The sequence below is a fragment of the Sphingomonas sp. genome, assembly GCF_030145815.1.
Classification (GTDB): Bacteria; Pseudomonadota; Alphaproteobacteria; order Sphingomonadales; family Sphingomonadaceae; genus Sphingomonas.
This window is the reverse complement of record NZ_JAIXHL010000009.1, coordinates 57,672-114,029: the sequence shown is the minus strand read 5'-3', so window position 1 is coordinate 114,029 and position 56,358 is coordinate 57,672. Positions and strand designations below refer to the sequence as shown.

Here is a 56,358-nt window from a genome sequence, read left to right as displayed (position 1 = left end):
GAACAGCGAGGTCGAGCGGTCTTTCCTGGCGTCTTCCGCGACCGGTTCGGGGGTGTCGGTGAGCAACATGATGTTCCGATATCAGGATAGTTCGATGCGCGCGCGCAAATGCTGAAGGCCGAGCAGGCCGAGCAAGGTCAGCGCGCCGCACCAGCCGATGACATAGGGCAGGTCGATCCAGCGCGATTCGAACGCCTCGAACTGCCCGACCTTGAGCAGTTCGAAGATATGCACCGTCGGCACCCAGACGAGCAGGTCGCGCACCCCCTGCGGAAACCACGACAAGGCGAAGAACGCACCCGACAGCGGCATGGAGAGATAGAGCAACGGGTGGACAAGGCGGCCAATCACCGGTGACTGGTGCGACGCGGCGGTGACGATCATCGACAGGCCGAATGCGAACCAGCACATCAGCGCCACTGCCCCGGCAAACGCCTCGGGCCGCGCCAGCGGATCGGCGAGATCCAGCGCCCATGCGCCGCCGAGCAGCACGATCAGCACCACGATGGTGCTGACCGCTTCGAGCGCCATGCGCGCGATCAGCATGTCGGGGATCGTCACCGGGCGATGATGCAGCAGCGGGCGGTTGGCCTCGATCACCGTCTCGGCGCGCGACACGACCGATCGGAACATGATGAACAGCCCATAGCCCGCAATCGCGAACGGAATCGGCCGGATGCCCCCGGCGATCGGGAGATCATGATTGCTGTGCAGCAGCGCCACCGCCACCGCGAGCAGCATCGGTTCGGCAAACAGCCACAGATAGCCAATATTCGCCCGCCCGAAGCGCGTGTGCAGCTCACGCAGGATCAGCGCACCGATGACATTGCCCTGCACCCGCAGCGCGGCACGGAACGACGCGGCGGTCACAGCGCCTCCAGAAAGGCAAAGACCTGCGCGAAATGCGCGTCCCAGCGCGGCGCGGACCAGTCGCGCATCCGGTCCAGCTGCGCGGCGCGCATCGAAGAATCGGTGCGGGCATGATCCTGCACCGCCGCGATCCAGCCCGGTCCGTCGAGGGGATCGAGATAGTCGGGGACGTGGCCGCCAGTCTCGCGCAGCGCGGGCAGGTCGCTGGCGATCACCGGCACGCCCAGCGCCAGCGCCTCGGCCACCGGCAGGCCAAAGCCTTCGGCAAAGCTTGACATCAGCACCGCGCGCGCGCCGGCGATCAGTCGCGCCAGTTCTGCATCTCCGATCCGCCCGGCCTCGACCACATGCCCCTGCAATGCGGGGCAGCGGTCGAGCAGATCGATCACCTGCTCATTCTCCCACCCGCGCCGTCCGGCAAGGATCAGCCTGGGCATGGTTTCCGGCGACCGCTGCGCCATGGCGCGCCAGATGTGGAGGAGCAGGAGATGGTTTTTGCGCGGCTCGATCGTGCCGAGACACAGGAAATAGGGCGGATCCGCCGATGGCATTTGAGGCCGGGCGGCCCAGTGCGGCTCGATTCCCAGTGGCGCCACCATCACCGGCGGCTGACGACCGGCTTCGGCCAGATAGGGTTCGATCGCGCGCGCCGTGGCGTGCGAATTGACCAGGATCGCATCGGCGAAACGCGCTGCATTGCGCAACCGCCGCCGGTGCCGGTCGGCCCCGCCGGGCCGCGCATATTCGGGGAACTGCGCCGGGATCGCATCGTGGAGATAGACGCACAGCCGCTCGCCGTGCCGCGTCGCCGCTTGGTCGAGCCGGTCGAGATGCTGGTGCGACACGATCAGCCGGATGCTGCCGGCGGCTGAACGCGCCGGCGCACGCAGCCCGGCCCACGCCGCCGCAACCCTATCGATGCCGGGCGACGCGCCTGCGGCCCAGCCCTGCTCGACCCGCGCAATCAGTCGGGCGAGCGCGGCGCGCGCATAGCCAAGACGGCCAAGGCCGGGCAGCGCGGCTTCGAACCGCGCGGTCGGCAGCGCGAGCAGCGCGCGCGCATAGGCCAGTTCGACTCGGTCGATCCCGGTCGGCGTGGCATACCCCACCCGCCGCAACAGCCGCGTGATGTCCAGCGTCACACAACGGTCCGCCATGACGCCACGGGCAGTCGCGGCGCGGTCCAGGGCGAGCGGGGCGTTCACCGGTCGCGCAACCGGGCGACGGCATTGCGAACGAGCAGGTCGAGCGCGTCCGTCCCGTGAAACCCGCCATTGACCAGGCATTTTGCCCGCAAGGCGCGACAAAAGACGGCGAAGGCCTCGGTATCGACCGGCGGTGGGTTGTGCCAGAAGCGGTCAAGCGGCACGTCTGCTGTAACGCCCGGCACATCGTAGATTGCGGTACCCAGCGTCTTCACCGGCACCCCCGCGGCCAGCGCGAGCGGGCCGACGCTGCTGTTCACGGTCACCACGCCGCGCGCGACCTTGAGCAACGGCATCAGGTCGAAGCGCTCGATAAACACGACGCGCGCTGACAGACCCAAGGCCGCCGCACGATCGGTTACGAAGCCGCGCCAATTGTCGACATCGGGATCGAGCGGATGCTGTTTGACCAGCAAGGCGACATCAGCGGGGGCATCGCGGAACGCGGCCAGCACCTCGCCCACCGCGTCGCGCATCGTGCCGAAGCGCGAATGGACCCGGATCTGCGCATCGCCCTCCAGTTGGAGCGGGAACAGAAAGAAGCGGCGCCCGGCCAGCCCCGCCACCGCGTCGCGGCTCATCCGACGCTCATGCCAGCGTCGCGCATAGCGGCGCAGCCATGCCAGCCCCTCGCGCACCGGGGATGCATGGCGATGGGTGCGGTAATGCGGGAAGAAGGGGGCAGCCGCCTGTGTCGCGGCATAATAAAGCGCCGACTGGTTCGCGCGGCGCCGGAATGAATTTGCGACCGGAACTTCATCGCCCAACTCGCCGGCCCGCGCCGCGATCAGGCGCAGCGCGTGCAGGCTACGCGGAAAGGACGAATGGCCGTTGACCCCGCCGCGTTCGAGCGTGACGTGGTTGGGGCGCAGATATCCCTCCTCGAACGTCACGAAGCGCAGGCCGCGTCGATCGGCCAGCGCCCGCGCCGCGCGATGTGCCGGGCGCAGATCGCCGAACACGATGATGTCGGTCACCCCGCGATCGGCGACATAGGCAGCAAGCCAGTCCGGCCAGTCGGCGGGCGTACCGCGATAGGCCATCGCCCCCTGCCCCGGCCAGTCGAGCACGTCACCGCCATTGAAGTTGATCCGCGACACGGCCGCGCCATCCGCACGCAGCGCGGCACCCAGGCGACGGAAGAACGGACCGGGCAGCCCCTGAAGGAACAGAAAGTGGCGCGCAGCAAGCGGGCCGACATCGGCCTCGACGCTTGTGCCGACCCACTCTGGCGCCGCTCCGTCGCTGATCTCCCGGGCAAGGCTAGCCATCCGCCATCCCCGTCGCGCGGACCAGATCATGGATGCGCGCGACATCGGCCAGCAGCGCCTCCAGCCGGTCGAGCGGCCACACCGTCGCGCTGTCGGACCAGGCATTGGCCGGATCGGGATGGGTTTCGATGAACAATCCGGAAACTCCCGCCGCAGCGGCCGCACGCGACAGCAGCGGGATCCACTCACGCGCGCCGCCGGACTTGCCGTTCGCCCCGCCGGGGCTCTGCACCGAATGCGACGCATCGAACAGCGTCGGCAGGCCGGTCGCGCGCATCTTCCCCAGGCTGCGCATATCGACGATCAGGTCGTGATAGCCAAAGCTGGTGCCGCGCTCGGTCAGGATCACATGCTCCGCGACCGCGCATCCGGCGGGAAGGGCATCGCCGACCTTGGCGGCGGCGTGGATCATGTCGTCCGCCGCCATGAACTGGCCCTTCTTGATATTGACCACCCGCCCGGTTGCGGCGGCGGCGCGCAGCAAGTCGGTCTGGCGCGACAGAAAGGCGGGAATCTGAACGATGTCCGCGACCTCGGCCACCGCCGCCACCTGCACCGTTTCATGCACATCGGTCAGCACCGGCAGCCCGGTCTCGCGCTGGACCCGCGCGAGGATCGCGAGGCCCTCGTCCAGCCCCGGCCCGCGCGGGCTGTTGCCGGACGTGCGGTTGGCCTTGTCGAAGCTGCTCTTGAAGACGAGCGGGAGATCGAGGCGATCGCCGATCCGCGCCAGTGTCTCCGCCACGCCGAGCGCATGGTCGGCACTTTCGATGACGCACGGCCCCGCCACCACGAACAGCGGCCCGCCCGGCTCGACAGTTAAACGACCGATGCGCACCGCGACTCCCCGCGCCATTCCCGACCCGCACTTTTGGGCATCGCGCAAGCCGTTCGCAACCAACAATTTCCCGCTGCTTCAGCCGGGCGGGAGCGCGGCATTGGTGATCGACGCGTCGGTTAGAACATCGCTGCCGCCATAATCGGTCCCGATCGCCGGATTCCCGCTTCGACCAATATGCGCCCACCCGCGCGGTTGATCATGAAGCTGTGGTCGAGGTGATCTCGATCCCGGTCGCGATCGGGGCAGTGCGGTGTGCCCGATCCCGTGCTGGCTCAATCAGCGGAAGGTGGGATCGCCCCGTTCGGGCAACGCGGCTGGCGGAGACGGAGTCCGCCTAACTTCAATCTCCCGAGCTATCCATACGTGTCAAAATGCCACGAAATGTGAGATACTTCGTTCTCATACACTACCCTAACCTATCCCGGATGCGCTTGACAGCGCACCTCGTTGGTGGGAATTTTGGTGGGGTTATGGATACCGATCTTCGCCCTCGCCGCCGATCCGCAGCTACCGTGACGGAGGTCAACGCTACCCGCGATCCGGGTCGTCACTCTTTTGGAGACGGCCTGATACTTGTAGTCAGTCCGAAAGGTTCGCGATCGTGGCTGGCGCGCGTGCGGGATGGAAACTCGCGGCGTCGCGACATCGGCCTTGGCCGATATCCCGAAGTGTCGCTCAAAGAGGCACGGGAGCGCGCCGCCTCGTTGCGGAAGCAGGTCCGCGACGGGCTTGATCCTGTTGCCGAGAAAAAAAAGCCCGAGCGCAAGATGGTGACCTTCAAAGAGGCCGCCGAAGTCGCGCACAGCGAGCGAACGGCAGGGTTTCGGAATCCGAAACACGCGGCGCAGTGGATCACGACACTGCGCGAATACGCTTACCCTCACTTCGGCCAATTGCCGGTCGACCAGGTGAGCGGGCCGATGATCGTTGTCGCGCTCAAGCAGATTTGGACGAAGAAGCCCGAAACCGCACGTCGCACGCTTCAACGCATTGGCACGGTGCTCGCCTGGGCGACAGCTCATGGATATCGCGACCATGAGGCACCGATGCAGTCGATCCGGATGGGCCTACCGCCACAACCCAAGACGAAGAAGAATCACGCCGCCGTGCCATATCCGGAGGCACCGGCGCTCATGTGTGCGCTGATGGCTGGCGAAGATACAGTTGGTCGTGATGCGCTGCGTTTTTTGATCCTCACAGCTGCGCGTTCAATTGAAGCCCGAGGTGCTCGATGGGCCGAAATGGACTTTTCGCGGAGAACCTGGACGGTGCCTGCGAATCGCATCAAGATGGGAAAGGAGCACATTGTCCCGCTCTCTGATCCGGCACTCCAGTTGCTCCAGCGCATCTATGCAACACGGTCGAGCAGTGAACTCGTATTCCCATCCTACACCGGCAAGGCGTTGAGCGACACCGGCTTGGCCAAGGTTCTGCACGAGCTGGGTAGCAATGCGACTGTGCACGGTTGGCGATCGACGTTCCGTGATTGGGGCTCTGAGGAGACTGACTTCGCCAACGAGGTTCTGGAGAAAGCCTTGGCGCATCAGATTCCCAATGCCGTTGAGCGCGCCTATCGCCGAGGTGATCTTCTGGAGAAGCGTCGGGCGCTAATGGAAGAGTGGGCGAAGTTTCTGCTGGACGTCGGAGATCGCTAATGGGGAGTGAGCGCAGCGCAGAATATCCAGGATTCTACGGCGTTCTGGACATTGGTGAAACGGAGCCATTGTCGGAAATTGAACGGCAGGCGCTACGCGATGATGTCGAGGCGGTCGTCAGTCTGGCTATCAGTCCCGACGATTTCGTCGCTGAGATTATTGATCTGACGGAGCGACTGCGAGATCTGCAGAAGCTGGATCGTGAGCGCACTCGAGCATCGCGGCTTGCTGAGGCCGACGCAGCGATCGAAGTGCTGCAACGGGGGGATGAGCTACCAAAACTCAGCCAGATCGGGACCCGCGACCTTCGGCGTCTCCGTGAACGCTTTCCAAGCGCTCGGGATGAGGAGCTCTTATCCCGATTGAAGGCCGAGATCCCGAAGTCGAGAAGTGGGCGGGCTCCAGATGACGCGCTGCACACGACGGCTGCTATGCTGGCGGAATTGTATCGCACGCACATGCGTAAAGAGCCGTGCTGCGCGGACGACGGCGCTTTTGTCGAACTCCTTCAAGCCGTGGCCAAGGCAGCGGATGGCAAAGTGCGCACCGCGTTGCACGCAATGGCACGCCTCGCGATCAAGGCGCGTCCGACCACCGACAGCGAGGGCCTCCGCTGGTTCAGTCGGTATCGGTCCTGATCACCCCATAGAATTTTGCGTGTGACTCTGCCGCTGATTCGCCCTGCTAGCCCCTGCGCATCCATGATCCGTTGAGGAGATGCGCAATGCGCCCCATCACTGTTTCGATCGCCGACGCCGTTGAAATCTCCGGTCTCAGCCAGGCCACCCTCTATCGCCTGATCGGCCGCAAGGAACTCGCGACCGTGAAGGTCGGTCGCCGCCGCCTCGTCCGCCTCGATTCCTTGGAGCAGCTGGTCGGCACGTAGGTGGGGCATCCGCCGCGCTGTCACATAGCGCGAGGCAACTATCCTCCAACCTAGTTTCGTTCGCTCCGCTTGACGGGCGCGCAGTCGCGTCCGGAATCCCGGAGACGAAAAAGTGCGAACCGAATTTCCCGAGGTGCATCACCATGGTAGCCATTTCTGACGAGAAATCCGTCACTTCCCAGAGCGGCAACCAAGTGCCCTCTACGCGCGAAGGAATCCAGTTCCCGGTCAAGTCGATGTTGGCCGGCCACTCTCGTGGGCCTGCCCCGACCTCGAAGCTGCGCGACGATCAGGTCAAGGAGGCATTCGCCGCAGCAGAATTTGCCATGACCACCCTGCCGCTCAATCGCTTCCTCACGATCAACTGGGAACGCGCTGGCATCGCCAACGCAGCGGAGGCGACCCGGCTGTTCCTGAAGCTGGCATCCGACTTTTGCCGCACCCACGGCTCGGAGCTTGCCTACCTCTGGACGCTGGAACACACGGAACGGGTGGGCGTCCATGCCCATATCATGATGCACGTTCCTCATGAGCTTGGCGCGCGCTTTGGCCAGCGCCAGCGCGGCTGGTTCAAACGGGTGGGCGGTCGCTCGGCCAAAGGCAATCTGAAGACGAAGCATGTCGGCCATTCGAGCCGAGCCTACCTGCACCGGGACCGGGACGGAGGCGCGTTTGCGAAAGATCATCGCTCGGTCGCCGAATACATCCTCAAATGCTGTAGCTTCGAGGTCAAGCGCGAGCTCGGCTTTCAAAGGCAGACCCATTCTGGCGCCGTCGCTGGCCAACGCTATGGCCGTTCCCAAAACCTTGGTCCGAAGACTCGCCGGTCATTCGCGGAGCAGAGCAGCTCCCGCCGCAGCACTTGACGAAGTTGGCAGTTTTGGGCGGTAAAATTGGGGTAAATTGGGGTTTATCCCACGATTTTATGCGGTTTCTAGCTCATCAAGTACTGGAAGTTGTCGCGTTCGAGATTCTCACCTGGGAGGACCGATTCAATCTCTAGCTACCACCCATACTCGCTCCGTGAACTCAAAGTTCCTTTGTATGGGAAGGACGCTTTCATTGCCGGCGTCGACTGCGGGACAGCCAAGGGGTTGGCATGAAGTATCAATGCAGCGCGAAGGCTGAGCTAGCGGGGAATGTTTATTGATTGAGGGCAGCCGCCAGCGCCGACGTTGAGAACCGTTCCATTTGCATAGGTGCACAATCGGCCTTGGGGAGACCAACGGTAAGAAGTCAGTTGCGAAGTCGAGATCGCACCCGAAACCCCAGCGGTCGATCCATGCTGAACATTCTGTGCTTGAACGGCAATAGCGGCTCCTAACATCAATCCTTCTGAGAGATCTCGTCGGGCCTCAGCCATCCACTGACTGCGCAGCCGCTGCGCGCAATCCGCGTGTGCAGCCGTCCCGGTCGGAAGCCCCTCTCGCTCGCAAAGCTTCCGTGCGGTCGAGGCGGCACACGACGGGAGCAATAGCAGCATCGCCCCGATTGCAATGATTCTCATCTGACTATCCCTCCCTCTCAGGACCAATCATGCCACAAGCGACATGGGCCGTAAATGCCGTGGCCGTATAAGCCGGGCACTCGGATGATGCCCGCGTGGCTCGCATTTCCGGAAAACTTGACGCGGATGGGCGCCTCGCGAGGATCGGAGAGGCGGTTCGTAGCGAGCGTCAGCGTTTAGGAATTTCCCAGGAGGCCTTGGCAGACGAGGCAGGTTTAGACCGATCGCACCTCGGCCGAATTGAACGCGGCGAGCGCAATGTGACACTGCTCAACCTTACTAAGATTGCCGACGCGCTGCGCTGTAAGCTGTCCGAATTGCTTTCGGCGGCTGATTTGTAGTCTTCAGGATGCTGAAAAGACTCCCGATAGGTATGTTGCCGGGAGTGGCGGGGGTGCACCGTACATTTGCTCGTGCAGCGGATTGCGAACTGGCCGCCGTGAGGGCGTCGATAGTTGTTTATTTGCAACGACCGAACTTGAGCCGAGAGAGGACTGGAAGCTTTCAGGCAACAGACGCGCGATAGTGGCCATCGCCAATCTGTGTCTTCACGCGGCACTCCGACCCAATTTCTGCGGTTGAATGGGCGGGAACCCCACCGCCGGGCGTTTCTGCGCGCGGCACGATTGGATCACAATGCTCCGGTATCGGCGAGATGCACGAGGCGGACGGGCCGGACGAAAACTAGCGCCGGAGAACGGCTTGGGGCGCTTCGCGCGCGACGTGATATGCTCCCGCCATGCCATCTATCTTCAGGTATTTTGATCGGGAAGAATTTGCCGCTGCGCTGATTGAGGGCGGGCAATTGCGGCTCCAGACGCTCGCCAATTTTCGGCGATACGAAGATGCCAACGTACGGCGCGATGAGAACGACGGGCGGCTGCGATATCAGCCTGCGGGCGGCCTCCCGATCAACTTTGAGGGTCGCCCGCCCGAGGTCTGGGCGGACTGGCGCTTTACATCTTCAGTCCGGGAAGAAGACATTTACGCCTATTGCATGAGCACCGAGAGGTCGGAGGCGCTGACAGACCGATTTGAAAGCCCGTTCTGCGTCGAGATCACGGACCCCGTCGTTTTCGTCCGCCGCATTCACCGGGCCGTTCGCCTGCGCTCTCGGCTGGAACGCAAGTGCGTTCATCATGGTCCCGTCGATTACCGCGACGTGGAAGCCGTTCCAGCCGCTGATTGGGCGCTTCCAGAAAAGGTCGGACGCATCAAGCCGCCCGACTGGGCGTGGCAACGTGAGTATCGGGTACTGGTGGGGAAAAAGGGCGCATTTGATCCCGAGAATGTCCGCCTGACTCTAGAGCGTGGTCCCCAGCCAGCGCCCCCGGCGGGCGCTGTGCCGGACCCGCCCCTGTCAGTGAGGCTGGGGAACTGCTCGAATGGTATGCGTCTGCACAGATTCTAGAATAATGCGCGCAGGCGCCCGTAGCGCGCGACATACACTTGCCTGCTGACCGGGCTACACATCGGCGAGGCCCGGCATCGACGTTCGCGAGACGACCGCCCAGAGATCAGGTGCAATCGGCACTTTCGCATTGTCGTCGTGAAAGACCATCCCGTTATACAGAAGGAAGCGCCAAAGCGTCAGGTCGGGATCATCGACCGCCTGCTGCCCTTCGTACAGCAGCGCGCCCTCGCCCAGATTGCCGCACGCGTAGTCCCGCGAGCGACCGACGAACAGCGTGCACAGGATGTTGTCCTGCTCCGGCGTGACCATACCAGCGTTGACAATATAGTGGGTCGGGACGATGCGCCCGAAATGAAACGCGGCAAGGCCGCGTGCTACAAACCCGAGATAGGCGAACAGGCGCGCGCCGTCGAAAGGGACAGCGCCCGTCGAATGCTCGACACCATTCTCGACTAGCCGGACCACCATCCGGCCTTCGGCTAGCTGCCGATGGAGCCGGACGTTTTTCGCCAGCCGCCCTGGCACCAGATCAGAGAGCATGCTGCTTGAAGCCGCATGGCGATTGCCGAACGGCAGCACAGTCAGAAGATAATGCTCGATGACCGACTTCGCCCGGTTGCACGGTTCACACGAGGCAACCTGCGGGATGCCCTCGCGCTTGTCGGCAGGAAAAAGCCCGCGCGCGAAAACGTGATCGGCTGTCTCGCCGCCCTTCCCGCAATAGGCGCAGGTGCCGCCCTTGAATCGCTTGCCCATTCTGTAGCCAGTAAATCACGCGGCGCATAATGATGCCAGTGAAGCGAACCGAAGCGCTTCGCGCTGATCGCAAGATGTGTGCGGTAATACCGCACCACCTTGGCAAGGGGGCCATGCTGACCCCCGTTGCATCCCCCCGGCGAGAGCGGCGCGGTTCATGACCCGCATGCCATGGCATGCAGGCTAGCCCCGCGCCGCTGCGCCTCAGCGGCGCATCCTTCGTGTGATCTTCGCGTCATTGTCCTCATACTCCGCCTCGCGGAGATACGATTCTTCCAGCTCGTGCAGGATCGCGGCGACGCGCGGGTGCGTGTATTCCATCGCCTTCGCCCAGCCACCATACTTGGCCGCTATCACACGCTCCTGCGCGCCGCCTTCGCCACGCCAGTGGGCGCCCCGCGCGTTGCGAAGCGCGACGTGGAGTCCGCGGCCGATGTGTTCGCTCATGACCTGTTCCAGCGCGTCGCGCACCGGCAGGCACGGCCACACACCGTCATCGGCGGCAGGGGCATGAGAGAGCAGCTGTCCGATGGATTGATCGCACATCGTGGACCGCGACAATGATGCGCACTGCGCCCGAACCTGTTCGATCCAGTTCACGAGCAGGCCGGCATCAAGATTTCCGTCCATATCGTGTCCCGGAACGATGCTGAGCTTCCCCAGCAGCCTGTAGCAGGCCATCGCCCGGCTCGAGCGCTGTTCTTCGGTGGCAGCCTGTAACTCGGGCGGGTCTTCTGCCTCGTCGTCGCGCGTGTAGGCAAAGGTCACGGCCTGCACGAACAGCTCCGGGTGCCGCTCGATCTGGCGCGGGAGATTGACCAGCCCGCCTTCCTCCTCGTCGTCGTCGAACACGTCGATAAAAATGAACTCCAGACCGGCCATCTCATCGATCGACATCTCGCCGCTGGCGTTCAGAATCTCGAACGCCTGCTTCAGCTCATAGCTGCTGAGCATGTAGGTCTTAGGCGCTTCGCGGGATTCCTTGGCAATCGCGTTGAGCAGGTTGAAAATGTCGCGGGGGGGCAACTCCTTCATCTCAAACCGCGCGAACTGGAACGCCGCGCGCGGACGCCCCGCCTCCATCAGGCGCTTGACGCCGTATGCGACTTCATCGGGCGTCCGGTTCCAGCCCGGCTCGATCTCCCACCAGTATCGCGCAGCAGCGTCCGGCCCGAGGGACTCGACAAGGCCCCAGGTACGGCGATTGAATGGCGCGGCCAGCAGGACGAACATCGCGCCGTCAGCATCGAGTTCCGCGACGAGCGGGCCAAGAACGTCGGCGTCACGATTTTCCGCCTCCACCAGCGCGCCCTTCACAAGGCTGAACCGCGTTCCGGTCAGGGGGCCGGCATCAACCACGGCGCGCAGGGCGGCCTTGAGCGCGTCGATATCGCCAACCGCCTTGGAAAGGGACCAGCCGATATTGTGCTGCGCCTCACCCGTTTTCGCGAGCCTCATCACCGCGTCGATACCGCCGCCTTCCAGAATCTCTCGAACGGCGTTCAGGCGCTGTTGCGCAATGCGCTCCTCCCGCTTCCTGAAGTCGAAGTCCTCGTCGAGCATCTCGCCCGCCGATTCATCAACCCACGATTTCCGGAACAGCCACTCATGCCGAAGGACCGGATCGGCAGGTTCAAGTTTCGCGAACAGGTCCTGCGCGCGCTGATCCGAACCGTCCTTGGCGCGGCCCTTTCTGCGCTTCACTGCGCGGCGGCTGAATGCCGACACCCTGATCTTTTCGCGCAGCCAAGCCCGGTCTTCCTCGCTGGCTGTTTCCACCCAGCGTTCGACGACATTCCACACCTCGGACTTCATGCTTTCGTCGATGCCTTCGAGGCTACCTACAAGGTCGCCGATGGTGTCGCGTGTGTGCACCGGCCATTCGAGAGCCAGCTTGAACGCGTGCAACGCGAAGTCATTGCCCTCGCCAAGCGATACCGGATTGCCGTAGCCGTGACCGTCCGGTCGCCATCGCGGCTTGTGGCCATAGTGCCCGATGCGCGAGCCATGCGGCTCAAACTGCTCAATGCAGATCGGCCACGCGACGGTCGGGTGCTTCTCGGCGAGCTTGGTCAGCGCGAGCTTCCGGGCCTCCAGCCCGGCACTGGTCTGTGGCATCCAGCTCCGGAAAATCGACGACAGGCTGCCACGCGGTTTGTTGACGAGGTTGTCGTCGATAACCTTCTCGGACAGGCGACCGAGCACAAGCACCGTGCGCATGAAATGCCGCTCGGACCATGCGAGATTTTCCAGCGCCCAGATCAGACCGGTGCGCGGTGCCCGGCTGAACAGGGTGTCGGCCAGCGGACGCATGATATTGAGCGTCTCTGGTTCCGGCTGGCGCAAATCCTCCTCGATGATCGACAGGAACGTCTCAGGCGCGGCCTCCGAGTACAGCGGCAGATCGCTCGACTGGGATTCCAGCGTGATCGCGGTCAGCGGTTGCAGCAGACTGCGGACCATGCGGTCCGCATGAAGGGGGGCGTCGAAGTTCAGGCGCGCCTTGAACAGGTTCGATCCGTATACGGCCAGCAGGACCAGCGTCTCCGCAAGCCCGTCGCGAAGCGCTCCTGAAATCTCGCGCGTTTTGTTGTAGATGTTCGCAGCCCAGCGCTTGTCCTCGGGCAGGTCCAGAGCCGGGTCCACCTCACCGAGGACCAGTGCGGCCACCTCGAAGAAACGTTGCAGATCGGTCGAGACGACCACGTCCCTGATCGCAAACAGCATGTCGATCTTCGAAACGACGCCCCGGAACGACCCCGCCGACCAGACAGGCGCGCTGTCCAGCGGCAGCAACTGGACGATGCGCCGTTCCAGTTCCTCGAACTGCACATCCCCGGCGAGCACCTCCAGCATCGCCTGATCAGCCTTGTTGTCGGCGCGCCACGTTCCCGCGAAAAGGAACGGAACCAGCATCTGTGCGACGGTCTTGTCCGATGCCCAGTCGGGCGTCTGGATCGCCGCAAGCTTCGACAGCCGGCGGCGCAACACGGTGGGAGAGCGGCCCGTTTCCCGACCGAGCTGATCGATGCGCTCGTGTTCCAGACCCATCTCCGTAAGGGCCTTTGCAAAGGCCTCGTGATTGAGTGTTTCCAGCACGATGTCGGGATCGGACGCGGTGGCATTGCGCGGATAGATGATGAACGAAGGCATGGCGGCGCGAAACGGTGCGAATTCCTTCTCCACCTCGCGTGTCATGATGACGGGGATGAAGTTGGACACCTGCGCGGCGAGCTTGCTCAGCGCGCCAGGCTCGCGGAACACGACGACTCGGTCCCGGAACGGCCCCAGCTCCAGGTCATTCTCCGAAAACCCACTGCTCAGGAATGCGAGTGCCTCGTCGCGGGAGTCCGCCGAGATGACAATCGGCTTGTACCCGTCGCCCTCGACGGCGCGCTTCAACGTCGGGGCATACGCGGCGACGGCGTCGGCGAACAGTGACGGGCGCAATTCGGGTTCGCAGTCGGCGGCCCAATTCTTCCATGCCTCATCGAGCGAAATGGCGCCCTCGGCGACCTGCCCGGTCTCGTTGGCAAACCAGACCTGACCCGCGATGGACTGTTCCAGCCACTGTTCCAGATCGCTGGCATCGTAAGTCCGGACATCTTTCCAGCGCTTCTCGGCCCGGCGTTGCTTTACCCACGCATCCTTGCCCGGCCACGCGCGGGGCGTCACAAAGACGAACGTCATGTCCTTCCGCTCTTTCGCCTCGACTTCGCCGACGCGCGTTTCGTAATCGCCGTCGGCCTTCGCTTTGGGGTCCTGATTGACGCCGAACTCCCAGCCGGACCTGCCCTGCGGAATCCACGGCGTGCCCTCGTCAGTCTCGATGAGGCCATCCCAGCCCGCACGTTCGCTATGGTCATTGCCGGGAAAGTTCACCGCCCTCAGGTTCAGGCCGGTCGAGTTCACCAGCGTGCGCAGGAACACCGAGAGGCGCTGGCGCGTAGTGATGCCCGAGCCGGACCACTCCTCGATCCGTCGCGCCTTTATCTGCAGAAAGGGGGGCACATACGATTTGATCGCGGGGATGATGCTCGACCTCGCAGCATGGGCTGCGTCCCACGCCGTCTGCATATCCAGAAGCTGGCGGGCAGGCTTGCCGAAGGCGCGTTCAAGCCGCGCCGCCATCTCGCTCGAAAGATCAGCGTTGCCGTTCAGGAAATTCGAAAGGGTGGGGCGGCTGACGTCCAAGAGCTTTGCAGCGCTTGTTACGTTCATGTCAGAGGGGATGACGTGCGCACGCACATAGGCCCCCGGGTGTTGGATTTTCTCAGTCATAAGGTCTTGTATCAGGCGATCGTAGAAAGCGAAAGTAATGTGTAGCGTTACACACTACATCCTTGCGTTGCCGCTGCGTGCATGCTCCAGGAACGGGTGCGGCTACTCCGAGCTTGGGGTCTTGACCAGGCAGGTGAGAGCGCGTTCATTCTGCCGGACATCGATGTGGAATAGACGGCCAAGCAGAGCTCGGCTTCGTTACAGAACATCGCGCAGTTCTGAGTCGCCGCAAAGCGCCTCGCCGTTCCGGTATGCGCCAGGTCGTCCAAATAACTTCAGGCTGCCCACCGGGAACCGACTGCCTGAAAGGTCCTAGGTCTGAACTTTCATCGGTGCGCGAGAGGCCCTGGATGAACGGCAGGTTTTGGGATCGTCGATCAAGGCGTCGAATGACGGCTTTTAGGGCGCAGAGCAGACATCGAACCGCATTGCCCCGGGGATCATCGCGTGATAACGTCACATGATGGGGCGCATATTGTCAGCTCTGCTCATCCTTCTGCTCGCGCTGTCGCACGGGCCGATGAGTGCTGGCGTGCCCCATCTGGATGGCGCGTCGCACGCGCATGCACAGATTTCTGATCACCATGACGACGATCATGATGCGGATCACGGGACCGACTTCGAACTGGCCCAGACGGAAGCGGCCACATCTGCCGCTGATGGAGACGCCGGAAAGGCGCATGGCATGGGCCATCACGTCCATGTCGTGAGCGACACCGTGCCAACGTCGGACTATGCCTTTCTAGATCGTCGGCTTGCGCGAGACCGACAATTGCCCGTCGACGACGCGCGTCTGCGCTCGACGACGCTCGCGCCGCTTCCTGAGCCGCCCTCAGCCTGATCCTTCGCCGTTCGGCGTGCGCCTTGCGCTGCGCCGCGGATTCCAAGGATCAGGAGATTTTCCATGTATACCCCATTGCGGGCCGCGATCGTCGTGGCCGCATGCCTGCCATCGGCAGCGCTGGCGCAAGACGCGCAGCCGCTGACGCTTGACGACGCGATTCGGCGCACACTCGCCGCCGCGCCACAGACTGCCTCTACTACAGCGCGAAACGAAGCACTGGCTGCCGCACGCACAGCGGCTGGGCTGCGTCCGCAGCCGAGCATCGACGTCACCGCCGAGAATTTCGGCATCCCGACGGGCAACCTCTACGACCAGTTTCAGCTCACCGGCACCTATAGCCAGCGTATCGAGCGGGGCGGCAAGCGCGAAGCGCGCGTCGCCCTGGTCGATCGCGATATGGATGTCGTTCGCGCCGAAGCAATTGTCACACGGCTCGACATCATCGCGTCGGTCCAAAGGCTTTATGTCGAGGTGCAGTCGGCAGAAGCGCTGATCAACATCGCGCGACAGCGGCTGACCGTCGCGCAGCTGCTTGAGCGCGAGATCAAGCGCCGCGTCGCATCGGCGAAGGACCCGCTGTTCGCCGGCATGCGCGCCGCGACCAGCGTCTCGGAAGCCAAGGTCGATCTGGAACTGGCGATCCACGCCCGCGACGCCGCGCTCAAGCGCCTGACGGCAATGTGGAATGGCTCGCCCGACGGACTCGGCGTCAAGACCGGCGAATTTCTGTCGATTGATGCGCCAGTCGGCCCGGTCCTGCCATCGCCCGCCGATCTGGCGGTCTTTTCCGCACGTGGTGCGCGCGCCGATGCGGCGGTCACGTTGCAACAGGCCAATGCCAAGCGGGATCCGACGCTGTCGGCTGGCCCGCGCTTCATCGGGAGCGGCGACGTCGCAATCGTAGCGGGGGTTTCCTTCCCGCTTGGCGGACGGCGTCTCGCCACTGCGCGGGTAGCTGAGGCGCAAGCGGAGCGGCGGCGCGTCGACGCCGATCTTGCGGTCGAACGCTTCACCCGCGAGCGGGCCATCGCGCTAGCCGCCGAGAAAGTTGAGGAATCGCGTCACGAGGTCGAAGCGATCCGCGACCAGGTGCTGCCCAATGCCGAGCTGACGCTGGAAGAAGTCCGCGTCGGTTACAATCGCGGCTTCTTCAGCTTCGTCGATGTGTCAGGCGCGCAGACCGCGCTCGCCAACGCCAATGCGCGCATGATCGCCGCCGCGCGCCGCTACCACGAGGCCCGAGTCGAGCTCGACCGCCTGACCGGCCGCTTCACCGCTCTTGCCGAGGAGGCACTTTGATGACCCGACTTCACGCCGCGTTTGCCGCGGCGCTCATCCTGCCGTTGCCGCTGATCGCGTGCGGCGGCGATCCCGCGACCAACGAAGCGGCCGCCGAGGGCGAAGCCAAGCCCGAAGGCGATTACGAGCGCGGCCCGCATAACGGCCGCATGCTGCGCGACGGCAACTTCGCGCTTGAGATCACCGTGTTCGAGGACGGCGTGCCGCCCGAATATCGGCTCTACGCCTATCGCGACGACAAGCCGGTCGCGCCGGGCGAGGTACAGGCGAACCTCACCATCCGCCGCCTCGATGGCGAGGTGACCACGTTCAGCTTCAAGCCGGAGGAAGACTATCTTCGCGGCAACGCGACGCTGGTCGAGCCGCACAGCTTCGATGTCGAAGCCAACGCGACCGAGGGCGGACGCAAGCATGCGTGGAAGTTCCCGTCCTATGAAGGCCGCGTGACGATACCCGCTGCTGCGGCGCGCGCTGCGGGTATGGTGATCGAGAATGCCGGACCGGCGACGATCGGGGAATCGCTCGAACTGGTCGGTCGGGTCGAACTCGATCCCGCAGCCACTGCAGAAGTCGGGGCCAAATTCCCCGGTCGCGTCGTCTCGGCAGCACTCAATGTCGGGGATCGAGTGCGGCGCGGACAAGTGTTGGCGCGGATCGAGAGCAGCGAGAGCATGCAGGTTTATGCGGTCACCGCACCGATGGGCGGCGTTATAACCGAACGGCGCACCAATCCCGGCGACGTTGCCGGGACCGGGCCGATCTACGTCATCGCCGACCCATCCCGCACCACTGCTACTTTCCCGGTGTTCCCGCGAGACATGGAGCGGGTGCGATCGGGACAGAGCGTGCAACTCAGCCTGATCGAGGGCAATCGCACGGTCGCCTCGACCATTCGCGACTTCCGTCCGGTGGCCGATCCGATGACCGGCGCGCTGGTCGCACGCGCACCTTTGCCCAATCCCGACGGCTTCTGGCGGCCCGGGATGAGCGTCAAGGGCGCGCTGACGGTCGACGAACGGCAGGTGCCGCTCGCGGTGAAGACCGACGGGTTGCAGGCGTTCCGCGACTTCACCGTGGTCTTCGCCAAGGTCGGCGACACCTATGAGGTGCGTATGCTGGAACTCGGCACGCGCGGCCCGGTGTGGACCGAGGTCAAGTCCGGGATCAAGCCCGGCCAGGCCTATGTCGGCAAGGGCAGCTACGTCATCAAGGCCGACATCGAAAAGTCCGGCGCGAGCCACGATCACTAAGGAACGGCAGCCATGCTTGAACGCATTATAAGGCTGTCCATCGGACAGCGCTGGGCCGTGCTGATCATAGCGTTGCTACTGGTCGGCATCGGCGTCTTCTCATTCGGGCAGCTCAAGGTCGATGCTGTGCCGGACATCACCAACGTCCAGGTGCAGGTCAACACGCCAGCACCCGGCTTCTCGCCAATGGAGGCGGAACAACGCATCACCTATCCGGTGGAGACGGCACTTGCCGGTCTGCCCGGCCTTCAGTTCACCCGCTCGGTATCGCGCGCGGGCCTCAGTCAGGTGACGGTCGTCTTCAAGGACGGCACAGACATCTATTTCGCGCGGCAGATGGTCAACGAGCGACTTCAGGGTGCACGCGATGCTCTCCCGCCAACAGTCGAACCCGCGATGGGACCGATCGCAACCGGCCTGGGCGAGATCTTCATGTACACGCTCGAAGCCAAGCCGGGGGCGGTCAAGTCCGACGGCTCGCGCTATACGGCGGAGGATCTGCGCACGCTGCACGACTGGGTGGTCCGCCCCCAGCTGCGCAATGTGCCCGGTGTGACCGAGGTCAACTCGATCGGCGGCTATCGCAAGCAGTTCGTGATTGCCCCGATCCCGGCGCGGCTCTCGGCCTACGGCCTGACGGTCAGCGACCTCACACAGGCGCTGGAGCGTAACAACGCCAATGTCGGCGCGGGCTATGTCGAGCGTTCCGGCGCGCAATATGTGATCCGCGTGCCGGGACAGGCGACCGGACAGGTCGACCTCTCCGGCATCATCGTTTCCTACCGTCAGGGCACACCAGTGCGCATCGCCGATGTCGCCGACGTCACGATCGGATCGGAAATCCGGCAGGGCGCGGCGACGAAGGACGGGCGCGAGGTGGTGCTCGGTACCATCTACATGCTGGTCGGCGAGAATGCGCGCAACGTCAGCGTCGCGGTCGCCGAGCGGCTGGAGACGGTGAACAAGTCGCTCCCGTCGGGCGTCCAGGCGGTTACCATGTATGACCGCTCGAAGCTCGTCGAGGCGACGATCGGCACGGTCGAGAAGAACCTCGCTGAAGGCGCCCTGCTCGTCATCGTCGTTTTGTTCCTGCTGCTCGGTAATATCCGGGCGGCGCTGATCACGGCGGCGGTGATTCCGATCACCTTCATGATGACGATCACGGGTATGGTCGCCGGGGACATCTCCGGCAATCTGATGAGCCTCGGCGCGCTCGATTTCGGCCTGATCGTCGATGGTGCGGTGATCATCGTCGAGAATTGCCTGAGACGATTTGCAGAGGCGCAGCATCACCACGGGCGTTTACTGACGCGCGAGGAACGGTTCGACATCACCGCGTCGGCCTCGGCCGAGGTGGTGAAGCCCAGCTTGTTCGGCATCGCGATCATCACGATCGTGTATCTGCCGATCTTCGCGCTGACCGGGGTTGAAGGGAAAACCTTCCATCCGATGGCGATTACCGTGGTGCTGGCGCTGACGGCGGCGGCGATCCTCTCGCTCACCTTGGTCCCTGCGGCGGTGGCGCTGTTCGTCACCGGCAAGGTCAGCGAAAAGGAGAGTGCGGCGATCCGCGCGGCGAAACGCTGGTATGCCCCGTTGATCGACTGGGCATTGAAGGCGCGCTTCGCCGTGCTTGGCGGTGCGGTTGTACTGGTGTCGCTGAGCGGGTTTGCCGCGACGCGGCTGGGATCGGAGTTCATCCCGAACCTCGACGAAGGCGACATCGCGCTTCACGCCCTGCGCATCCCCGGCACCAGCCTTAGCCAGGCGGTGCAGATGCAATCGGCGCTGGAGAACCGCATCAAGCGCTTCCCTGAGGTCAAGGACGTGTTCGCGAAGATCGGCACCGCCGATGTCGCGACCGACCCGGTACCGCCAAGCGTCGCCGACACCTTCGTCATCATGAAGCCGCGCGATCAATGGCCCGATCCGCGCAAGCCCAAGGCGCAACTGGTGGCTGAAATGAACGCGGCGATCCAGAAGGACGTGCCCGGATCGCGGTATGAGTTCATCCAGCCGATCCAGATGCGCTTCAACGAACTGATCGCGGGCGTCCGTTCGGACGTGGCGATCAAGATCGTCGGGGATGATCTCGAACAACTGGCGGCTGCGGCCGAGCGGGTGGTCGGGATCGTCTCGGGGATCGAGGGCGCACAGGATGTGCAGGCGGAGCAGGTGACTGGCCTGCCGGTGGTGGAGATCATCCCCGACCGGCTGCGCCTCAGCCAGCTTGGCCTCAACGTCGCCGATGTCCAGTCCGTGGTGTCGGCGGCGACCGCAGGTGCGGATGCCGGGCAGATCTTTGAGGGCGATCGGCGGTTCGACATCGTCGTCCGGCTGCCCGAGGCGATGCGGCAGGACCGTACGATCCTCGATCGTCTTCCGGTGCCTTTGCCCGGTGACGGCACGGCGACACGCGGCAGCGTGCCGCTATCCGAGGTGGCGACGATCCGCGAGACCACGGGTCCGAACCAGATCAGTCGCGAGGACGGCAAGCGGCGTGCGGTGGTCACCACCAACGTGCGCGGTCGCGATCTCGGCTCGTTCATCGCCGAGGTGCAAGCGAAGGTGACGGCGCAGGCCGACCTGCCGGAAGGCTATTGGGTCGATTATGGCGGCACGTTCGAGCAGCTCCAGTCGGCGTCGGCACGATTGCAGATCGTGGTGCCGCTGACATTGCTGCTGATCTTCGGGCTGCTGTTCCTGCTGTTCGGCTCATTGAAAGATGCGGCGATCGTCTTCTCCGGTGTGCCGCTGGCGCTGACCGGGGGCGTGGCGGCGCTGCTGTTGCGCGGCATTCCCTTCTCGATTTCGGCGGGCGTGGGCTTCATCGCCCTGTCCGGCGTCGCGGTACTCAATGGCGTGGTGATGCTGAGCTTCATCCGCCAGCTGCGCGAGGAAGGGATGGGGCTGAACGAAGCGATCCGCGAGGGTGCGCTAACGCGGCTCAGGCCGGTGCTGATGACCGCGCTGGTCGCCTCGCTCGGCTTCGTGCCGATGGCGCTCAACGTCGGCATCGGCTCGGAGGTGCAGCGTCCGCTGGCAACGGTGGTGATCGGAGGGATCATCTCCTCGACCCTCCTGACGCTGGTCGTGCTCCCCGCACTCTACGCGCTCGTTCACGGCCGCAAGCCTCGCCCCGAAACGCAACCCCCTGCCTCGGCGGCGGTCCCGGCTGACGCCTGACCGCCGTCACTCCCGCGCGCTTCCTCCGGTGGCGCGCGGGAGACCCCAAAGGAGTATCGAATGTTGTCCCAACGTCTATTTTCCGGCCCCGGCGCACGATTGCGCATCGGCCTGATGCTCACGGCAATGCTGCTGCTGTTCTTCTCGATCGACGCCTTCGCGCACAATGTTGCCGAAGGCGACAAGGGGTACATCCAGGAAAGCAGCGGCGTGCTGTTCTTCCCGTTCGTCTATCTCGGTGCCAAGCATATGGTGACCGGCTACGACCACCTGCTGTTCCTGTTCGGTGTGATCTTCTTCCTCTACCGGATGAAGGATATCGGCATCTATGTGACGCTGTTCGCGATCGGGCACTCGACCACGATGCTGCTGGGCGTGCTGACCGGCTTCAGCGTCAGCGCCTATCTGATCGATGCGATCATCGGCCTGTCGGTGGTCTATAAATCACTCGACAACCTCGGCGCGTTCCAGCGCTGGTTCGGGTTCCAGCCCAATACCAAGGTCGCGACGTTGGTGTTCGGCTTCTTCCACGGTTTTGGCCTCGCGACCAAGATCATTGAGTTCGACATCTCGCCGGACGGGCTGCTGTCCAATCTCATCGCGTTCAACATCGGCGTCGAACTCGGTCAGCTACTCGCACTTGGCGGCATCCTGATCCTGATGGGCTTCTGGCGTCGCACGCCGAGCTTCATGCGCCATGCCTTTGCGGCGAACACTATCGTCATGACCGCCGGCTTCGTGCTGGTCGGCATGCAGCTGGCTGGCTTTTTCGTCGCCGCCTGACCCCCTTTTCGGAGATATTCACATGTTCAATTCGCAACGTCCCCGCACCGAAGACCTCCCCACCAGCCGGCAGTTGCTCAAGGCGACCGCTACCGCCGCCGTGGTCGCCGGTGCATTGCTCGTCACTATCGTGCTCCCGTCCGAATATGCGATCGACCCGACCGGCATCGGTCGCGCGCTGGGGCTGACCCAGATGGGGGAGATCAAGGCGCAACTTGCCGAGGAGGCCGCCGCCGATGCCGCGATGGACAAGTCGGCCGCCGTCGCGGCTGCGACGACAGCCGCTGCGGGCGGCACCCAGAGCACCCCGGTTGCGACGTCCTCCACCGTCGCGCCGACGGCCGGGCGCAGCGACACGACGACGCTGACGCTTGCGCCGGGCCAGGGCGCCGAGGTCAAGGTCACTGCCAAGAAAGGCGTCAGCATCGCGTTCAGTTGGAGTGTCGCGGGCGGTGTCGTGAACTACGACACTCACGCCGATGCACCCGGGATCGACTATCACGGTTATGGCAAGGGCAAGCAGTCGGCTGGCGAACAAGGCGCGCTGGTTGCCGCGTTCGACGGCAAGCATGGCTGGTTCTGGCGCAACCGGGGCGATGCGCCCGTCACCGTGACCCTCAAGACCCAGGGCGAATATGATGAAGTCCGTCGGGTCGTCTGAGGCGCAGCCGCCAGTCGCGACCCAAGGTTCGGCGGGGGTGATCCTCGCCGAACCAAAGGGCGCGTATTTCTACATGGACGCGATGCGCACGATATTCGCGCTCGTCGTCGCGTTCGGCCATGTCTGGGCGCTTCTGATCCGGGACTATCAGCCGACCGCGAATCTGGCGGTGCAGGCCACCTATTTCACGGCGGGCTTTGGGCATCAGGCGGTGATCCTGTTCTTCGTGCTGAGCGGCTTCTGGATTTCGCGCAGCGTCGTGCGCAGCGCAGCGCGCGGCTGGTCGTGGCGCGGATATCTTGTCGACCGATTGACCCGGCTCCTGCCGGTCCTGATCGCCACGCTGGCCATCGGCGGAATGCTCGATGCCATCGCGCTTTATTGGTTGCGCTCGCCGACGCATCTTGGGCTGACCGACACCTATGTGCTGCGCACCACCGTGGCGGCAAATCTCTCCTGGGAAGTGCTGCTCGGCAACCTCGCCTTCCTCCAGATCCTGATCAAGCCGTTCGGCACCAATGGACCGCTGTGGAGCCTGTCCTACGAGTTCTGGTTCTACATCTGGTTTCCCGCGCTGTGGCTGGCATTTCGCCATCGCCGACCGTCGCTTGCGCTCATCACGCTCGCGTTCGGCTGGTTCGTGCCGACGCTGGCACTCGCGTTTCTGAGCTGGCTTTGCGGAGCTGCGGTCTATGGCATCGCTGAGTGGCTCTCAGAACGTCAGCCATTGTCGCGCAGTAATCAGCCATTGTCGCGCAGTAAGGCGTGGGCGCTGCTGGCATTGACCGGGGCAGTTCTCGTAACGGCGCTGGTGCTGACGCGCTTCGGCGCCGACACGTGGAAGGACCCGGCACTGGCGGTCGCCTTTTCCGCCTTCCTGCTCAGCATGATCGTCGTGAACCCCGGCACGATTACGACGTTTCGCCCGCTGGCGATCTATGGCGCGCGGGCAAGTTTCTCGTTTTACGCCACCCATTTTCCAGTGATGGCCTTTGCCGCCGCCCTTGCGATCGACAGCCAGCGCCTGCCGCCCGACGGCCATGGCGTCACGCTGGTGATTCTGACGCTGCTCGCTTCCCTGGCATTCGCCTGGCTGTTCGCCGCGCAAACCGAGGGACGCACCGATACGCTGCGCCGTTTCTTTCAACGCAAGCATGACGATCTGGCGCACCCGCGCCGAAAGGAGGAATGATGTTCGCAATCCTCGCCAACCGCACCTACCGCCACCTGTTCCTCGCGCAGATCATCGCGCTGATCGGCACCGGACTTGCGACCGTGGCACTCGGTCTGCTTGCCTATGACATTGCCGGCGCAAATGGCGGCGCGGTGCTGGGTACGGCGATGGCGATCAAGATGGTCGCCTATATCGGCGTGGCGCCAGTCGTCGGCGCCTATGCCAACCGCCTGCCGCGCCGTGCCTTCCTGGTCGCGATGGACCTGATCCGGCTGGTGGTGGCGCTCGCACTACCGTTCGTCGATCAGGTGTGGCAGGTCTATGTGCTGATCTTCGTGCTGCAATCGGCATCGGCCGGATTCACACCGACCTTTCAGGCGACCATTCCCGACATCTTGCCCGACGAGCAGGAATATACCCGCGCCCTGTCGCTGTCTCGGCTCGCCTATGACATGGAAAGCCTGACCAGCCCGATGCTGGCGGCGGCGCTGCTCACGATCATGAACTTTCATTGGCTGTTTGCGGGCACCGCCGTCGGGTTCGCCTGCTCGGCGCTGCTAGTGGTCAGCGTCGTCCTGCCGCGTATCACGGCGGTGCCGGCCAAGGGCGGCATCTACGACAAGACCACGCGCGGTGCCCGGATCTATCTCGGAACCCCGCGTCTGCGCGGCCTGCTTGCGGTAACGCTGGCCGCCGCCGCCGCAAGCGCGATGGTGATCGTCAACACCGCCGTGCTGGTCCGCGCCGGGCTGGGCTTCGGCCAGAGCGAGGTCGCGATCACGCTGGCGGCGTTCGGCGGCGGATCGATGCTGGCGGCGCTGCTGCTACCGCGCGTGCTAGACCGGGTGGCTGACCGCACGGTGATGCTCGCCGCATCTGCCGTCCTGACGCTGGCGCTCGGCGCGCTTGCCGCGACATGGCAGTTCAATGCGCAGCCCGGCTATTGGTATGGGCTGCTCGCGGGATGGCTGGTGCTCGGCATTGCTTATTCCGCCAGCGTCACGCCGGGCGGGCGGCTGCTGCGCCGCTCGTCCAACGCTGACGATCGTCCGGCGCTGTTCGCCGCACAGTTCGCGCTCAGCCATGTTTGCTGGTTGCTCGCCTACCCGCTCGCCGGACAGATCGGCGCGGGCTGGGGAATGGGTGCCGCGTTCCTTGCCGCCGCGGTGCTCGCGCTGGCGGGGACTTTGCTCGCGCTTGTCATCTGGCCGGTCAACGATCCCGAGGTCATCGAGCATCGCCACGACGATCTTCCGCCCGATCACCCGCATCTGCGCCAGGCGCATGGCGAGGGCGTCGGGCATATTTTCGTGCTCGACGATCTGCATTCACGATGGCCGCGCTGACCACGAAGCGAATCATTGCAATTGCGAATCGTTAGCTTAATCAGGGCTATATCGATAAAGGGGGAATGTGATGCAGCTGCGCTTGACGGGACTCACGATGGCGGCGCTTGGGTCAGGGGGCTTCGTGGCCCCACAGGCAGCGGCGCAAACCATCGACCTGACATTCACCCTCCCGCGCCTTACCGTCGCCGAATATCATCGCCCTTACGTCGCAGTCTGGCTCGAAAAAGAGGGTGCGCCGTCGCGTACGCTCAGCGTCCTCTACGATGTCGACAAGCGCAACAATGCCGGTGCCAAATGGCTGCGCGATATCCGGCTCTGGTGGCGTGCAGCGGGCCGAACCCAGAAGATGCCCGCCGACGGGATCAGCGGCGCGACGCGCCCGGCCGGCACGCACAAGCTCAGCTTCTCCGCTGGTCGCGGCGGAATGGCCGCGCTCGCACCGGGCAAGTATGTGCTCGTGGTCGAGGCGGCACGTGAGGCTGGTGGCCGCGAAGCGGTCCGCCTGCCGTTCAGCTGGTCGGGCAATCGCGCAACCGCGTCGGCGAGCGGCAAATTCGAACTGGGCGCGGTCGCGATGACCGCGCGGCGTTGAAGAGGCGAAACCATGAAATTCTTCCGCAAGCCCGCCACCACCTTCTTCGCCCTGTGCGCGATGCTCGCCTCGGTTCCAGCGCAGGCGGCGCCGCGTTCCTGGATGCTGCCGTCCGAAACGATGTTCACGGGCAGCGGCGACGAGTGGCTGACGGTCGATGCCGCGCTATCGACCGATCTCTATTATTACGATCATGCCGCGCAGAATTGGGACCCGGTCGCACTCGCGCCCGATGGCAGCGCGGTCGCAGTCGAGAATCGCGCCAAGGGGCGTCTGCGGCAAGTGTTCGACCTGCACATCACCCAGCGCGGCACCTATAAGCTCTCGATCGTCACCGAGTCAGTGAGCGGTAGCTTCCTGCTCGACGGCGAGCGCAAGATGCTGCCGCGCGGCACGACGCCCACGACCCTGGCGCAGGCAGTCCCTGCCGGTGCTACCGAGGTATGGAGCGCGGTCAACATCAGCCGCATCGAGACCTTCGCGACCGCGGGCGAGCCCACGACCGCCGTGTTCAAGCCGACCGGCAAGGGCCTTGAGATGGTGCCGGTGACCCACCCGACCGAGCTGCTCGCGGGCAAGGCGGCGACCTTCCAGTTCCTGCTGGATGGGAAGCCCGCTGCCGATCTCACAGTGAGCGCAGTCAATGGCGGCGTGCGCTATCGCGACGGCATCCAGCAGCTCAGCCTCAAGACCGACGCGCAGGGTAAGGTGACCATTACCTGGCCAGAGGCCGGCATGTGGTGGGTGAGCGTGTCCAGCGGCGGTTCGCGCGGCGGAGGCAACCCCGCTGTACCAGGGGAGGCGGCAGCGCCACAGGCTGGTGCATCCTCGACCGAAGGCCCGCGCCGCGTGATCGCGCCACCCCAGCCACGCGCATCCTACGCAATGACGGTCGAGGTGCTGCCGTCCTGATCAGCCGACCGCGCCGATGAGGTGAAGCGTGATCCCGGCGGCGGCCGACGCGAGCAGCGTCGCGATCACGCCTAGCCGCAGAACGAACACAGCAAGCACGGCGACTGCGGCAAGCAGGAGCGCCCACCAATTGATGCTGGCAAGAACTGGCGCATCGAAATGGAGCGGTCCAGTCTGCACCGCCACCGTGGACTGAAACAGCGTGTGCAGCGCGAACCAGATAGCGAGGTTGAGCACGACGCCTACGACCGCTGCGGTGATTGCTGAGAGGGCGCCCGATACGGCGGCATTGCCACGCAATCGCTCGATGAACGGGGCACCGAGAAAAATCCACAGGAAGCACGGCGTGAACGTCACCCAGGTCGCAAGCAGCCCACCGAGTGTCGCTGCCAGCAGCGGGTCGAGCCCGCTCGCGTCGCGATAAGCGCCGAGGAAGCCGACGAATTGGAGTACCATGATTAGCGGCCCGGGTGTCGTCTCAGCCATGCCAAGGCCGTCCAGCATCTCAGCAGGTGCGAGCCATTGATAATTTTCCACCGCCTGCTGCGCGACATAGGCAAGCACGGCATAGGCGCCGCCGAACGTCACCATCGCCATCGTCGAGAAAAAGGTGGCGATGCGGCTAAACACGTGATCCGGACCTAGCCCGATCAGGAGCGCGACAACGGGCACCAGCCACAGGGCAAGCCAAAGCAGCGTAGTGCGCAGCGTCTCGCGCCAGTTCGGCCGCGCGTGCTCGGGCAGCTCCTCGCCAAGCAGCGTATCGGCGTCGTTGACGATCGGTCCTTTGCCCGAGCCATGTCCGCCACCGCCCCGGAAGGCAGGATGACCCGCTCTACCAGCCCACCAGCCAATCAGGCCAGCACTCAGCACGATCGCGGGAAACGGCACGCCGAAAAAGAAGATCAGGACAAACGCCGCCGAAGCCAGCAGCCGCGCCGCGTTGGAACGCAACGCCCGGCTGCCGATCCGCATGACCGCTTCCAGCACGACCGCCAGCACCGCCGACTTGAGGCCGAAGAACAGCGCCGATACGATCCCGAGCCTGCCGTACAGGACATAAATCCAGCTCAAGGCCATAATCGAAACGGCGCCGGGCAACACGAACAATACACCGGCGACGATGCCACCCTTCGCGCGATGCATCAGCCAGCCGATATAGGTGGCGAGCTGCTGCGCCTCCGGCCCCGGCAGAAGCATGCAGTAGTTGAGCGCGTGCAGAAAGCGCTGCTCGCCGATCCAACGCTTCTCCTCGACTAGGATGCGGTGCATCACCGCAATCTGACCGGCCGGCCCGCCGAACGAGAGCATCGCGACGCGCAACCAAACCCAGAATGCCTCGCCGAGTGTCACAGGTGCCGGTCGCACGGCGACCGCGGCATCCGCCGCTACCGCACTCATGCCTTCACCTCGCGTGGCTTGTGCGAGGTCCAGTCGTGCGTCTCGTCGCGCGCATCCCGACACCAACGATAGAGCGCATCATAAACGGGCATACCGGCTTCGAGCTGATCGAGATCGTCGGCGTAAATTCGCGACAAGCCGAGGGAGACGGCAAGCAGCCCGGCCGCCTCGGGCACCAGATCAGGGCGGCCAGTATCGGCGCCGCGCACGATGGAAGCGAGATAATCGATGGCGGGGAACGCGCCGAGTCCGAACTCCTCGACCATCACGTCGAACGTGCATCGCTCGCCACGGTGGCTCCAGAACACCGCTTCATCGGCGACATCGAAAGGTGCCGCATCGAGCTCGTTCGCGGTCCGGATCACGTCGGGCGCCGGCACATAGAGAATGCGCGCACGCGGATCGACAAATCGCCGGATCAGCCAGGGGCACGCGACCCGGTCTACCTTAGGCCGCGCGCGCGTGACCCAGAGCGTACAGCCCTGCGCATCCCGGCGCGGCAGCTTCCGGGACGGCAGCAAAGGCAGGCCCGCCCCCTCCCAACCGGCAAAGCCGCCCTCCAGTGCCTCTGCATTCACGCCCTCGGTTCTGAGCCAGGCAGCGACGCCATGAGCAGCGGATTTTCCGTCCTCATCAACGACGACGACGGTAGAGGCTGCGACCGACATCGCCCATTGTTCGACGCTGCCAGCATCCAATCGGACGCCGCTAGGAATAAGGTACGAACCTTCGCCGGTTCGCACGTCGATAATCGTGGGTGCACCAGAGGTGCCGATAAGTCGGACGAGCTTATCCGGAGCGATACTATTCAATGAGGGCATGGTGCGTCCTTTGACAACCAGATCAGGACGCGATGCTTCGGCTGTCGCCTCGTGGGGAGACCGCCGCCCCCATGACTTATCTAAAGCACCAGTTCGGATGGGCTGTCAACGAAACCGGCCAAACGACAGCGGCTGGCTTTAGGAAAGGGACTTGTTCGCCGAATCACCGCTATTGGGGCCACAAAACGGATCCGCTCTACGTTGGCGAGTTGGGCTTACTTAGCGCGCCGAGACAAAATGGCCGGCGGGCACTCTTGCTTCCCATCCGCCGCCTACAATCGAGCGACGACCAGCGCATCGATTCCCCGCTCATAGGGCCTCACTGCACCACAGGCTATGAGACATAGATGGCTGTCGCAGCCGGCGTCGCCTCGACTTCGATATCAGTGGGGCTGCCGGTGGGGCTGATATAACAAACAGTCCTTAAGCGACTGATTAAACGCTGCTATTTTGGCAGCGATGGCGGGACGGAGGGATTCGAACCCCACAAATATGGTCTTGCAGACACTGCATTTCATCACTGCTAAAGAACTTACGCCCACATTTACGCCCACACTTTTGCGAAGCTTCCGACACGTCGCCTTGATGCCGACTGGCAACCTCCCCTCTCAAGACTGCTACAGACTGCATGGGGTAGGGGACGTCGGATATCAGGCTCTTTGAGTTGCGCAATGGCCGGATTCGGGGCACCCGATCCGTTTGTTGCGGGTGCTACTGAACTGATGGACGTAGGCCGCTCGACCGTTGGCGACGTTTGCTGTTCTTAAAACGAATTCGAAATCAATCAGGCTGCTTTTCGACAATCAGGGTGAAGACCCTGACAATAGTGGGTTTCTACCGTCACATGAACCAACTCGTCGTGGATAGTCACTCTTGCTGCATAGTCCGATGGGCTGAGCGGCTGATGAGCGGACAACGAGATGATGGCTGCGTATTTGCCTGGCCCAACTTGCCAAACATGTAAATCGGTTATCCGGGCATCTCCATCTTCAATAGCCTCACGAATCTCTTCTTCCAGAGAGTTATTAGGCACCGCGTCAAGCAGCACTGCGCCAGTGTCCCGCATCAATCCCCATGACCACCGCCCGATGACCGATGCTCCAACGATGCCCATCGCAGCATCCATCCACACCCATCCGAGGAATTGACCTGCTAAGAGTGCCAAAATCGCGAGCACCGAAGTGAGGGCGTCCGCAAGGACGTGGAAGTAGGCTGACCTCAGGTTGTTGTCGTGAGTGCGGTCTCGCCCGTGATCATGCCCTGGAGAGTGAACGTGATGGTTGTGATAGCCCGAATGGCCGTGGCCCAACAGCCAGGCGCTGGCAAGGTTCACAGCCAAGCCCAAAACCGCAATCCAAGTCGCTTCGACAAACGCGATTTGCCCAGGCTCGAAGAAACGCTGAACGGACTCGACGCCGATCCCTACCGCGATGATCGCTAGCACAAGAGCGCTCGCAAAGCCGGCAAGATCACCCACCTTCCCCGTGCCGAAGGTAAATCGCGGACTGTGGGCGTGTCTGCGGGCAAAGGAGTACGCCCACGCGGCTACCCCCAGCGCGCCCGCATGCGTGGCCATGTGGAATCCGTCGGCGAGCAGGGCCATCGAGCCCGTGAGCCAGCCAGCGGCAATTTCGACCACCATCATCGCTGCCGTAAGGACCACCACGTACAACGTGCGTCTCTCGTGCGCCTCGTGCGCTTGACTGAGGAAGATGTGCTCGTGGCGGAGGGTATCGTGGGTATGATGCATTTAGATCATCTCGCAGCGGATACGTGCAATGTACGCCTCCTAGTGTACACTTTCCACCCATTGCCGACACGTCCCCAAATGGCTTGGCTAGCGAGGCAAACCCTTCCGATCGACTCGAAGAGAGCAAGGTTTGGGAACGTCCATTGGCGTTCCCACCGCGCTCTTTGGGTGTTCGTCTTTACGCCCAACAGCTGTCGAGACTTCCGCCAAGTTGAAGAGCGCATTCAACGCCCGAGAATCGGCGCATCAACCCAGATCCTCATTGGCCTCCGCTCCGGTGCGCACGATGCCCTGGCCGGACGTGCGGGCGCGGCGGCGCGGAGACGACCGCCTGCCGCCGCTCGTGAAAAATTCGTAATTACCGGAGAAGGGCAATGTCATCCTCGCGCAGCATATGTATGTCGTGAGCAATGATCAGGATTACAGCATGCACCTGGGCACTAGCAGAGGCGCCAGCCAAGGGAGCTTCTCGATCCGGTCTGCCGCCTCTAGTGGTCTGGGTGCATCCTCAGGGTCTGCGCCCGTCGGGTGCCGCCTGTGACTGCCGCTTCGTCGCTTGATCTAATTTTGCGATGTCGTAGCGCCATCAAGGAGACAAAAGTGAGCACGAAGTCTGTCTACCATTCAACTCTAACTCAGCTGCTCCATCTTTTTATCGCGGCAGCTGTAGTGCACCAGCTTATAATCAGCCTTGTGATGAAGCATCCGGAGCGAGGAAGTCCCGGAGACGCTTATTTCGAGCTGCACGAGTGGGTGGGAATAGCGAGCCTGGCTGCTCTCACAGTCTTCTTCCTCTGGGCGGTCGTTAGGCGGGGTGAGACAAACCTCGGCATGCTCTTTCCCTGGTTTTCCGGGAAGCGTCTCCGCGCCTTTTGGATGGATCTCAAAAGCCACCTTTCCAGCCTGAAGGCTGGGCGCATACCTCTCACCCAAGAGAGTCCGCTGGCAAGTGCCGTGCATGGAGTGGGCCTGCTCCTCGCGCTGGTGATGGCCACTTCAGGTGCAGCCGGCTATTTCATCGCCACTGCCCGACCGCTTCTTTCGATCCATGAAACCGTAGCGCCGCTGATGTGGGCCTATCTGGTCGGGCATGCCGGGCTCGCCGTCCTGCACCAGCTGGCGGGACATCGAATCTTCCAGAGCATGTTCGGTTTTCGAGCTGCCGCCAGGACTGAGCAAGACTCTCTTGCCGGGAAGTGAATCACGCGCCGCCGAGAATGGCGGCGGCGCGGATGCTAAGCCAAGAAAAAGGGGCTCTAGCAGCTTTCCGAGGCTTGACGTGACCCCCGTTTCTTCATCCACCTGGACCTAGAGACCGGCCCCTCGAAGGGACGGACGGAATGAAGCGGAAGCAGTTTTCGGAAGAGCAGATCATCGGCATTCTGAAGGAGGCCGAGGCGGGTGCGGTGGTGACGGAGCTGTGCCGCAAGCACGGCATGTCGAGCGCGACCTACTACGCCTGGAAGGCCAAGTATGGGGGCCTGGAGGTGTCCGAGGCGAAGCGGCTGCGGGCACTGGAAGACGAGAATGGCAGGCTCAAGCGGCTGCTGGCCGACGCCATGCTGGACAATGCGGGGTTGAAAGACCTGCTGGCAAAAAAGTGGTGAGCGCGGCCGCCAAACGGGAGGCGGTCGCGCGGTTGCAGGCTGGATTCGGGATGAGCGAGCGGCGCGCCTGCGCCGTGATCGGGGCCGACCGGACGAGCATGCGCTACCGCTCATGTCGCGGGGGCGACGAGGATCTGCGGGCACGGCTGCGCGAGTTGGCAGGCCAGCGTCGCCGGTTCGGCTATCGGCGGCTGCACATCCTGCTGCGGCGCGACGGCGTCACCATCAACCGCAAGAAGACGCAGCGGCTCTACCGAGAGGAGGGCCTGACTGTGAGGCGCAGGAAGGGACGAAGGCGCGCCGTGGGCGCGCGGGCACCTGGGCCGGTGCTGGCGCTCCCCAACCAGCGCTGGAGCCTGGACTTCGTTCATGACCAGCTTGCCACCGGCCGGCGGTTTCGCGTGCTCAACATCGTCGACGACGTCACGCGCGAATGCCTGCGTGCGGTGGTGGACACCTCGATCTCCGGCAAGCGGGTCGTACGCGAACTGGTCGACCTGGTCGCCGAGCGTGGTCGGCCAAGCATGATTGTCAGCGATAACGGCACCGAGCTGACCTCGAACGCGGTGCTGGTCTGGTCGGGCGAGTCAAAGGTCGAGTGGCACTACATCGCGCCGGGCCGCCCCATGCAGAACGGCTATGTCGAGAGCTTCAACGGCCGTATGCGCGACGAGCTGCTCAACGAGACGCTGTTCCTCAGCCTCGCGCACGCCCGCGCCGTGGTCCGGGAATGGGTCGACGACTACAACACCGAGCGGCCGCACTCCTCGCTCGGCTACGCCACCCCGGCGGCCTTCGCCGCCGAGATCGAGAAGCAATGGCCTGGACGCGTCCAGGCCATTGCTTCGTGTGCGCTCGTGCACCACAACAAACGCCGGTCTCTGGTCCCGGCTGGATGAAAGCCGGGGGTCACGTCAGGCTGTACGTCGCCTTCGTGGCCGTGCTCATCATGGGAGCGACGCTCCTGTCGGGGCCATATGGGCTGACTACGGCGATTTTGGCAGCTTTCGATGCGGCAGCCGCCCTGTTTCTCATCGGCATAGCGATGATCATGCGACGGGGTTCGGCAGAGCGCTTGCGTCAACATGCTCAACGTTATGACGCCTCCCGCCCGATTCTCATGCTCGTAGCGGCGCTGACCATCGCCGCAGTCGCTTGAGCGATCATTGTCGAGCTGACTCACGCGAGGCCTCATAATGATCGTCAGCTGATCTTGGCGATCTTTACCCTTTTTGCCGCGTGGCTATTCGGAAACGTTAGCTTCGCGCTCCACTATGGCCATGTCTACTACCGGGGCGTGGGGGATTCGCCCCCCGAGGGGCTCAAATTCCCTGGCACGCAAGTTCCGGATTTCTGGGATTTCTGCTACTTCTCGTTTGTCATAGGAATGACGTTCCAGGTGTCCGATGTCGCGGTATGCACCCCGGCGCTTCGCAGGCGCGTCGTGCTCCACGGGCTGGCAGCATTCATTTTCAACGTCGCCGCCATAGCCCTGACCGTCAATGTGGTTGGCGCCGCCCGATGAACTCGAAATGCCTTGGCTTAGCGGGTCTATCGGGTGATCAGAACCAGATCCTGAACCCGGCCACGATCATGGTCTGCCGCGTGCTTTCGCCTTCAGCTCTTAGGAGGCGGCTGGTACTCCCGAAGGAACGCCTGTGGGCAACACCGACATAAGGGGCGAATTCGCGGCGGATCTCGTAGCGCAGCCGAAGTCCGATCTCCGCGTCCGTGAGGCCGCTGCCGATCGCGAACGCCTCATCCTTCTGCAACGCGAAACTCGCCTCCAACCTCGGTTGCAGGATCAGGCGCTGGGTGAGCAACTGGTCGTAGCTGCCGGTAAGCCGGCCGGATATCTGTCCCTTGGTGCTTATGAAGAGTGTCGGCTCGATTTCGAAACGATAGGGAGAAAGGCCCTGCAGGCCGATGGCGGCGTAGGCGCGCATCCGGTCCGGACCCCGCCCCCAACGTGAGGCGAGACGTCCCCCCACCTGGAGATCGAAATAGGGTGATATCAGCCGGCCGTAGAGAAGCTGCACCTCGGCATCGCCGCCATCCCTGGCGCGCGTGCTCTGGACACCTTCGGTCTTGACCCAGAGCCGTTCATAGTCTCCGCCGAACCAGCCAAATGCGTCCCAGCGGAACGAGCCCGGGCCGGCGCTTTCCCGGTATTCCAAAAGATCGAGCAGGACGAAGCTGTAATTGCCGTCGTCCGCCGTCGGGCTCGGCCAGCCGGGCTGGGGCTCGAGGTTGTGGAGCGTCGTCACAGGTGGGCCGGGCGCGGCCGCAGGCTCGGCGGCCGGGTTTTCCATGTCACCCATCATGGGCATCTCATCCGGCGCTGCACCAGTACTCGAAGCCGGCGCCTCCTGCACTGGTTGCGAAGCTTCGGTAGGCGGCTGGGAATGGGCAGTGTGCTGAGCCCAGGCCGGTGCGGCAGCCAGCATCACGGTTCCGCCGAGCAAAAACCGCATCATGATGCAGCCGCCGACGGATGCGAGACCTCGACCACGCGAAACATCCCCAATTCCATATGCAGCAGGAGGTGACAGTGCATCGCCCATCGCCCCGGTGCGTCAGCCGTGACGGCTACGGTGAGGCGTTCTGCAGGCTTGACGCTGATGGTATGCTTTCGGGGCTGATGGGCGCCTCCGCCGTTTTCCAGTTCCATCCACATCCCGTGCAAGTGGATCGGATGCTCCATCATTGTGTCATTGACGAAAACGAGGCGAAGGCGCTCCCCATAGCGGAAGGGGATCGGCTCTCTCGCTTCGGAATATTTTCGGCCGTCGAATGACCACATGTACCGTTCCATGTTGCCGGTGATGTGGAGTTCGATCTCTCGCGCAGGGGCGCGCTGGTCGCTTTGGGGGACGGTGCTGAGCAGGTCGGTATAGACCAGCACCCGGCCGTCACTGGCCTCGAAACCGGAGCCCGGTTCGTCGAGCCGACTGCGGGCGACCATTGCGATGGACGAATTACCCGCTCCGTGCGTGTCGGGACCATGGACAAACGGGGTCGATGCCGTACCAGCAGCAGCATGCTGATTGGAAGAAGCGGCGACGGTGCCGCCCATGTCCATTCCAGCCATTGCATTGTTCACAACCGCCTCGCGCGTCGCGGCGGCGGCCTCACGCGTCCTGTCGACTTCCGGCATGCCCTGCATGTTGTGACCCGCAATATCCATGACGGGCTGACTTGACGGTGAAGGCGGGGCCTGCATCCCCTCCATTCCGGTCGGCCCTGCCGCTCCAGCGCTCATATCCATGCCCGACATATCCATCCCCATGTCGGCCATCGTTCGGATCGGCCGCGGGCGGCGCGGAGGAATTGGTGCGCTCATCCCGGGGCGTGGGGCCAGGGTGCCGCGGGTGAAGCCACTGCGGTCCATGGATTCGACCATGAGAGTATAGGCGCGATCGTCAGGCTGCACGATGGCGTCGAAAGTCTCGCCTGGGGCGATCCTGAATTCGTCGACCTCCACGGGACGGATGTTCTGGCCGTCGGCTTGAACCATGGTCAGCTTCAGGCCAGGGATACGAACGTCGAAGTAAGTCATCGCTCCGGCGGCGATGAAACGCAGCCGCACTCGCTCCCCTGGCCGGAAGAGCGCGGTCCAGTTCGCCTCGGGAGGCAGTCCGTTGATCAAATAGGTGTAGGTGTAACCGGTTACGTCCGCGAAGTCCGTGGGATCCATCCGCATGCGGGACCAGGAGAGGCGCTCGGCGAGCGTCGCCGGCAGACCGTTCTTCGAAGAGTCGCGAATAAAGTCAGCAAGGGTCCGCCGCTGGAAATTGTAGTAGCCGGCCTGCTTCTTGAGCTTGCTGATGATGGTCGCCGGAGATTCGAAGCTCCAGTCTGAAAGCATGACCACATAGTCGCGCTCATAGGCGATCGGATCGGGTCCGGCTGGATCGATGATCAACGGGGCGTAGACGCCGAGCAGTTCCTGCCCGCCCGAGTGACTGTGACACCAGTAGGTGCCGCTTTGCCGGACCGGGAATCTATAGGTGAAGGTCTCGCCCGGCCCGATGCCGCCGAAGCTCACGCCTGGCACGCCATCCATGTCGGGAGGCAGAATGATCCCGTGCCAGTGAATCGAACTGATCTCAGTCAGCCGGTTGGTGACGCGGAGGACGGCCTCTTGACCCTCCTTCAGGCGAATCAAGGGGCCGGGGACCGTTCCGTTGATCGCTTGAGCCCCGCCGGCACGGCCGTTGATTCGCAGCGCCAGATCATCGACGCTCAGGTCGAGCACCCCCGCCGCGTCGGGCGCGAGCGCGCCGTCCGCTCCGGAGGGCTGCGCCCAAGCGTAGCCGGGCGTGAGTTCGCGCAAAGCCAAAAGGGCGCCAAAGGTGCTCGCGCCATGGAGGAATTGGCGCCGGCCAAGCTGGCGACCCTGCTCCCGCGCCGCATCCTCGCTGCTTGTCATTACCCCTTCTGCTCCTGCTGGCTTCGGCTTTTGTCAAAGATACGGGTCTATATTTCCGTGTCTAGGCAAATCATCTTCGATATCGGCGGTTGGCTGAGGTTATATGGACGCACCAAATAGGGCGCCGACGCTCGCGGTGAGCCCCATCGCGAACGCTCCCCAAAACGTTACTCTTGCGGTCGCTTTGCCGATGGCAGCGCCGCCGGCGCCAGCTCCAGCTGCCCCTAAAGCTGCTAGGAAAAACAAGGAAGCTGCAGCAACGGCCGGCACGATAAACGCGACCGGGGTTAGGGCGGCGACAAGGAGCGGTAGCGCCGCGCCCACAGCAAATGTCCCCGCCGAAGTCAGCGCCGCCTGAACCGGACGGGCTTTGATGCCCGGGGACAGGCCCAGTTCGTCGTGCGCATGCGCCGATAGCGCATCTCTGGCCATCAATTGTTCGGCGACGCGGCTGGCCAGTTCCTCGTCCAGGCCGCGGTCAAGGTACAAGCGCGCGAGTTCAGCATGCTCCGCATCGGGGTCCGCTTTGAGCTCCTCCGCCTCCTTTGAAAGGTCGGCTTTCTCGGTATCCGCCTGGGAACTGACCGACACATATTCTCCGGCTGCCATGGACATCGCTCCAGCGACAAGTCCGGCAACGCCCGCAAGGAGGATGTCGCCCGATTTTGCGGAGGCAGCGGCGATCCCGACGATCAGGCTAGCGGTGGAGACGATGCCGTCGTTCGCGCCGAGCACCGCGGCGCGCAACCAGCCGATGCGGGACACGAGATGTCTTTCGTTGTGGAGGCGGCTCATACGGCTGGTATAGGCAGGTGGCAGACGGGTCGTCCACGAGTTTGGAAGGCTTTGTCATGTCGAGGAATACCTGATCCGATGTTCGGGCGAGGTGCCGAACAGAGATATCAAACCGCGCTCGAACAATGGTCGGCTTTTTGCCCAAAAGCCTTGTTTTCAGGTCGGCTACACGGGCTGGGGAGGCGCGAGCATCGCGGCGCTTTTGGATGTTTCCCCGCAGGGCGCATTGCTCATCCGGCCCACATATTTCACGACAGTCGGCACATTAGCTTACACGATCCAGTCCTTCATGCGCGAGGCACAGCCAACACGTGCATTGTTAGCCATGTCTCTGGAGGCTGACATGACAATCGTCTTCGGTTGAAGTTTTGTACGCTGACGTAGGTGTATGACAGATTTGTAATGGAAGGCGCAGGCCGCTGTTATGTTGCCGGCTCATAAGCTTCGACAGCGGTGAACATTTCCCCGCCCGAACGGAGACGAAAGATGATCAAACGAGCCTCGATGCTGGCGATGACGGTCATGCTGCTTCCTGCCGCTGCGATGGCGGCGCAGGGGCAAGCGCAGATGCCGCGTACGCCGGTTCCGGCGCCGACTTCCCATTCCGCGCATCGCAGCATGGCGGCTGAGAGCCCGGAAAACAGACAGGCTGCTGAAAGCGCGAAGCCGGTAATGCCCAATCACCGGATGATGGGTCCTGACGCCAAGTCGCCCATGTCCCCAATGAAGCCTCACACGCAATGAGATGTTGGTGCGGCTCTCGGCGGTCTCCTGCCCCCCGAAGCACCGTCGAGCAGAACCCGCGCTAGCACCGCCGGCGGCCAGCCCCGAGGCCGCCGGCGGGTACGTCTCAAGGCGAGAGACCTCTCGTCATCGAAAAATTTGAGGATGAACCTATGTCGCCCAGTTCGATGAGGTGTGCCGCCTTGACCAAAATCGATAGCATTGTTCCGCTAGGCACGCAGCGCTGGAGAAGACAGGCTTTCCTGGAGAGCGGGGCGCATCACTGGTTGGTGGTGCCACTGGCGGGCGCCGAGCGGTTTGCGGTCGGCGCCTTTCGGTTCTGGAAGTGGTGCCGCATGACCGCAAGTTCGCCTCTGCCCAACCTCCACCGCAGGCTCGCTCCGGTCGGTGGGGCCATGCTGGCCGTTCCTCTCGACGACCTCTTCGGACTCATCGCCGACTTTTGTGCATGCGCGCGCGCCGCTTCTGGAACAAGCGATCGTATCCTTGGAAGTGACGAGGTTACGCTTCTCACTGTGCTTCACGCGGGGACGGAGCCCGATGATCGCCTTGTCCAAGCGCCGCAAGATACGACCCGAGCAGCCCTTCTCCTGATCGCTGGCTGGTCGGTGCGTCATGAGATGGCGTCCGAGCTCGGCCTGACGTTCGGATCGCTCCCGAAGGAAGCCACTGCGGATGTGGGGCGCACCTCCCTGTCGCAAAACCTGCTATAGCAGCATCCCGTTAGCGGGTATTTTGCAAGCGGGCCGGTGCCGCGACGTGATCCACGGGCAATATCGCGCAGGAAGAAAATGAAGCTGCTCTTGATCGAAGACGACTGCCGGACGGCGGACTATTTGCAGCGCGGAATGGCCGAGCTCGGCCATGCCGTCGATCACGCCGCCACAGGACTCGACGGGCTGACGGCCGCGCTCACCAACGACTATGATGCGATCATTCTAGACCGCAACCTTCCTCAGCTGGACGGCTTGTCGGTCTTACAAGCGATCAGGGCCGAGCACCGGCGAACCCCCATTCTGGTGCTTAGCGCCATGGGCCAAGTCGAAGACCGGGTGCGCGGCCTCGAGGCAGGCGGCGATGACTACCTGGCCAAGCCCTTTTCCTTTCAAGAGCTGGTCGCGCGGCTCAGTGCGATCGTGAGGCGGGGCGACAGCCCCACGGCCGCCGCGACCCGGCTGACGGTGGGTGAACTCGAGCTGGATTTGCTGGGCCGGATCGCCACGAGGCGGGGACGTCGGATTGAGCTGCTGAACAAGGAGTTTCAGCTTCTGAACTATCTAATGCGTCACGCCGGTCAGGTCGTCACCCGGACGATGCTGCTCGAGGCGGTATGGGATTACGGGTTCGATCCGGGCACCAACGTGATCGATGTTCATGTCAGCCGGCTCCGGGCGAAGGTCGATCCACCTGGGGATCTGCCGCTGCTCCAGACGGTGCGCGGCGTTGGTTATAAACTCGATGCCCGTTAGGCGGGCTGGCCGCAGGCGCCCTCATGCCGGGGCCCTGCGCACTGCTTTGTGGATCACGCTTGCGGCTCTCGTCAGCACCATCGCGGCACTTACCACACAATATGTGGGTACTGTGCAGCTGGTCGAAACTGAAGCCAAGCATACGGCTCGTGCAGAGTTGCAGGGGCTGGTCGATCGGTATCGCCGGGGAGGATTGAGCGAGCTGCAGCGCTTCATCGAGCAGCGGTCGCCGGCCCTCGCCGGCGATTACGTCTATGCGCTGGCCGGACCCGATGATCGAGTGATCGTCGGGGATCTCGCCACTTGGCCGGAGGCGCTCAGCAACGATGGCTGGCATGTTTTCACTGCTGCGATGCGAAGCGGCGGAGGTCTTCGGCGACGCGAAATTGAAGGGCAGTCGCTTCAGATCGCCCCAGGTTACCGGTTATTGGTCGCCCACCCGCCCGATGGACGAGCGCGGCTGCGCAAGCGCTTCTTCGGGACGTTGGGGTGGGCGATGGCAGCGACGCTCCTGATCGGTCTCGGCCTCGGCTGGTGGATCAGCCGGCGAACACTTCGTTTCGTCAACGACGCTGCCACCATCGGTGAGCGCTTCCTCCAGGGAAAGCTAGACGAGCGCCTCCCCGTCAGCAGCCAGGGCGATGAGTTCGATCATCTTGCCGAGGTTGTCAATTCCTGCTTCTCGGAAGTGGAGCGGACCGTCGGCGGTTTGCGGGCAGCTACGGACGGCATGGCCCACGACCTGAAAACTCCACTTACCCGAATGAAGGCGCGACTCGAGCTGGCGCTCCTGCGGGGCAACCCGCCTACTCTCGGTCTTCTGGATGATACCACGCGTGATATCGACGCACTCCTCAAGCTGATCAACGACCTGCTGGCCCTTTCCAGCGCGGAAGCCGCAAATATCCAGAGCTTCACGCCGGTCGATCTGGCATCGATCGCGCGTGAGGCTTATGAGCTTTACGAGCCCGTCGCCGGTGCCCTTGGTCAGGCGCTGATCCTGGATCTCGAGCCGTCGCCCGCGTGGGGCTCGCGAGCGCTCCTTCTGCACGCGACGGCCAATCTAATCGACAATGCCCTAAAATACGGTGGAGGCAAAAGTCCGGTCGAAATACGAACACTAAGTTCCGCCAGTTCATCGCAGCTGAGCGTAGCGGATCGCGGGCCCGGCATCGCTGCCCCTGACCGCGAGCGGGCGCTCGAGCGGTTAGTTCGGCTCGATGCGAGCCGTGCGGGAGAAGGCAGCGGGCTTGGACTATCGATCGCCTCCGCGATCGCGCGCGTCCATGGCGGGAGCGTGGAACTGACCGACAACTCACCAGGAATCCGGGCAATTCTCGAGCTCCCAGCGAAGAGGTTGGTAAAGGCGGCCTCCCAACCCGAAGGCGAAGCGTGTTCGCTAGAGTGATGCGCAAATCGGAGGAAACTACGTCACACCGCATTTCATCAGGAAGGTCTAGAGCCGGCTCGCCCTGAGTGGCTCGGCGCCACGCACAGCCTGCTCGCGTTTCGGTCGGCCGACTCCTTCCGGGCACTTCCGATAAAGGGTTTCTGAACCATCGGAAAGCTCGCGCGCCAAACGCTCAAGAGGCCGAGCGCCGCTATGATCTCGTCGTTCAAGCAGCCGGCAAAGCGGAGGGACAGATTGCGTGTTGCGCGAGGCTAACGCTGTGTGACCATTGTGTGCATGCTTTGCGGCCGGGCATTGGTATTCTGTAAGACAGCGACAGTGAGATCCGCATCGGCCGGCCCGGACCGCGGCGCGGTCCGGTCGTTTAACACAAGTTGCGCGGCGCCCGTACCCGACACGTCGCGCCCCAGAGGTCGGAAGGCCTGCACGACCTGACTAACCCCCAGCGTCCCAAACCAAACAAAATTAATTGCCCCGCTTCGCGTCTGGTCGGTTTAGTTGAGAGCATCTGGCGGAGAGGGGCGATGGACGGTGGTGTTAGGGTAGTAGGAACGCCGACATGAATTCGTTATGACTATCCGCCGCGGGCGCCAATTCCCGCGGTCAGCCGCCGCTTCGTCTTCTAGCGCCGCCCAGCCTAAGGCCCGCGTAGTAACTCGATCGCCTCTGACGGAATGAGAGTTCAACCTACACACGCGGGATCCGCTGCGCGCTCAATTGCTGTCGTTCGGGCGAGCCTGAGCATTCTTAGGCGGAATTGTGGTGCGGCGATTTGACACCTGCAAACCCCTTAGAGATGCTGGCGCGGCGAGTGGGCGTCAAAACCGACCGGTTCTGATCTTCTACAAACCACCGTTCAGGTGATTTGTCTTGGGGCGTCGACAGGGAGGAGTGCTTCAGTGACGCCCGAACGCGATCTGCCGAGCAGACATTCCCCAGTAGAAGGGCGGCATCTCCGCCACCTAAAAAACTTGCACCACTGCTGACTATAACACATGACGATAGCCACCGCGCGCGAGCACGCAAGACACATAAATCAAGCACAGGAAGGCGATATATGAAGCTTGTTATAGCAGCGACGATGCTCTCCCTCGTTTCGCTTGGTGGATGCGCGACAACGAGGGCCACTGCCGAACAGCGAGCGAGCTGCGAGCGCATGGAGCAAACCATGGGTGTCGGCACGACGCACGATCACGGGGAGATGAAGGGTCAAGGACTGAATCCGATGAATCTCAGCCACGAACGCTGCCAACAAATACTCGCCCAACCTCGGTAGACTTCCAGATGATAAATGCGCGGCCGCGTCCGGCTGGCATGTCCGCCGCCATCGTGCCGGGAGCAGCAGGCGGCGGTGCTTGCTGTGTGGCCGGGCCGGCCATGCCTTCTGGGCGGCTCGCCTCCTAGGTCGCTGCGGGTGTCGTAGCAAGCAAGCCGCGGCCGCGAATGCGAAGCGGTTCAAGACGCGCCTCCGGGGCGTGCGATACCTCCTCGACCCTGAACATCCCAGCTCCATGTGCAAAAGCTGGTGGAAGTGCATCGCCCATCTGCCGGCTGTGTCGGCGGTGATCGCCACGTGAGCCGCTCCGCCGGCTTCACGCTGACCGAATGTTTTCGCGGCTGGAGAGCGTCGCCGCCATTCTCGAGCTCCATCCACATACCGTGCAGGTGGAACGGATGCTCCATCATTGTGTCGTTGACGAGCACCAGGCGAGGGCGCTCGCCATATCGGAACGCGATCGGCGTCTTGGCTTCTGAATATTTCTTACCGTCGAACGACCCGATGTAGCGTTCCATGTTGCCAGTGATGTGAAGTTCGATCGCGCGCGCGGGCCGGCGCTGATCGGGTTGTGGCGCGAGGCTGCGCAGATCGGCATAGATCAGGACGCGCGCCGGGCTCATCGAAGCCGGAACCAGCCTCGTTCACGCGACTACGCGCCACCATAGCGACTGACGAGCTGCCGACGCCGTGTGTGTCCGGGCCGTGGACAAACGGCCGACCACCGGCCAGCCTTGGCCCACCGAGGCCACCAGCGGACGCAGCCACGGGCTTCATGCTGCCCATGTCCATGCCCTGCATGTCCATACCCAGGTCGGACATGGCGCGAAACCGGGCGCTTGCGACGGGTCGGTACGGGCGCGTTCATGCCCGCTCGCGGCGCTAGTGTATCGCGGGTGAAGCCGCTGCGGTCCATGGCCTCGGCTATCACCGTGTACGCTCGCTTTTCGGGCTGCACGATCACGTCGTAAGTCTCGCCCGGAGCGATGCGGGACTCGTCGATCTCGACAGGACGGACGTTCTGGCCGTCCGCCTGAACGAGCGTCATCCTGAGGCCTGGTATGCGTACGTCGAACTACGTCATCGCCCCAGCGGCGATGAAGCGCAGGAGGATGCGTTCGCCGGTGCGGAACGCTCCCGTTCAGTTGGCTTCAGGCGGCAGGCCGTTCACCAGGTACTGTAGGTGTATCCCGTCACGTCCGCGAAATCCGTGGGGTCCATTCGCATCTTCGACCAAGCGAGCCGCTCGAAGCCAGCCTACTCGCGAGACCAAGTGGCGCTCGGCATGAAGATGCGGGCGGCTCATCGCGTTTTGTTGCACAACTGAGAAGAATCGCGGTGACCGGCCAGACGGTCGATCGGCACCAAGTGCTTATAGTTGACTGTCATCTTCCTCGCGTAACTTAAACCTGATTTCGCGCATGCCCGCAGCCGGATGCAATCCTCCGGCGCTCGTTGCCGAGACTCAAGGCGGCATACACCAAATGATCGCCCAGCTTCAAAACACCCTGAACTGGCCCATCATTCCATTATCCTCATGTTCGAGGATATGACAGTGGTACATGAAGGGAACACCTTTGGCCGGATGATCGAAGCGAATGAGAAGCTCCACGGGCTCCTTGACAAGCACCGTGTCACGAGGCCCCTGATCGAGAATATCAGGCTTGCCGCTCCTCTCGTCAGAACATCGAAGTGGACGCCATGAATATGGATCGGGTGGCGCATCATTTCGCCAGACACCTCCCATATCTCGGTGGAGCCCAGCGTCACGGTCTCATCGATGCGGTTCATGTCGAATGGCTTGCCGTTGATCGTCAGCCCGCCACCTCCGCTTCCTGATCCCATCATACCGCCCATGCCCATGTTAAGGACGAGCCGGCGACGGCGCACCGCCTTGCTGGCGTCAGGCCGAGCTCGCGATGCGAGGAGGGTCGGCACCGCCCCACTGGCCTGAGGCTGTCCTATCGGCCGTGGCTCGAACCTCACTACAGTCGCGGGCGCGTTGGCGTTGCCCGTGCCGCCGCTTCGTCCCATGGTCCCCATCCCGCCCATCATAGAGTTGTTGCTATCCGGGGCCGTCACAAGCGAGGCGGCTCTGCCGTCTGTGAAGTCCACCAGAACCTCAGCGCGCTGCCCCGGGGCCAAGCTTATAGCCGCGATCTCCACTGTCCGTTCGAGCAGGCCGCCCTCGGTCCCGATCCAGTGGAAGCTGCGCTTATCGCTGAAGGACAGTTCGTAGATCCTGGCGTTCGATGCGTTGACGAGCCGCAGGCGGACCAATCGGTTCGGGACCACCGCCGAAGGGCTCACCGCACCGTTGACCAGGATCGTGTCGCCGCGTCGGCCCTGCATGGCGACCATCATGCCGCCTGGCAGGACGAGACGACCATCTTCAAACTGGCGATCCTGGATAAGCAGTGGGAGATCATCCACGCCATATTCCGAGGGCAGGCCGAGGCCCTGCTCCTCGTCATCGGTTACAAGCAAAGCCCCCGCCAAGCCTGAATAGACTTGCTCGGCCGTCAACCCGTGGACGTGGGAGTGATAAAGAAGCGTCGCTGCCGGCTGCCGAATAGGGAGCGTGGGTCGCCAGGTCGCACCCGGCGCGATGACCTGGTGAGGGCCTCCGTCCAGTTCTCCGGGAATCAGAAGCCCGTGCCAATGCACGGTCGTATTCGCCTCAAGCCCGTTGGTCACGGCAGCGGCGACATCATCCCCGCGACGCACCCTGACCGCCGGCCCGAGATAGCTGCCATTATACCCGAGCGTGTCGCTCGGGCGACCCGGATAGAAGGAGGTCCTTCCGGATTGGGCGCGTAGCGCGAAAGAGCGGTTCGAACGCGTGTCCAGCAGGGGTGGTACCGGCAGGAGGTTTTGCCCGCCGCTACCAGCCGGGGCGGCGCGCGAGCAAGCGGCGGTGGCAAACAGGGCCGCTCCGCCGGCCAACAGAGAGCGTCGGTCCAACATCTAAATCTGACCTCCTAAACGGTCGCTTGATTCACCATCGTTCAATCATATATGGCTCATATAAGATTTTTGGAGTAGCCGTGTCACATTTTCCCGCTGCGATGTCTCCGGAGCTATGGGAGGAGAGGGCGGGCGAAGCGGAAGCGTTCTTGCGCTCGCTTGCGAGCCGACATCGACTGATGATCCTGTGCAGCCTGCTTGGCGGAGAATTGTCGGTCAGCGAACTGGGCGAACGCCTGGGGCTGACGCAGTCCAATCTGTCACGCCATCTCGCGACGCTGCGCGACGAGGGCCTGGTAGGAACGCGGCGCGCGAGAACCACGATCTACTACCGGATCACCTCGGAGCGCGTGCTGCCGATCCTCGCCGAACTCTACAAGCTGTTCTGCGCCGAAGGCGATGTCGAGGAATGGGCCTGATGGTGGAAGGCTTCAGCCCATATTCGGCCCTCTTGGGCGGCGCGCTCATCGGCCTCTCGGCCGCGCTTCTCTGGATTGCGAACGGCCGGATCGCCGGCATCAGCGGCATCGTCGGGGGTGTCCTGGCGCCGGCCCGCGGCGACGTCGCGTGGCGCGCAACGTTCCTGGCCGGCCTGTTCGCCGCGCCCTTGCTTTACCGCGCGGCAGGAGGCGCGCTGCCAGACCTCACGACGCCACCGCCCCTCATCGTCGTGATCGCGGCCGGTCTCCTGGTAGGATTTGGGACGCGACTAGGGAGGGGCTGCACCAGTGGGCATGGCGTCTGCGGGATAGCCAGGCTTTCGCCACGCTCACTTGCCGCCACGGGGGTCTTCCTCATCGCCGCGGCGGTGACTGTGTACGTCGTCCGCCACATCGTCGGGCCCTGAGACAATGAAGAAGCTGCTCGTTGCCCTGGCTTCGGGGCTCATCTTCGGCCTGGGCCTGATCGTCTCCGCCATGGTCAGCCCGGGCAAGGTTCTAGCCTTCCTCGATGTCACAGCACCTTCCTGGGACCCCAGCCTGGCCGTGGTGCTGGTCTCGGCGGTCGTTGTCTCAGCGATAGGCTTTGAAGTCGGCCGAAGGCGCAAGGCCCCGCTTTTCGCCTCTGCGTTCAACGGTCCATCGAACCGGGCCCTTGATGGGAAGCTTCTCGTCGGCGCCGCTTTGTTCGGTATCGGCTGGGGTCTCGTCGGATACTGTCCTGGCCCCGCTCTCGTCGCCTTGGGCCTGGGTGCGCCGCCGGCGCTGGTGTTCATCATCGCGATGCTGGTCGGCATGGGCTCTTTCGCCCTTCTCCAACGTTACCAGGCGGCGGGGGCGGGGAGCTAAGCTATGACGCCGGCCGATCTCCTCACTCTCCTATCCGGTGTGATCGTTGGCTTCACGCTCGGCGTGATCGGCGGCGGCGGCTCGATCCTGGCGATGCCATTGCTGCTTTACGTCGTCGGCATGAAGGACCCGCACGTCGCGATCGGCACGAGCGCGCTGGCAGTGGCCGCCAATGCCTTTGCCAACCTGCTCCAGCACGCCCGCGCCGGAACCGTGAAGTGGCCGTGCGCGCTCGTTTTCGGAGCATCGGGCGTCGTCGGCGCGCTGATCGGCTCGACGCTCGGAAAGATGGTGGCGGGCCAGCACCTGCTGGTGCTGTTCGCAGGCGTCATGGTCGTGGTCGGCATTTCCATGTTGCGCGGCAAGTCCGGGGGTGGTGATCCCGGCGTGCGGATCACGCCGGCGATTGCTGTACGGCTCGTGGTTATCGGGCTGCTCGCCGGCCTGCTGTCCGGGTTCTTCGGCATTGGCGGCGGCTTTTTGATCGTCCCCGGCATCATGCTGGGAAGCGGCATGCCCATCCTCAATGCGGTCGGGTCCTCGCTGTTTTCCGTGGGCACATTCGGTTCGGCGACAGCCCTCAACTATGCCCTGTCGGGGTTCGTCGATTGGCGCGTGGCCGGCTTCTTCATCGCGGGCGGGGTCGGTGGCGGCATCGCCGGCATGCGAGCCGCTGTCCGCCTTGCCGACCACAAGGGCCTGCTCACTCGAATCTTCGCCGTCGTCCTGTTGGCCGTGGCCGCCTACATGCTGTTCCGCAGCCTGGGCGCGATCGGCAGCTAAGCATTTTTGGAGACCGATCATGATTTTTCGTCAGCTGTTCGAGCCGGAGTCCTCAACCTACACCTACCTCCTCGGCTGTCCCGAGACCCGCAAGGCCGTCCTGATCGACCCTGTCCTGGAGACGATCGAACGCGACCTGGCCGCGCTTCAGGAGCTGGAGCTTGAACTGGCCTACACGCTGGAGACGCATGTTCATGCGGACCACGTCACATCAGCCTGCTATCTGCGAAGCCTGACCGGCTCCAGGATCGCCTACCCGGCCATGGACGGCCTTCCCTGTGCCGATGTTGGGGTCGCCGAGGATCAGCCTCTGACGGTCGGCGCGCTCACCCTACAGCCCCTGTTTACGCCGGGGCACACCGACGCCCACCACACCTACCTCGTTGATCTGCCTGGGGTCCTTCGCGCGTTTACGGGCGACGCACTGCTGATCGACGGCTGTGGCCGCACCGACTTCCAGAACGGTGACGCCGCCACCCTTTATCAATCGGTGACACAGAAGATTTTTACCCTGCCAGGCGATGGCCTGATCTTCCCCGCGCATGACTATAATCATCGTCACATTACGACGGTGGCGCAGGAGCGCGAGCGGAACCCCCGCCTCGCGGGCAAGACCGTTCAGGAGTTCGTGGCGATCATGGACGCTCTCGATCTTCCATATCCCAAGAAGATCGACGCTGCCGTTCCCGCGAACAAGCTCTGCGGGGATTGCCCGACAGACTTGCCCGAGGTGCTCCGCCAGATAGGCGGCAAGTCGCAACAGGGCTGAGAGAGCTGACTAGGTTCAGTTTACAGGAGAAGATTGATGACGACACGTACCGCCAAACAGCTGGTTTCCGAAGCCAATGCCGTTGTTGAAAGTCTCCCGCCTCAGGATGCGGCCAAGCTCGTCGGGGTTCCCGACGTGCAGTTTGTTGACATCCGCGAGCCGGCCGAGGTCGCGAAAACAGGCCTTGTCGCCGGCGCGGTGCACGTGCCGCGCGGCCTGCTGGAGTTCCAGGTTGATCCGGAAAGCCCTACTCACAATGCCAAACTCGCTGCCGGATCACGATTGGTGCTCTATTGTGGGTCCGGCGCCCGCTCCGCTCTTGCCGCGAAATCGCTCAAGGACATGGGCATCGAGAACGTCGTCCACGTGCCAGGCGGTTTTTCGGCGCTCAAGGACGCCGGGGCCTCAATCACGTCGCAATAGGTCGAAGTGGGATCAGGCACCCGTTCTCGCTGGCAGGATATGATCGTTGGATAGCCACATTGCTTTTGCCAGCCTCGGGTTAAGTCCGGTTGCCCTTTCCATCGGGCCGCTCGACATCAGGTGGTACTCGCTGGCCTATATCGCCGGTATCATTGCCGGATGGTGGTATCTGCTGCGGTTGCTCGCGCAACCGGCCGCCCCGATGAACCGTCAGCAGGCGGACGATCTCGTATTCTACGCAACGCTCGGGGTGATCCTGGGGGGGCGGCTAGGCTACGTGATCTTCTACGGCCCCGAGATGATCCTCCACCCCCTGCAAATCCTGAAGCTTTGGGATGGCGGCATGTCGTTCCACGGGGGTGCTGCGGGAGTCTCGCTCGCGCTGATCCTGTTCGCGCGACGGCACCGTCTCGATTGGCTGCGGGTCCACGACTATGTCGCATGCACGGTGCCGATCGGCCTGTTCTTTGGTCGCCTTGCCAATTTCGTGAATGGCGAGCTTTGGGGAAAGCCCTCCGATCTGCCGTGGGCTATGGTGTTTCCCGGGAGCCAGGATGGTCTCGCTCGACACCCGAGTCAGCTCTATGAGGCCGGGCTGGAAGGCCTGGCGCTGTTCGCGCTGCTCGCCTTCCTGTTCTGGTTTTCCACTGCAAGGCGCCAGCGCGGTATGCTTGTGGGCGTCTTCCTCCTTGGCTATGGACTAGCCCGCTTCACAGTCGAGTTTTTTCGTGAGCCGGACTCGCAGCTTGTCGGCTTTGCAGTCAGGACCGGCTTGCACATGGGGCAGTGGCTCACGGCGCCTATGATAGTGGCCGGAATCTACCTGATTGTCGCCGCTCTGTACCGGCCTGCCCTTCGATCAACGGCCGATATGCACTAATCCACGTCAGCGCGCTTCGGCGGCAACGGCGAGACAAAGTTGCTTGGGAGAAGGGCTCGACAGAGATCTATTCCATCACCTTGCGGCGTTTGAAATCGCCGCAAAGGGCCGGTCGACGTGAAGCTATGCCGAAGCGACCCGCTTGATCCAGGCATCAATCTCGGCCTCGACCCAAACGGTGCATTTCGGGCCAAGCGACCGCGATCGCGGAAACCTGCCATCGCTCATGCGCTGATAGATTGCGGACCGCTTGAGGCCGACCCGGGCCATCACTTCGGGCAGCCGGAGGAGCCGCCCGGGGACCGGTGGCGAAGAGGCGTCCTCGCGGGGGAATGGTATGGCATCATTGCTTTGGGGAAGGGCGTTCATAGGTCGTCCAGTCTTTGGCTAGCTCGGTCCCCTCCGAGGCATTCTTCGTCAGCGGCCCAGCGACGTGCCGATATCGCGGCTGACAAAGTCATCGATATGTTTGGCGAGCATGCGCGCGACGAGCTGCGAGGTGCCATTGGCCCAGCGTGGCCTGACATCCTCGACCCTTCGCCCGAGCGTGCGTTCGAGGTGCGCCGGCAGCGCGCTGAAAAACTCTTCAAGAAATTCGCCCATCTCGCTGCGCATCCACTCGCAGGCCAGATCCTCCTGCCCGGCCAGGGCGAGAACGATGGTAGCGCGCGGGAATGCGCCGCAAGCGGTAAGAATATGGGGGGCTTCGTCGAGCGCTATCGGGCGTTCGCCGCGCAGAACCCTGAGCAAGGTTTCGCGGTGCATACCGACGTCGCGGGCGATCTGGTGACGGGGCTTGCCGGAAATCTCAACGGCGTGGGCGAGGGTACGCGCGACTGACTCGTTCGCGTGGGTGGACGGGGATTGATGCATGGCAGGCCTCTCGATTGATCCAGCGAGTCGCAGGCATATCGCGAGAGCCGTGTTGTAGGAAAACGAAAAGAACACATAGGGAACATCTCGTTTCTAGGCGAATCGAGACGAGAGGGCGATTCGCCGCAGTACTCCGGCGTTAGCGACGGAGCTTTCCGCCAGAGAGCCCTCGTTAAGTGGCTGCGTTCAGGCGGATTCTCCGCCAGCCATCGCCGACGTTAGTCCATATGCGTCCGCCACGAAGCCGACGTGACGGATGACGCTTTCCTATAGCCATTTCCTAGATGCATGTGGAACACACAGCGAACGAAAGGACGCTGCGTTCACCCCTCGAAGCGGAGCTTCACATGCAGTCTCTCCACCTCATCCGGCGTCCCCGCGCCAGCGGCATCGGCAAAGCCGCCAACATTGCCATCCCCGTCGCCATCGCCGCGCTCGCGGCCGGAGCCGCCTATGCGGGCGCCGACACGACCTTCACCCCGGCGCTGACGAAGTTCACCGACTTCCTCGAAGGCTCGGGCGGCAAGATCATCACCGTCCTCAGCCTCGCGGGCGGGCTCATCGGCCTCGCCTCCGGGCGCTTCTCGCTGAGCCAGGTCGCGGTTCCCGTCGGCGTCGGCATCGGCGTGGGCACGGGTGTCCCGATCGTCACCTCGGTCGTGACCGCGGTCATCTGACGGTCGGGCCGGGAAGGCGCGTCGCCATGGCGGACCGGTACATCATTCCCCGTCGGCTCGACGATCCGGAGCTCATCGGCTTCTGGACCATCGACGAGTTCGCCGGGATGATCGTCCCATTCACCTGGGGCATCCTCAGCCAGCATATCTTCATCGGCATCGTTGTCGCCTTCGGCGCCTGGTTCGCGCTGCGAAAGGCAAAAGCAGGACGCGCCAGCTCCTGGCTCACCCATGCCGCATATTGGTATCTGCCGGCCGGATTCCTGGGCCTCCGTGCGACGCCGCCTTCCCACTGCCGCCTGCTTGCCGGTTGAGGGGAGACACCCATGTTCGCCGACATCTCGCACGAGCGCCAACAGTCGCTGCTGAGGCAGCGCAACCTGTTCGCGTTGACCAGTGCCGGCTTGGCCGTCGCGCTCGCCATTGCGACAAGCCTCGCCGCGACCCGCGACCGCGAGGTGGTGCTTCTGCCGACGCTGCCGAAGCAGCTCACCGTGAGCAGCGCCGGGGTCGAGGCCGACTATCTTGAGCTCGTCACCCGCGACACCGCGCTCGTCCTCCTGAACCGCAGCCCCGAGGGTCTCGATTATTGGATGAGCGAGATCCTGAAGCTGGCCGATCCGGCCAGCCACGGCCGCCTCAAGGCAGAGCTCGTCCGCATTGTCGAAGAGCAGCGCGGCTCTGACGTGACCCAAGCATTCGTCATCCGGACGATGACCGTCGATCCGAAAGCTCTCTCGTCCGAAGTCACGGGCACGCTCAAGACCTTCGTCGGCGCGCAGGTCATCGCCAGCGAAGAGCGCCGGTTCCGCTTCAGCTGGACCTACCGGGGGCTGCGGCTCGCGCTCTCGGGCTTCGTCCAGCTGCCACCCCAGGACAAATCCAAGGAGGCCCAGTGATGGCTTACCAACGCAGGAGGCTTGCGCGTGCGGCGCTGCCCGCCCTGACCGCGATGCTCGCGCTCACGAGCTTGCCGGCGCATGCGGCCGACCAGTTCAAGCAGGCGGCGGACGGCGCCGGCGTCGAGTGCTCGGTCTCGGCTCGCGAGCTCACCCGCTTCGCGCTCGTCGGCGACCAGTTTGCGAGCGTGTCGAAGATGTCGACCGGCACGCCGTACAACGACTTTGCCGTCACTAACGAACCCATTCGCGGCGATATCTACGTCTCCGTGCCCGAGACCTACGCGGCCGGGTCGATCAGCTTCTTTGCGACGACCAGGAAGGGCTTCGTCTACAAAGTCTCGTGCCGGGTCGAGCCGATCCCGGCGGCGCAGGTGTTCATCACCAACCCCGCGATCGCCACCAACCAGGCCGCGGAATGGGAGAGCGAAACTCCGCTTGGCGTAAGCGCCGTTCGCCTCGTGCAGGCGATGGCCAACGATCGGACGATCGACGGCTTCGAGGTGCGGCAGGCGACCGACTTGCCCGCTCGCGCCGGCGACCTCGAGATCCAGCTGGTCGCCGAATACCGCGGCGCGAGCCTCGCCGGCAAGGTCGTCCGGATCACCAACCGCGGGCGCAAGTCCATCACCCTCGCCGAGCGCGACCTCGCGCCCCGCGACACCCTCGCCGTCTCGATCGTCACCCCGACGCTCGAGCCCGGCTCCAGCACGACGGCCTTCGTGGTCGGCGCCAACGGGGAGAGCAGCCATGACTGACACCAGCCAGAATCCCGCTCCGCTGCAGGCCGAGCCCGCCGCGCCGTCCGAAGTGGCCGGCCTCAACGCCCGCACTGCGCGCCGGCAGAGGCTGCTGCTCGGCGGGATCGGCGCGATCGCGCTCGTCGGCGGCAGCTGGTTCATCCTCGGTGGCGACGAGGACGGCGCGTCCAGCGACCCCCAGGCGGCGACAACCATCGATACTGCCGGTCTCGTGAACCGCGACCTGTCGCAGCGCGAGTTCGTCGCCAGCTACGGCAACCGGCTCGACGCGGTGACGCGCGAGCAGAAGGCCCTTCGGGAATCCGCCGTCCCGCGCAGCGAGGTCGAGGCGCAGCTCGCCGCGCTCAAGGCCGAAAACCAGGCCATGCGCGTCGACGGGCAGGCGGCGATCGATGCGATCTCGGCCGAGAACGCGGACCTCAAGTCGCGGCTCGCCGCCCAGGCTGCCGCGCCCGCGCCGGCAGCGCCGGCCCCAGCCTACGGACCGCAGGCGGGCGGCTATGATGCGCGCGGCCGTACGGCGTCGTCGCCGCAGCCCGGCACGGTCGCTGGCCCGGACCCGATGATCCCGTCACCCGGCGAGGTGAAGCTGCTGAGCTTCGCCAGCGAGAAGGCCGGGACGACCGGCCTTCGCGCGGCACGCCCGGAGGCGCCGCCGGTCGTCGTGGAGGACTCGCCCGATTACCTTCCGCCCAATTCCTATGCCCCGGCCCGGGTGATCGTCGGCGTCGACGCTTCCGCGGGCGTCGCCAGCCAGACCGATCCGCTGCCGGTCGTGCTGAGGATCACCGGCCCTGCACGGTCGGTGATGCAGAACGGCAAGGTGCTCACCACCCGCATCCAGGGCTGCGTGGTCAACGGCGCGGCGCGCGGCGACCTCTCCTCGGAGAAGGTCTATGTGAAGCTGGCCCGCATGACCTGCGACCAGCCCGGCGGCCGAGTGGCGGTGAGCGAGGTCAAGGGCTTCATCAGCTTCGCCGGCAAGTCCGGCGTGCGCGGGCGGGTTGTCAGCCGCGAAGGCAGCCTCGTCAGCCAGGCGCTGCTCGCCGGGATCATCGGGGGGGTTCGGCCGCGGCTTCTCGGCCAACGCCAACAGCCTGTTCTCCGGCATCGCCACAAACCCCGACGGCACGCGCGGCCAGCTCTCGCCCGGCGACATTCTGATCGGCGGGCTCGGCCAGGGCGCCGCCGACGCCGCCGATACGGTCAGCAAGTATCTGATCGAGCGCGCCGAACAGTACCAACCCGTCGTCGAGATGCCGACCGGCATCGATGTCGAGATCGTGTTCCTCGACGGCGTCTACGTGAGGAACTCCCAATGACCCCCGACGCGATCGAAGCACCCGACAAGACGGCCCGCCGCTGGCTGCGTCCGGCCGCCGGACTCGCCGCCGTCATCGCGGTATCCGCCGCCACCGGCTGGGGCGTTGCCAGCCTCGCCGCGCCGACGGCTGCTCCCGACACCGCCACGGTTCGCGCAGCGCTCAAGCTCAGGCTTCCGAAGACGCCGATCGATGCGATCGACTGCTCCGGGCTCGGCGGCCTGTGCGAGGTCGCCTCGAAATCGACGCTCTTCTACGTCGACCGGGCGGCGAAGTATCTCGTGATCGGCCGCATCTACGACATGGAGGCGCGCCAGGACCTGACCGCCGCGCGGCTGCTGGCGCTCAATCCGGATCTGCTGATGGCCGGCGCAGCACGCCGCGAGGCCGGAGACGACGAGCCGCCGCAGCAGCGACCCAGCGTCCCGGCGCGGGTCTCGCTCACCGGGCTCCCGGCGAACGGGGCGATCACCTGGGGCCCGGCCGACGGGCCGAAGGTGGTCGTATTCTCCGACTTCAACTGCAGCTACTGCAAGAAGCTCGAGGGCGAGCTGAAGGCGATCGGCGCGCGCGTCGAGGAACGCCCGATCTCGATCTTCGGCGCGGAAAGCCGCCAGGTCGCCGAGCAGGTGCTCTGTTCGCCCCGGCCGGAGATGTCGCTGCGCATGGCCTATTCGGGCCTGGCACTCGCCAATCCCAAGCCCTGCGACACGACCGGCCTCGACGCCAACGAAGCCTTTGCCAAGGCGCACGGCTTCGGAGGGACGCCGGTCATCGTGCGTCCGTCCGACGGCGCCGTGCTCGAAGGCTATCGCCCCGCGGCCGCGCTGCGCGCGTTCCTCCGCGCCGCTCCCCGCCAGACCAGCAAAGGATGACCCACATGCCCTCTCGCACGCGCCTTATCGTCTGCGCCGGCCTCGCGGCGGCGCTGAGCGGCTGCACCACGTTTGGCACCAACATCCAGGGCGATTTCAGCTGCCGCGCGCCCAAGGGCGGCTGTGCGCCCAGCCAAGTGATCGACGCCGGTGCGACCGCGGCAATCGAGGATGGTCGATCCTCGTCGGAGCTCGCTCGGGTCCGGGCCGGGGTTGCGGCCGGCGACACCGGCCGGACCTCCGAACGCACGCTGCGGATCGTGTTCCCGGCCCATGTCGACAAAGCCGGAACGCTTCACGACGAGGCCGTCGCCTGGGCGGTCGTCGAAAACCCGCGCTGGGCCGCGGAGCTGCGCCGCAAGCCCGGCGAAGACGCCGCGCCGCCGCTAATGCGCCAGCTCGGCCGGCAACTCAGGGCCGCCCAGGAGGCGCCCGCCGCCGCCACGCAGGAGCCCGACACCGACCTCGGCTCGCCCTTCTCGCCGACAACACCGCCCATCCAGGATTCTCCCGTCGCCTCGCCGCTGGTCCTCCCCTCCACGGCGCGCGAGGCCGTAGCCGGTGCCAAGGCACCGGCGGTCGAGGGGTTCGACATGTCTGCCCCCCTGCATGATCGGACCCCTCGGCCTGGCGGCGATGCGCCGCTGACGTTCCCGAGCATCGAGGCGATCGAAGCCGCCAAGGCCCCAAAGGACGCCGATGCCGGCAAGACCTCCGCCCCCGCGCAAGCCGACAAGGAACCCAAGTGATGGCCGAGCGGCTGAACACGATTCTGGACCGCGTGCTCACCGGACTGCTCGGCGACGCCGAACATGCGGAGAAGCGCCGGCCGCCGCTGATGCTCGACATGCTGTCAGACTGGCTGCCGTACCGCGTCTTCGACCCGGCGAGCCGGCTCTATTTCAACGCGCGCTCCAAGGGCTTCATCCTCTCGGTGACGCCGCTGATCGGCGCCGACGAACGCACCGGCGAGATCCTCGGGGCGTTCTTCTCCGAAGGCCTGCCGCCCGGCGCCTGCCTCCAGGTGCTGCACCTCGCGTCCCCGCGCATCAGCCGGATTGTCGCGCCCTGGTTCGCCCCGCGCTACGTCCAGGGCGGAGTCTATGAGGCGATCGCCCGCCACCGGGCCAAGCGGCTCTATGGCCTCGTCTGGGAATCGGGCTCGGCGGACGCGCCGTTCCATGCGCGGCACCACCAGGTGATCGTCTCGGTCGGCGTTCCGGCGTCGAAGACCGTGAGCAACGAGGAGCTTAAGCAGACCCGCGACGGGCTCATCGCGATGTTGAAGTCGCTGAACCTCGGCGTCGCGGAGGTGGGACCGCAGCAGCTCATCGCGATCCTCGACGACCTGACCTCGCCGACCACGGCGCCGCAGGACGATGCCGCCCCCTACAATCC

54 protein-coding genes and 4 pseudogenes (2 of these 58 running past the window's edge) are annotated in these 56,358 nt (G+C 64.0%); 40 read left to right on the top strand and 18 right to left on the bottom strand.

The features are described from left to right. The 5 genes in view from KYX69_RS09930 to kdsA are tightly spaced (at most 12 nt apart) and all read right to left on the bottom strand, a layout consistent with a single transcriptional unit that may run on beyond the window. A protein-coding gene (locus tag KYX69_RS09930) for a lipopolysaccharide biosynthesis protein (RefSeq protein ID WP_300496649.1) crosses the window boundary here: on the bottom strand, positions 1 to 69 show its 5' end (the start). The gene continues 1,095 nt to the left of window position 1, outside the view; the window shows 69 of its 1,164 coding nt (coding positions 1–69); it begins with the start codon at positions 67 to 69; its stop codon lies beyond the left edge, outside the window. 12 nt (positions 70 to 81) lie between these two features. Beyond that, positions 82 to 870, bottom strand: a complete 789-nt coding sequence (locus KYX69_RS09925; protein ID WP_300496647.1) for an ABC transporter permease — start codon at positions 868 to 870, stop codon at positions 82 to 84. After that, positions 867 to 2,075, bottom strand: coding sequence for a glycosyltransferase family 1 protein (locus KYX69_RS09920; RefSeq protein ID WP_300496644.1), 1,209 nt, complete (start codon positions 2,073 to 2,075; stop codon positions 867 to 869). Before KYX69_RS09920 ends, KYX69_RS09925 begins: the two co-directional genes overlap by 4 nt. Then, positions 2,072 to 3,346: a capsular biosynthesis protein gene (locus tag KYX69_RS09915; RefSeq protein ID WP_300496641.1), complete on the bottom strand. Its 1,275-nt coding sequence runs from the start codon at positions 3,344 to 3,346 to the stop codon at positions 2,072 to 2,074. Before KYX69_RS09915 ends, KYX69_RS09920 begins: the two co-directional genes overlap by 4 nt. Further along, positions 3,339 to 4,202 carry a 3-deoxy-8-phosphooctulonate synthase gene (gene kdsA, locus KYX69_RS09910; protein ID WP_300496640.1) on the bottom strand — a complete coding sequence of 288 codons (864 nt, stop codon included), beginning with the start codon at positions 4,200 to 4,202 and terminating at the stop codon, positions 3,339 to 3,341. The genes KYX69_RS09915 and kdsA overlap by 8 nt, the downstream gene beginning before the upstream one ends. Positions 4,203 to 4,657: 455 nt before the next feature. Between kdsA and KYX69_RS09905 the strand changes: the two genes are divergently transcribed. From KYX69_RS09905 to KYX69_RS09880, 6 genes are all read left to right on the top strand, one after another. Next, on the top strand, positions 4,658 to 5,842 hold the full coding sequence (locus KYX69_RS09905) for an integrase arm-type DNA-binding domain-containing protein (protein WP_300496637.1): 1,185 nt from the start codon (positions 4,658 to 4,660) through the stop codon (positions 5,840 to 5,842). Continuing rightward, the gene (locus KYX69_RS09900) at positions 5,842 to 6,480 is read left to right on the top strand and encodes a hypothetical protein (protein WP_300496636.1); all 639 of its coding nucleotides are present in this window, start codon (positions 5,842 to 5,844) and stop codon (positions 6,478 to 6,480) included. Before KYX69_RS09905 ends, KYX69_RS09900 begins: the two co-directional genes overlap by 1 nt. Before the next feature lie 86 nt (positions 6,481 to 6,566). After that, complete coding sequence (locus KYX69_RS09895) at positions 6,567 to 6,728, top strand: helix-turn-helix domain-containing protein (RefSeq protein WP_300496635.1); 162 nt, start codon at positions 6,567 to 6,569, stop codon at positions 6,726 to 6,728. Between the two features lie 143 nt (positions 6,729 to 6,871). Continuing rightward, the gene (locus tag KYX69_RS09890; protein WP_300496633.1) at positions 6,872 to 7,594 is read left to right on the top strand and encodes a hypothetical protein; all 723 of its coding nucleotides are present in this window, start codon (positions 6,872 to 6,874) and stop codon (positions 7,592 to 7,594) included. Between the two features lie 736 nt (positions 7,595 to 8,330). Beyond that, positions 8,331 to 8,576 carry a helix-turn-helix transcriptional regulator gene (locus KYX69_RS09885; RefSeq protein WP_300496631.1) on the top strand — a complete coding sequence of 82 codons (246 nt, stop codon included), beginning with the start codon at positions 8,331 to 8,333 and terminating at the stop codon, positions 8,574 to 8,576. Between the two features lie 398 nt (positions 8,577 to 8,974). After that, a complete protein-coding gene (locus KYX69_RS09880) occupies positions 8,975 to 9,646 on the top strand; it encodes a hypothetical protein (protein WP_300496628.1) in 672 nt (223 codons plus the stop codon). 54 nt (positions 9,647 to 9,700) lie between these two features. On the opposite strand, the gene KYX69_RS09875 is transcribed toward KYX69_RS09880, so the two are convergent. Together KYX69_RS09875 and KYX69_RS09870 are read right to left on the bottom strand one after the other, a co-directional pair. After that, on the bottom strand, positions 9,701 to 10,405 hold the full coding sequence (locus tag KYX69_RS09875) for a hypothetical protein (protein WP_300496627.1): 705 nt from the start codon (positions 10,403 to 10,405) through the stop codon (positions 9,701 to 9,703). Positions 10,406 to 10,609: 204 nt separating this feature from the next. Then, positions 10,610 to 14,686: a HigA family addiction module antitoxin gene (locus KYX69_RS09870; protein WP_300496624.1), complete on the bottom strand. Its 4,077-nt coding sequence runs from the start codon at positions 14,684 to 14,686 to the stop codon at positions 10,610 to 10,612. Between the two features lie 463 nt (positions 14,687 to 15,149). Here KYX69_RS09870 and KYX69_RS09865 point away from each other — a divergent pair, with 463 nt between their 5' ends. From KYX69_RS09865 to KYX69_RS09820, 10 genes are all read left to right on the top strand, one after another. Next, the gene (locus tag KYX69_RS09865; RefSeq protein WP_300496622.1) at positions 15,150 to 15,527 is read left to right on the top strand and encodes a hypothetical protein; all 378 of its coding nucleotides are present in this window, start codon (positions 15,150 to 15,152) and stop codon (positions 15,525 to 15,527) included. A 63-nt stretch (positions 15,528 to 15,590) separates the two neighbouring features. Next, positions 15,591 to 16,829 carry a TolC family protein gene (locus KYX69_RS09860; protein WP_300496619.1) on the top strand — a complete coding sequence of 413 codons (1,239 nt, stop codon included), beginning with the start codon at positions 15,591 to 15,593 and terminating at the stop codon, positions 16,827 to 16,829. Continuing rightward, positions 16,829 to 18,079 (top strand): efflux RND transporter periplasmic adaptor subunit, encoded by a 1,251-nt coding sequence (locus KYX69_RS09855; RefSeq protein WP_300496617.1) that lies wholly within the window; start codon positions 16,829 to 16,831, stop codon positions 18,077 to 18,079. Before KYX69_RS09860 ends, KYX69_RS09855 begins: the two co-directional genes overlap by 1 nt. A gap of 12 nt (positions 18,080 to 18,091) precedes the next feature. Next, positions 18,092 to 21,265: a CusA/CzcA family heavy metal efflux RND transporter gene (locus KYX69_RS09850; protein ID WP_300496614.1), complete on the top strand. Its 3,174-nt coding sequence runs from the start codon at positions 18,092 to 18,094 to the stop codon at positions 21,263 to 21,265. 114 nt (positions 21,266 to 21,379) lie between these two features. Further along, entirely contained in the window at positions 21,380 to 22,048 is a 669-nt protein-coding gene (locus tag KYX69_RS09845; protein WP_367280187.1) for a HupE/UreJ family protein, read from the top strand. Between the two features lie 22 nt (positions 22,049 to 22,070). Then, a complete protein-coding gene (locus KYX69_RS09840) occupies positions 22,071 to 22,709 on the top strand; it encodes a transmembrane anchor protein (RefSeq protein ID WP_300496608.1) in 639 nt (212 codons plus the stop codon). Continuing rightward, complete coding sequence (locus tag KYX69_RS09835; protein ID WP_300496605.1) at positions 22,687 to 23,901, top strand: acyltransferase; 1,215 nt, start codon at positions 22,687 to 22,689, stop codon at positions 23,899 to 23,901. The genes KYX69_RS09840 and KYX69_RS09835 overlap by 23 nt, the downstream gene beginning before the upstream one ends. Beyond that, complete coding sequence (locus KYX69_RS09830; RefSeq protein WP_300496603.1) at positions 23,901 to 25,229, top strand: MFS transporter; 1,329 nt, start codon at positions 23,901 to 23,903, stop codon at positions 25,227 to 25,229. Before KYX69_RS09835 ends, KYX69_RS09830 begins: the two co-directional genes overlap by 1 nt. Before the next feature lie 70 nt (positions 25,230 to 25,299). Continuing rightward, a complete protein-coding gene (locus KYX69_RS09825) occupies positions 25,300 to 25,824 on the top strand; it encodes a DUF2271 domain-containing protein (protein ID WP_300496600.1) in 525 nt (174 codons plus the stop codon). 12 nt (positions 25,825 to 25,836) lie between these two features. Beyond that, positions 25,837 to 26,736 (top strand): DUF4198 domain-containing protein, encoded by a 900-nt coding sequence (locus KYX69_RS09820; RefSeq protein ID WP_300496597.1) that lies wholly within the window; start codon positions 25,837 to 25,839, stop codon positions 26,734 to 26,736. Here the strand turns inward: KYX69_RS09820 and chrA are convergent, their stop codons facing one another. The 3 genes from chrA to dmeF all read right to left on the bottom strand — a co-directional run bounded on the left by chrA (position 26,737) and on the right by dmeF (position 30,708). Beyond that, positions 26,737 to 28,137, bottom strand: a complete 1,401-nt coding sequence (gene chrA, locus KYX69_RS09815) for a chromate efflux transporter (protein ID WP_300496594.1) — start codon at positions 28,135 to 28,137, stop codon at positions 26,737 to 26,739. After that, a complete protein-coding gene (locus KYX69_RS09810; RefSeq protein ID WP_367280185.1) occupies positions 28,134 to 28,805 on the bottom strand; it encodes a chromate resistance protein ChrB domain-containing protein in 672 nt (223 codons plus the stop codon). The genes chrA and KYX69_RS09810 overlap by 4 nt, the downstream gene beginning before the upstream one ends. A 937-nt stretch (positions 28,806 to 29,742) precedes the next feature. Beyond that, positions 29,743 to 30,708, bottom strand: coding sequence for a CDF family Co(II)/Ni(II) efflux transporter DmeF (gene dmeF, locus KYX69_RS09805; protein ID WP_300496589.1), 966 nt, complete (start codon positions 30,706 to 30,708; stop codon positions 29,743 to 29,745). Between the two features lie 600 nt (positions 30,709 to 31,308). Between dmeF and KYX69_RS09800 the strand changes: the two genes are divergently transcribed. From KYX69_RS09800 to KYX69_RS09785, 4 genes and pseudogenes are all read left to right on the top strand, one after another. Further along, positions 31,309 to 31,908 (top strand): cytochrome b/b6 domain-containing protein, encoded by a 600-nt coding sequence (locus KYX69_RS09800; protein ID WP_300496587.1) that lies wholly within the window; start codon positions 31,309 to 31,311, stop codon positions 31,906 to 31,908. 140 nt (positions 31,909 to 32,048) lie between these two features. Beyond that, positions 32,049 to 33,118 (top strand): annotated as a pseudogene (locus KYX69_RS09795) (IS3 family transposase); the annotation flags it as partial. A 131-nt stretch (positions 33,119 to 33,249) separates the two neighbouring features. Beyond that, positions 33,250 to 33,474, top strand: a complete 225-nt coding sequence (locus KYX69_RS09790; RefSeq protein WP_300496585.1) for a hypothetical protein — start codon at positions 33,250 to 33,252, stop codon at positions 33,472 to 33,474. A 3-nt stretch (positions 33,475 to 33,477) separates the two neighbouring features. Further along, complete coding sequence (locus KYX69_RS09785; protein ID WP_367280186.1) at positions 33,478 to 33,840, top strand: DUF1345 domain-containing protein; 363 nt, start codon at positions 33,478 to 33,480, stop codon at positions 33,838 to 33,840. Between the two features lie 37 nt (positions 33,841 to 33,877). Here the strand turns inward: KYX69_RS09785 and KYX69_RS09780 are convergent, their stop codons facing one another. The 3 genes from KYX69_RS09780 to KYX69_RS09770 all read right to left on the bottom strand — a co-directional run bounded on the left by KYX69_RS09780 (position 33,878) and on the right by KYX69_RS09770 (position 37,542). After that, a complete protein-coding gene (locus tag KYX69_RS09780; RefSeq protein ID WP_300496583.1) occupies positions 33,878 to 34,792 on the bottom strand; it encodes a copper resistance protein B in 915 nt (304 codons plus the stop codon). Continuing rightward, a complete protein-coding gene (locus KYX69_RS09775) occupies positions 34,789 to 36,747 on the bottom strand; it encodes a copper resistance system multicopper oxidase (protein WP_300496581.1) in 1,959 nt (652 codons plus the stop codon). Before KYX69_RS09775 ends, KYX69_RS09780 begins: the two co-directional genes overlap by 4 nt. Positions 36,748 to 36,846: 99 nt before the next feature. Beyond that, a complete protein-coding gene (locus tag KYX69_RS09770; RefSeq protein WP_300496580.1) occupies positions 36,847 to 37,542 on the bottom strand; it encodes a VIT family protein in 696 nt (231 codons plus the stop codon). A gap of 91 nt (positions 37,543 to 37,633) precedes the next feature. On the opposite strand from KYX69_RS09770, the gene KYX69_RS09765 reads away from it, so the two are divergent. The 5 genes from KYX69_RS09765 (at position 37,634) to KYX69_RS09745 (ending at position 41,163) form a co-directional block, all read left to right on the top strand. Then, positions 37,634 to 37,906: a hypothetical protein gene (locus tag KYX69_RS09765; RefSeq protein ID WP_300496579.1), complete on the top strand. Its 273-nt coding sequence runs from the start codon at positions 37,634 to 37,636 to the stop codon at positions 37,904 to 37,906. A 140-nt stretch (positions 37,907 to 38,046) separates the two neighbouring features. Next, the gene (locus KYX69_RS09760; RefSeq protein WP_300496578.1) at positions 38,047 to 38,286 is read left to right on the top strand and encodes a hypothetical protein; all 240 of its coding nucleotides are present in this window, start codon (positions 38,047 to 38,049) and stop codon (positions 38,284 to 38,286) included. A gap of 182 nt (positions 38,287 to 38,468) precedes the next feature. Then, positions 38,469 to 38,999 carry a hypothetical protein gene (locus KYX69_RS09755; protein ID WP_300496576.1) on the top strand — a complete coding sequence of 177 codons (531 nt, stop codon included), beginning with the start codon at positions 38,469 to 38,471 and terminating at the stop codon, positions 38,997 to 38,999. A 78-nt stretch (positions 39,000 to 39,077) separates the two neighbouring features. Beyond that, positions 39,078 to 39,755: a response regulator transcription factor gene (locus KYX69_RS09750; protein ID WP_300496574.1), complete on the top strand. Its 678-nt coding sequence runs from the start codon at positions 39,078 to 39,080 to the stop codon at positions 39,753 to 39,755. Between the two features lie 112 nt (positions 39,756 to 39,867). Next, the gene (locus KYX69_RS09745) at positions 39,868 to 41,163 is read left to right on the top strand and encodes a HAMP domain-containing sensor histidine kinase (protein ID WP_300496572.1); all 1,296 of its coding nucleotides are present in this window, start codon (positions 39,868 to 39,870) and stop codon (positions 41,161 to 41,163) included. Positions 41,164 to 42,621: 1,458 nt separating this feature from the next. Here KYX69_RS09745 and KYX69_RS09740 read toward each other — a convergent pair. The 3 genes and pseudogenes from KYX69_RS09740 to KYX69_RS09730 all read right to left on the bottom strand — a co-directional run bounded on the left by KYX69_RS09740 (position 42,622) and on the right by KYX69_RS09730 (position 45,409). Then, positions 42,622 to 43,065, bottom strand: coding sequence for a multicopper oxidase domain-containing protein (locus KYX69_RS09740; RefSeq protein ID WP_300496569.1), 444 nt, complete (start codon positions 43,063 to 43,065; stop codon positions 42,622 to 42,624). A 175-nt stretch (positions 43,066 to 43,240) separates the two neighbouring features. Continuing rightward, positions 43,241 to 43,690: pseudogene (locus KYX69_RS09735) on the bottom strand (hypothetical protein); the annotation flags it as partial. A gap of 250 nt (positions 43,691 to 43,940) precedes the next feature. Continuing rightward, positions 43,941 to 45,409: pseudogene (locus KYX69_RS09730) on the bottom strand (multicopper oxidase family protein). Positions 45,410 to 45,510: 101 nt separating this feature from the next. On the opposite strand from KYX69_RS09730, the gene KYX69_RS09725 reads away from it, so the two are divergent. The 7 genes from KYX69_RS09725 to lgt are packed head-to-tail and all read left to right on the top strand — an operon-like array spanning position 45,511 to position 49,553. Further along, complete coding sequence (locus KYX69_RS09725) at positions 45,511 to 45,828, top strand: helix-turn-helix transcriptional regulator (protein WP_300496788.1); 318 nt, start codon at positions 45,511 to 45,513, stop codon at positions 45,826 to 45,828. Beyond that, a complete protein-coding gene (locus KYX69_RS09720) occupies positions 45,828 to 46,256 on the top strand; it encodes a YeeE/YedE family protein (RefSeq protein ID WP_300496785.1) in 429 nt (142 codons plus the stop codon). Before KYX69_RS09725 ends, KYX69_RS09720 begins: the two co-directional genes overlap by 1 nt. Positions 46,257 to 46,260: 4 nt before the next feature. After that, positions 46,261 to 46,698: a DUF6691 family protein gene (locus KYX69_RS09715; protein WP_300496566.1), complete on the top strand. Its 438-nt coding sequence runs from the start codon at positions 46,261 to 46,263 to the stop codon at positions 46,696 to 46,698. 3 nt (positions 46,699 to 46,701) lie between these two features. Continuing rightward, positions 46,702 to 47,481 carry a sulfite exporter TauE/SafE family protein gene (locus KYX69_RS09710; protein WP_300496563.1) on the top strand — a complete coding sequence of 260 codons (780 nt, stop codon included), beginning with the start codon at positions 46,702 to 46,704 and terminating at the stop codon, positions 47,479 to 47,481. Positions 47,482 to 47,500: 19 nt separating this feature from the next. After that, entirely contained in the window at positions 47,501 to 48,250 is a 750-nt protein-coding gene (locus tag KYX69_RS09705; RefSeq protein WP_300496560.1) for an MBL fold metallo-hydrolase, read from the top strand. 36 nt (positions 48,251 to 48,286) lie between these two features. Further along, positions 48,287 to 48,673 carry a rhodanese-like domain-containing protein gene (locus tag KYX69_RS09700; RefSeq protein WP_300496557.1) on the top strand — a complete coding sequence of 129 codons (387 nt, stop codon included), beginning with the start codon at positions 48,287 to 48,289 and terminating at the stop codon, positions 48,671 to 48,673. A gap of 46 nt (positions 48,674 to 48,719) precedes the next feature. After that, positions 48,720 to 49,553: a prolipoprotein diacylglyceryl transferase gene (gene lgt / locus KYX69_RS09695; RefSeq protein ID WP_300496554.1), complete on the top strand. Its 834-nt coding sequence runs from the start codon at positions 48,720 to 48,722 to the stop codon at positions 49,551 to 49,553. 123 nt (positions 49,554 to 49,676) lie between these two features. Here the strand turns inward: lgt and KYX69_RS09690 are convergent, their stop codons facing one another. Continuing rightward, positions 49,677 to 49,892 carry an AlpA family transcriptional regulator gene (locus tag KYX69_RS09690; RefSeq protein ID WP_300496783.1) on the bottom strand — a complete coding sequence of 72 codons (216 nt, stop codon included), beginning with the start codon at positions 49,890 to 49,892 and terminating at the stop codon, positions 49,677 to 49,679. 78 nt (positions 49,893 to 49,970) lie between these two features. Further along, entirely contained in the window at positions 49,971 to 50,426 is a 456-nt protein-coding gene (locus KYX69_RS09685; RefSeq protein ID WP_300496552.1) for a transcriptional regulator, read from the bottom strand. A gap of 347 nt (positions 50,427 to 50,773) precedes the next feature. Between KYX69_RS09685 and KYX69_RS09680 the strand changes: the two genes are divergently transcribed. The 8 genes and pseudogenes from KYX69_RS09680 to traC form a co-directional block, all read left to right on the top strand. Beyond that, entirely contained in the window at positions 50,774 to 51,103 is a 330-nt protein-coding gene (locus KYX69_RS09680; protein ID WP_300496550.1) for a hypothetical protein, read from the top strand. 26 nt (positions 51,104 to 51,129) lie between these two features. Beyond that, positions 51,130 to 51,417, top strand: a complete 288-nt coding sequence (gene traL / locus KYX69_RS09675; protein WP_171128498.1) for a type IV conjugative transfer system protein TraL — start codon at positions 51,130 to 51,132, stop codon at positions 51,415 to 51,417. Positions 51,418 to 51,429: 12 nt separating this feature from the next. Beyond that, positions 51,430 to 52,002 (top strand): type IV conjugative transfer system protein TraE, encoded by a 573-nt coding sequence (locus KYX69_RS09670; protein ID WP_300496544.1) that lies wholly within the window; start codon positions 51,430 to 51,432, stop codon positions 52,000 to 52,002. Next, positions 52,002 to 52,760 (top strand): type-F conjugative transfer system secretin TraK, encoded by a 759-nt coding sequence (locus KYX69_RS09665; protein ID WP_300496541.1) that lies wholly within the window; start codon positions 52,002 to 52,004, stop codon positions 52,758 to 52,760. Before KYX69_RS09670 ends, KYX69_RS09665 begins: the two co-directional genes overlap by 1 nt. Next, positions 52,753 to 54,085, top strand: a pseudogene (locus tag KYX69_RS09660) (TrbI/VirB10 family protein). The gene KYX69_RS09665 and the pseudogene KYX69_RS09660 overlap by 8 nt, the downstream one beginning before the upstream one ends. Next, entirely contained in the window at positions 54,082 to 54,960 is an 879-nt protein-coding gene (locus KYX69_RS09655; protein ID WP_300496539.1) for a DsbC family protein, read from the top strand. Before KYX69_RS09660 ends, KYX69_RS09655 begins: the two are co-directional and overlap by 4 nt. Beyond that, positions 54,957 to 55,709, top strand: a complete 753-nt coding sequence (locus KYX69_RS09650) for a conjugal transfer protein TraV (protein ID WP_300496536.1) — start codon at positions 54,957 to 54,959, stop codon at positions 55,707 to 55,709. Before KYX69_RS09655 ends, KYX69_RS09650 begins: the two co-directional genes overlap by 4 nt. Then, a protein-coding gene (gene traC, locus KYX69_RS09645; RefSeq protein ID WP_300496534.1) for a type IV secretion system protein TraC crosses the window boundary here: on the top strand, positions 55,709 to 56,358 show its 5' end (the start). It continues 1,921 nt past the right edge of the window; the window shows 650 of its 2,571 coding nt (coding positions 1–650); the start codon lies at positions 55,709 to 55,711; its stop codon lies off the right edge, out of view. The genes KYX69_RS09650 and traC overlap by 1 nt, the downstream gene beginning before the upstream one ends.

Coding starts and splice junctions, on each gene's coding strand:
- KYX69_RS09915 (WP_300496641.1), bottom strand. CDS start 3,346: ATGGCTAGCCTTGCCCGGGAGATCAGCGACGGAGCGGCGCCAGAGTGG.
- kdsA (WP_300496640.1), bottom strand. CDS start 4,202: ATGGCGCGGGGAGTCGCGGTGCGCATCGGTCGTTTAACTGTCGAGCCG.
- KYX69_RS09905 (WP_300496637.1), top strand. CDS start 4,658: ATGGATACCGATCTTCGCCCTCGCCGCCGATCCGCAGCTACCGTGACG.
- KYX69_RS09900 (WP_300496636.1), top strand. CDS start 5,842: ATGGGGAGTGAGCGCAGCGCAGAATATCCAGGATTCTACGGCGTTCTG.
- KYX69_RS09895 (WP_300496635.1), top strand. CDS start 6,567: ATGCGCCCCATCACTGTTTCGATCGCCGACGCCGTTGAAATCTCCGGT.
- KYX69_RS09890 (WP_300496633.1), top strand. CDS start 6,872: ATGGTAGCCATTTCTGACGAGAAATCCGTCACTTCCCAGAGCGGCAAC.
- KYX69_RS09880 (WP_300496628.1), top strand. CDS start 8,975: ATGCCATCTATCTTCAGGTATTTTGATCGGGAAGAATTTGCCGCTGCG.
- KYX69_RS09875 (WP_300496627.1), bottom strand. CDS start 10,405: ATGGGCAAGCGATTCAAGGGCGGCACCTGCGCCTATTGCGGGAAGGGC.
- KYX69_RS09870 (WP_300496624.1), bottom strand. CDS start 14,686: ATGACTGAGAAAATCCAACACCCGGGGGCCTATGTGCGTGCGCACGTC.
- KYX69_RS09865 (WP_300496622.1), top strand. CDS start 15,150: ATGGGGCGCATATTGTCAGCTCTGCTCATCCTTCTGCTCGCGCTGTCG.
- KYX69_RS09860 (WP_300496619.1), top strand. CDS start 15,591: ATGTATACCCCATTGCGGGCCGCGATCGTCGTGGCCGCATGCCTGCCA.
- KYX69_RS09855 (WP_300496617.1), top strand. CDS start 16,829: ATGACCCGACTTCACGCCGCGTTTGCCGCGGCGCTCATCCTGCCGTTG.
- KYX69_RS09850 (WP_300496614.1), top strand. CDS start 18,092: ATGCTTGAACGCATTATAAGGCTGTCCATCGGACAGCGCTGGGCCGTG.
- KYX69_RS09845 (WP_367280187.1), top strand. CDS start 21,380: ATGCTCACGGCAATGCTGCTGCTGTTCTTCTCGATCGACGCCTTCGCG.
- KYX69_RS09840 (WP_300496608.1), top strand. CDS start 22,071: ATGTTCAATTCGCAACGTCCCCGCACCGAAGACCTCCCCACCAGCCGG.
- KYX69_RS09835 (WP_300496605.1), top strand. CDS start 22,687: ATGAAGTCCGTCGGGTCGTCTGAGGCGCAGCCGCCAGTCGCGACCCAA.
- KYX69_RS09830 (WP_300496603.1), top strand. CDS start 23,901: ATGTTCGCAATCCTCGCCAACCGCACCTACCGCCACCTGTTCCTCGCG.
- KYX69_RS09825 (WP_300496600.1), top strand. CDS start 25,300: ATGCAGCTGCGCTTGACGGGACTCACGATGGCGGCGCTTGGGTCAGGG.
- KYX69_RS09820 (WP_300496597.1), top strand. CDS start 25,837: ATGAAATTCTTCCGCAAGCCCGCCACCACCTTCTTCGCCCTGTGCGCG.
- chrA (WP_300496594.1), bottom strand. CDS start 28,137: ATGAGTGCGGTAGCGGCGGATGCCGCGGTCGCCGTGCGACCGGCACCT.
- KYX69_RS09810 (WP_367280185.1), bottom strand. CDS start 28,805: ATGTCGGTCGCAGCCTCTACCGTCGTCGTCGTTGATGAGGACGGAAAA.
- dmeF (WP_300496589.1), bottom strand. CDS start 30,708: ATGCATCATACCCACGATACCCTCCGCCACGAGCACATCTTCCTCAGT.
- KYX69_RS09780 (WP_300496583.1), bottom strand. CDS start 34,792: ATGATGCGGTTTTTGCTCGGCGGAACCGTGATGCTGGCTGCCGCACCG.
- KYX69_RS09775 (WP_300496581.1), bottom strand. CDS start 36,747: ATGACAAGCAGCGAGGATGCGGCGCGGGAGCAGGGTCGCCAGCTTGGC.
- KYX69_RS09770 (WP_300496580.1), bottom strand. CDS start 37,542: ATGAGCCGCCTCCACAACGAAAGACATCTCGTGTCCCGCATCGGCTGG.
- KYX69_RS09760 (WP_300496578.1), top strand. CDS start 38,047: ATGCTGGCGATGACGGTCATGCTGCTTCCTGCCGCTGCGATGGCGGCG.
- KYX69_RS09750 (WP_300496574.1), top strand. CDS start 39,078: ATGAAGCTGCTCTTGATCGAAGACGACTGCCGGACGGCGGACTATTTG.
- KYX69_RS09740 (WP_300496569.1), bottom strand. CDS start 43,065: ATGAGCCCGGCGCGCGTCCTGATCTATGCCGATCTGCGCAGCCTCGCG.
- KYX69_RS09725 (WP_300496788.1), top strand. CDS start 45,511: ATGTCTCCGGAGCTATGGGAGGAGAGGGCGGGCGAAGCGGAAGCGTTC.
- KYX69_RS09720 (WP_300496785.1), top strand. CDS start 45,828: ATGGTGGAAGGCTTCAGCCCATATTCGGCCCTCTTGGGCGGCGCGCTC.
- KYX69_RS09715 (WP_300496566.1), top strand. CDS start 46,261: ATGAAGAAGCTGCTCGTTGCCCTGGCTTCGGGGCTCATCTTCGGCCTG.
- KYX69_RS09710 (WP_300496563.1), top strand. CDS start 46,702: ATGACGCCGGCCGATCTCCTCACTCTCCTATCCGGTGTGATCGTTGGC.
- KYX69_RS09705 (WP_300496560.1), top strand. CDS start 47,501: ATGATTTTTCGTCAGCTGTTCGAGCCGGAGTCCTCAACCTACACCTAC.
- KYX69_RS09700 (WP_300496557.1), top strand. CDS start 48,287: ATGACGACACGTACCGCCAAACAGCTGGTTTCCGAAGCCAATGCCGTT.
- KYX69_RS09685 (WP_300496552.1), bottom strand. CDS start 50,426: ATGCATCAATCCCCGTCCACCCACGCGAACGAGTCAGTCGCGCGTACC.
- KYX69_RS09680 (WP_300496550.1), top strand. CDS start 50,774: ATGCAGTCTCTCCACCTCATCCGGCGTCCCCGCGCCAGCGGCATCGGC.
- traL (WP_171128498.1), top strand. CDS start 51,130: ATGGCGGACCGGTACATCATTCCCCGTCGGCTCGACGATCCGGAGCTC.
- KYX69_RS09670 (WP_300496544.1), top strand. CDS start 51,430: ATGTTCGCCGACATCTCGCACGAGCGCCAACAGTCGCTGCTGAGGCAG.
- KYX69_RS09665 (WP_300496541.1), top strand. CDS start 52,002: ATGGCTTACCAACGCAGGAGGCTTGCGCGTGCGGCGCTGCCCGCCCTG.
- KYX69_RS09655 (WP_300496539.1), top strand. CDS start 54,082: ATGACCCCCGACGCGATCGAAGCACCCGACAAGACGGCCCGCCGCTGG.
- KYX69_RS09650 (WP_300496536.1), top strand. CDS start 54,957: ATGACCCACATGCCCTCTCGCACGCGCCTTATCGTCTGCGCCGGCCTC.